The organism is Streptomyces sp. NPDC002889, assembly GCF_042888425.1.
Lineage (GTDB): Bacteria > Actinomycetota > Actinomycetes > Streptomycetales > Streptomycetaceae > Streptomyces.
Genome location: NZ_JBIAPT010000007.1, coordinates 128,468 through 186,138, shown reverse-complemented (window position 1 = coordinate 186,138; position 57,671 = coordinate 128,468). Strand labels below are relative to the sequence as shown.

The following is a 57,671-nucleotide window of genomic DNA, read 5'->3' as shown; positions in this document are numbered from 1 at the left end:
GCCGAGTGTCTAACTGCGTGACAACCGCGGCGTACGTTCCCGAACAACGGCGGACATCTGCGTCCTGTCCACCCAGGTCAACGACGCACTAGCCACTATCCAGTCTGCTGCCCGAGTTGCTTCGGGACGAAGGGGTCCGTGCCCCATCCGTGCCCGATCGAGTGGGGAACCACGGCGAACCTCGGCGACGAGCGGACACCGCGCAGCACAACGGCCCCTGACCGAGTTACCTGGTCAGGGGCCGTTCATCTGCGGTGGGTGTGGGATTTGAACCCACGGTGACATTGCTGCCACGACGGTTTTCAAGATCGTCAAATGAGATTCCACTGGCGTCTCGTCCTACGCAGCTTTGTTTAGCCGAGCTTCCTTGAGTGGCCCGCTGCTCGCCTTGCAATTTAGCGGGTCTCCGCAACAGACGTTCCCAACCGTTGCTCGATTACGTCGGTCACATGATCCCCATACCTGCGCAGCAACGGTACAAAAATCTCCAAGTCTCTCATGTTGTGAAAAGAATACAGCATCACTGCTTCCACGCCGGAAGCCACTTCACCGTCAAGCCGATCAAGCCATCCCGGGCGCTCTCCAGGTTCGCGCAATGTGGGGCGATTACGTATCTTCTGACTCACATGGAAAAGGTTGCGCCAGAAAGATTTCTCAAATTCCAAAAAAATTGTACGCACTTGCTCGCCCTCGAATTGGCGAATGCGGGACTCGTCAGATTCGCCTATTTCCCTCACACTGACCAAGATGTCATCTCTATCGACGACTACATCACCAGGAAAATCTTCAAGCACCCTCAAGTATTCTGTATATGCCCCGCTGGTACGGACACCCGTGAGTTCTGTGAAGCGATCTAGATAAAACTCTGCCACAACGTCGGCATCAAAGGGGTACTCGTCCCTATAGGCCAGCCATATATAGTCATCGAAGTCCAGGATTGTCTGATATATGGCGAGCAGCCGCCCCACCACGTTGGACTTTATCGTGCGCTTGATTTGCTCTTGTTCACCGGCTAGGCGATTCGATTCCTGAGATAGCTTGCTGCTGATTCGAATGGCTTTAGCACTATAAACGGCTCCAATGATGGCCACTACGGTACTCGCAAAAGAGACTCCCAAGCTCACAACTTCCATGTTTGCTTCCCCTCTTCTGGAGCGACCGGCGCTCGATTGTTACCCGGGAAGCCGAGTTTCAGTCGCCCCCTGAGCGCCATCCGTGGATGTATGGCCTGCTCGGACGGTGAGCTGCCGAAGACTCTGGGCGTGCACAGTCGTGCCACATCGGACGGTCAGTCACGGTCAACCGCAGTTCGGGCGGGGCGATTCTCCATCGGCCAACCCGCCCTCCATGCACCCGGTGACCTGCACGTGGTGACATCCATGGCTGACATCAACGTAGGGGAACACCAGCGGTCCAGGGCGGTCAGACAGGACCATGCTCTTCTGGCGTGAAGTGCCTCCAGGCGACCCGCGCTCGAACTCCTAAAGCGGGTGTCGCAGGTTCGAATCCTGCCGGGGGCACACTGTCTGACCAGCGCGTTCGTCCTTCCGGGACGGGCGCGCTGTTCGTCGTAGCCATGGCATTAACCATGAATAGAGTCATGGCGAACACGACATCCAGACGACGTCAGCGCGGCAGTATCCGCCCCAATGGGGCCGGCTTCCAGGTCCGCGTCTACGCGGGACGTGACCCGCTCACGAAGAAGGACATCTACCTCCACGACCAGGCCGAGACGATGGCCGAAGCCGAGAAGATCCGCACCAGGCTTCTCCACCAGGTCGACGAGAAGCGGCACCCCAAGACGCAGGTGACGATGTCGTTCCTGTTCGACCGCTGGCTCGGGGTGGCCGAGCTGGAGGAGACCTCGCGGGAGCGGGCCGAGGGCATCGTCACTAACTACCTCAGGCCGACCTTCGGCGACCTGAAGGCCGGCAAGCTGACCGCGGAGATGCTGGAGCTCTTCTATGCCAGCCTTCGACAGTGCCGCGAGCAGTGCGACGGCAGGCGCAACGGGAAGACCGACCCCACGACGAAGAAGAAACACGTCTGCAGGGACCTCAAGCCGAACTCCATCCGCAAGATTCACTTCATCCTGCGGCCCGCACTCGACCGCGGCCTGCGATGGGGCTACGTGACGACGAACGTCGCCGCCCTCGCCGAACCCCCGTCTCAGCCGAGGCCGAACCCGGACCCGACCACTCCGGAGGAAGCAGCCCTTGTCCTCAACACGTCCTGGCAACGGGACCTGGACTGGGGGACGTTCCTGTTCATGACGATGGTGACCGGCTCACGCCGCGGGGAAATGTGCGCACTTCGCAGGTCGGACATCAACCTCGACCGCCTCGAACTCTCGTGAAGCACTCCCACAACGGCCGTCGTATCAAGGACACCAAGACGCACCAGCGCCGAAAGCAGGCCATCGACGTAATCACACGCGCCGTCCTGGTCGCCCACCGGACCCGCGCCGAGGAACGCTGCAAGTCACTCGGCGGCGAACTCGCACGTGACGCCTTCGTCTTCTCCGGCGAGCGTACCGGCCCTGCTCGTCGCCGGAGACGAGGCGCCCCTAGTCTCGACCCTGATCGTTTTCCTCGGGTTGCAACAGGCTGTAAGGAAGGTCCTTGCGACTGCCAGCAGTTCGGCCTCCGCTGCATCGCCGGGAACCCGTGCGAGCTCATCCGCAACGAAATCCTCTACGACGTAGAAGAGTTCGTTCACGACGGCGAAGTCTGCATCGGAGATGTCCCGCAGGCCGGGGAACTTCTCACTGAGCCTCGACTCAAAGGACAGCGCATCGATCCGCCCGGCGACGAAGATCTCGGCCAGGGCCGCACAGGGCGCGTGTGCTGCCGACGCTCCGCAGCCGATGAGCAGCCGCCTACCCCGACCCAGGCCACCTCGCCTCCGCCGCCGGCCTCGTGCCCGTCCCCAGGGACTCCGGACGACGCACTGGCAACCTCCACCGCCCCAAGCGCTACAGCCGACGCCTGCGCCGGGTCTTCTACCTGTCCGCCCAGACCAGCATCATCCGCGAAGGCCCCAACCGTGACTACTACTTGAAGAAGCGAGCCGAGGGCTGCAAACACGTCCAAGCCGTCATCGCCCTCGCCCGCCGACGCATCAACGTCCTCTGGGCCCTACTCCGAGACAGTCGCCGCTTCACCACAGCCCCACCGACGGCTCCCGCGGCAGCTTGACCGGGTCATTGAGTAATCCGATCTCCTGACGGCGACCCCCCAAAGGGGAGAAAATTGGCGGTGGTCGTCCGGCTGACGTCGCGGAGTCTTGGCGCCACCGGAGCCCGACATTGAGTAGGACGCTGAGGACCCCTCGTCAGGCACCCGGAAGTGTTGCTTCGAGCATGTGAATCAGATTCTTTTGCCTGCTCGGTCCCCGCCGGACGGCTGCTGCACAACAGCACACCGCATGAGCGCGAGGGGAGGACCGGGGCATGGACGTGGTCCACGAACGATGCGCCGGAATCGACATCGGCAAGGCGGACGTGAAGGTCTGCGTCCGCGTCCCGGGACCGGGCAAACGCCGCCGCAAGGAGATCCGTACGTTCTCCACCATGACCCGGGACCTGCTGGGGATGCGGGACTGGCTGCTCGCTGAACAGGTCACCGTGGTCGGCATGGAAGCGACCGGCTCGTACTGGAAGCCGGTGTTCTATCTGCTGGAGAACGACATCGAGTGCTGGCTTCTGAACGCCCGGCACATGAAGAACGTGCCTGGCCGCAAGACCGATGTCGCGGACTCCGAGTGGATCTGCAGGATGGTTGAACACGGCCTGGTGCGGCCCTCGTTCGTGCCGCCGCCGGCTATCCGGCAGCTGCGGGACCTGACCCGCTACCGCACCGAGGTCATCCGTGAACGCACCCGTGAGGCCCAGAGGCTGGAGAAGCTCCTGGAGGACTCGGGGATCAAGCTGTCCGCGGTCGTCTCGGACCTGCTGGGCAAGTCCGCCCGCGCGATGCTGGAGGCCCTGATCGCAGGAGAGCGCGACCCGCAGGTCCTCGCAGAGATGGCCCTCGCCAGCATGCGCGCCAAACGCCAGATTCTCACCCAGGCGCTGACCGGCCAGTTCACCGACCACCACGCCTTCCTCGCACGCACCATGCTCGCCCGGATCGATGCGATCAGGGCGACCGAAGCCCGGCTGAGCGAGGAGATTGTCCGCCAACTCGCGCCGTTTCGGCGCCAGATCGAGCTGCTGACCACCATTCCCGGCGTCAGCACCCGCTCGGCGGAGATGATCCTGGCCGAGATCGGCGCGGACATGGCCCGCTTCCCCTCGGCCGCGCACCTGGCCTCGTGGGCCGGGATGTGTCCGGGAAACTACGAGTCCGCCGGCAAGCACACCTCCGGCAAGTCCCGGCCCGGCGATCCGTGGCTGAAGAACGCGCTCGGACTCGCCGCCACCGCGGCCGCCCGCAGCAAGAACACCTACCTCGCGTCCCGCTACAAACGCATCGCGATCCGCCGCGGTAAGAAGCGCGCCCTGGTCGCTGTCGGCCACACGATCCTGACCTCGATCTGGCACATGCTCACCAACGACGCCGAGTACACCGACCTCGGAGCGGACTACTTCCTCCAGCGAACCGGCCGGACGCGACAGACACGGCGCCTGGTCAGCCAACTCAACATGCTCGGCTATCAAGTGTCCCTCCAATCAGCGGAACCGGCCTGAACTGCGGTGTCGGGGGATTTTCGAATCAGACTCCGCCGACCGCGCGAGCACATGCCAGGGAGTAGAAAGGGCCTTTACTGTCTTACCGGTCAATAACAGCCGTTGTGAAGGGTGTCGGACCCGCCGGCAGGTACTCCATTGGAGTCGCCACCGCGACAGCAGCACGAGCTCCGCGGCCGGAGTGGTCGCACTCACGCGGCACCGGGGCATCCGGGCCCACGGGTGGCCACATTGCCGCTGCGTGCACGCCGCCGTTGCGCCGATGGGTTGACGCTCTCGGGCATGTCCTCAAGCCGTTGCCACCGCAAACCGAGAATGCCGGAAGGACCGCACTGATTTACGGTGCCTCACTCGAATCGGTTTGCAAGGAGCACCCATGAGTCCTGAGCACAGAACGAAGTCGGCTCTCGGCCCTCTCCCGCGAAAGAGAGCTTGGTGCGTCGGCGGCACCACGGCATTGCTGACTCTCGTGCTGGTGGGGATGGCAGGTCCCGTAGGGGCAGCGGCCCAGGGCTTCGAACCGTCGCCTCGTCACGGCGCGGCAGCCCTGCCGGCTGGAGAAGAATGCGCGGCCAGGCCCGACAAGCCGCACGAGTGGCTGGAGAACATCACCCGCGGCGACAAGTGCCGCAAGGGAGCCACGGGTCCCACCGGTCCCGCCGGGCCGACGGGCGCAACGGGCGCAACGGGCTCGACCGGTCCCGCAGGGCCGACGGGCGCAACGGGTCCGACAGGGCCCGCGGGCGCCACCGGTGCTCCTGGTCTCACAGGGCTTGAGATTGTTTCTGTGCCCTTCTCGTGCGAACCGCAGCAGCTCTGTGGGGCGCAGGCAGTCTGTCCCCCAGGGAAGATTCTCACCGGCGGCGGTCTCTTCACTGAGCAGTGGAGCGGCGCTGCCCCCTACGTCGTGTCAAACGGGCCGGTGACAAGCACCCAATGGTTCGCGCAGGTCCAAAACCAATCTCCGCCGGAGTCGTTCGCGTCCGACCATTTCGTCCGGGCGATCTGCGCGGACGTGGACGGCTGAGGCGAGGGCCCCGGCACCAACCGGGACGGCGGACAGCCTCGCGCTGCGTGTCCCTCACCTCTGCTGCGTGCCCGATCAGTCGGGGGCGAGAGGGGAACCATGGGGAACCGGGTCCTACATCCCCTCCCGCGCAGGACAAGCCTGCCGGTTCAGCGGGCAGCAGGCGGTGTCCGTGGCGGCGTGGACGTTGACCGCGACCTGGCAGTTCGCCCGTTTGCCCACCGCCCCGCAGTACTGACGGGCCGCCCCCGGGCCGGGTGCCGCACTTGGGGAACGACACGTCGTCGATCACCCACACGTGCGGGTTGATCGCCGCGGTCACGCGTTCGGCGATCCGCCGCCGCACCGGCAGCGGATCCCACGGCGACTGGCTCACGAACCGCTGCAGGGCCTGCATGTTCCCGTCCGGGAGCCGCTCGGCCATCGGCTGGATCGACTTGCGCCGGCCATCGAGCATCAGGCCCCGCAGAAAACACCCGCCCCACCGGCGCTGATCCCGCGGAAGCGAGGCGAACACATCAGCAACGAACTCCGACAACTCACCCCGGAGCCGTCCACCTCCCCAAGCCTCACTCCTCCACCATGCCCCCGACCAGCCAAGATCGGCAGACCTCACGAAGCACTACTAGACGCGGTCCTGGAAGACGCAGCTCCACACGTGCGTGCCCGCGACGCTGCCGTCGACGCGCACCGCCTCCAGCGTGTAGAAGTGCGTGGTCCCCCGCGTGGCCGTGGTGTCCGTGTAGGCACGGGTGTCCGCCGGCAGCAGTCCGGCGTGCAGCGGCTCGTACGCCTTCGTGGCCGCGTTCCACCGGCTGACCCGGTAGCCCGCGACGGTGTCGCACTCAGCCGCCTTGTCGCAACGCCAGTTGATGGACGGCCCGTCCTCGTCGGGTCCGCCGATCACGGTGCCGTAGCCCATGCTGCCGAGGTCCCAGTCCCGGGTGACCGTCACGGACGGCCGGACGTCCAGCTCGGTGGCCTCGACGACCGTGACCTTCGGGTCGCTCGGGGGCAGCGCGTTGCCCCAGCGGTCCTTGGCGACGACCGCGTACACGTACGTCTCGCCGTCCGGCAGGTCGCCGCAGAGGGCCGCGAGCGGGTCGCTCGTGCCCTCCCGGCAGGAGGTGGAGCTGAGCCACTTGACCGTGCCGTCGGCCTGCCGGACGCCGGTCCAGGCCGCGTAGCGCTCGACGTCGTCCTCGGTCGAGGCCGCCCAGCTCACCAGCACGCCGTCGGCGCGCGGTGTGGCCTTCACTCCGGTGACCGGGCCGGGCGCGACGCGGTCGCCGGTGCGGACGACGAGCGGGGCGGACAGCGCCGACTCGTTGCCGGCCGGGTCCACCGCCGCGACCGCGTACGTCACGTACGTGCCCGCGGGCATGTCCAGGTCGTGGCAGATGCCGCCGGTGCTGGTCTCGTCGCTCTCCTCGGCGCAGGTCACGCGGGTGATCGCGGCCGGGTCGAGGGCCTTGCCGGGCGAGCGGTAGACGCGGTAGGTCCCGCCGTTGTCGAAGTCCTCGTAGAAGCCGTCGGGCTGCTTCCAGTACACGTCGGTGTAGCCGACGCGGACGACGGAGCCGAGGGAGGTCGGGGACTTCGGCGGCGTCCGGTCGACGCCGTCGCCGGTGACTGCGGCGTACGCGGACGGGTTGCCGAGCGCGTCGAGGGCGCGGACCCGGTAGTACCGGGCGGTGTTCACGGGTGCGTCGGTGCGGTACGACGTGGCGGTCGTCGTGCCCAGCAGCTCGAACGGGCCGGTGGCCGCGGAGGCGGCGTACACCTCGTACTTCGCGGCGTCGGCAACCCCCTGCCAGGCCAGGGTGGCCCACCACGCGTCGCCGGCGACCGTGAGACCAGTCGGCGCCGCCGGGCCCGTGCGGTCCACGGTCGCAGCGGTGGCGTCGAGGCTGCCGGCGGACTCACGGCCCGCCTTGTCGACGGCGCGGACCTCGTACAGGAAGGTCTGGCCCGTGGCGGGCGTCGCGTCCACGAAGGACGGGGAGGTGAGCAGCGACGAGCCGCCGACCTTCGCCCACTGGGTGGTGCTCAGCCGGCGGTACACGCGGTAACCGGCCAGGTCCATCTCCTTGTTCGCGGCCCAGCGCAGGGTGGTCTTCGTGGTGTCCCGGTTGTACGCGGCAGTGAGGCCGGTCGGGGCGAGCGGCTTGACCGTGTCGACGGCGGCCTCGGTGCGCGGGGCGTACGTGAACCCGGCGTGGGCGAAGCCGGTCCAGGCAACGTGGTCCACGCGGATCGTGTGCTTGCCGGCCGGGATGGTCAGGTCGACGGTCTTGCGAGCGGTGGTGGAGACGTTCTTCCACAGGTCGATCTTCCGCACGCCGTCGACGTAGACGCGCATGCCGTCCTGCGTGGCCGCGGAGAGCCGGAACGGGCCGCCGGAGCCGAAGTCCCGGGTGAGGGACCAGCGGACGGAGAAGTTGTCCTTGGGCAGCGTGACGCCGGCCGGGTCGCCGTACCCGTAGTTCTCGCCGATGGCGGAGTCGCAGGCGGTCAGCTTCGGCGTGCCGCTGAAGGTGGAGTTGCCGAAGTACTGCGCCTTCCAGACGGGAGAGGTGCAGGTGACGGCCGCGGAGGCCGGGGCGGCGGTGATCAGGCCGCCGGTGGCGGCGAGGGCGGCCGTCACGGCCAGCGCGGTCAGCCGGGTACGAGTCATCACAGAGAGTGGGGCCCCTTCCGGACCAATGGGAAACAGGTGAAACAGGTGACGCCTGTGTGACCCATGAGGCGATGGCAGGGTTGCCCCGCCCTCTCACCTTTTTCACGGACGTTCGCCACGCGTCGGCCGTACCGGTGGACGTCAGCCGTAGCGGCGCGGCGTCCAGGTGATAGTCCGGCCGCCGCCCCGCTCGACGGCCCGCGTCTGCGAGGAGCCGATCAGCAGCAGGGTGCGCATGTTCCCGTCCGGCGACGTTCTCTCGGTGGCCTCCTCGTGGTGCTGGCCGCGCCCACGCCCGCACCTGCGGCCAGAGCGGTGCGCACCACCTCGATCCGCTGCTGCGAGCGTTCGCTGCCTGGTTGTGTACCGGCGGTTTGGCGCAGCAACAGGGCAGCGGTCGCCCACACCGCGGCCAGTACAGCCGCGGATGCGAGCACTACCCACCACCAGCGGATACCGCCAAGACCGGGAAGTGAGGGCTGTTCGGGGTTGGTTCGTTGGCTTGACGTGGGACCGGAGCCCGGCGCGAACCGTGAGTGTCGAGGCCACGGTTCGAGGGCCCGTTGTCTGTTCAGTGTGCCACCGCCGACGTGGTTGGGGACCGGTCTCGGGTGTGTGGATGCCCGGTCATTTAGGGGTGTTGACGCACTGCGGCTCAGACGTCGGGCTTGAGCCCGGTCAGCCTGAGGTCAGGGCCGCAGGCCGCGGGCACCGCGGAGGGTGCCAATGCCGGTGGGCCGTCGTAGCCGGGGACGGCGGTGCAGAGGTAGGTGCCGCCGCAGGAGCCGTTGGAGCCTTCGGTGATGTCCCAGAACTTCCGTGGGTTCGCGTAGGGGTAGGAGTTGGGGCGGTCGTTCGGGCCCGGGTCACCTGCGAGGGCGTAGATGCCCGCGATCAGCGGCGAGGACACGCTGGTGCCGCCGACCACCAGCCATCCGGTCTGGCCGCTTGAAGTGGGGGCGTGGTGTAGATGGCCAGGCCGGTTGCCGGGTCGCTAGAGCGTGGAGACGTCGGCGAGGGTGCGCCTGGGCCAGAGGGGGTCGGTTTGGAACGGCGGTTTGGGCTGGAATGGGGCGCAGCCGGATCCGCCCTGGGCCCACGCGGTCTCGTACCAGCGATAACGCTTCCTCTGGGGCCCGGGATTGGTCTGTGCACCCGGTCGAGTCGAGTGCCCCCGGCGGCGGTGACGTACTGGGAGGCGGCGGGCCAAAGGGTTTGCAACCAATGTCGCCGGAACCTGCGACGAACGCGATGCCAGGGAAGTTGAAGAAGGTCTGGTCGAGGATCGGCTGAACGGGGTTCTCGCTGTCACCCCAGCTCATGCTGATGAACTTCGCGCCCTGGATGCGGATCACGGCGCCGAGCTGCGGTGTGTGATGATGCACGGATCATGACCGGCCCTGGGGAGGGACCGGGTGCGTGAGAAGGGACGGGAGCCCATCGTGGGCAAGGGCGGGGTGTCCATACCGGACGAGGAGTGGGAGCGCTTCCTGCGGGAGGCCGAGGCCGGGACACAGGGTGCGCCCGAGGAGCCGTCGGCGCGGGCCCGGATGGTGGCGCGGAGGCTGCGGGAGGAGACCGGCCGGCCAGAGGGGTGGCGGGCGCACCAGCCGGCCCGGCGACGGCGGGGTAAGGGCTGGTACGCGGTCGGTCTGCTTGTTGCGGTCGGCTTGCTGGTCGTGGCACTGGATCCGGGGCGGGTGGCTGGATGGTTCGGAGGCGGAGGCGGTGAGAGTGCACCGCTCGCCTCGGAGTCGGAACGTCCGGATCAGCCGCCGGCGACCGAGTCGGCAGACCAACTGCCCACAGTGAAGCAGCCGTTCAAGGGGTCGCCCGCGGCGCGGTGGGGCGACGGGACGGCAGGGATCGGTATGCCTGCGGCACGGGCGACCGGCTGGATGAGCAAGGAGCAGGTCGGGCAGGCACTCGATCGGACCCGGGACTTCCTTGCCGCGTCCAGTCTGGATCCTGGTGTGCTGCGCGGGGAGCGGCCGAGAAAGGCGATCGCGTTGATCAATCCGCATCAGCAGGATGTCCAGGACTACCTGGCGACCGCGTTCCGCGCTCCCAGTCGGGAGAACGATCCTCTGCTGCTGTTCAGCCGGTTCGCGAAAACGAAGGTGCGACCTCTCGGGAACGTGGTCAAGACACGAGGACGGATCACGTACCGGGAAGGTGAGCGCGGTGCGGTCGAGGTGACCACCGACGTCACGTACGTCTATCCGGTCGTACGCGCTGCAGCGGGAGGCGACGAAGTCGCGCGCACCATCGTGCGCCGTGAGGTCGTGATGAGCTGGGACAACCCGGCGAAGGTGGTCGTCAGGCCGGGGATGTTCTCCCTCGTCTCCTACAAGGTGGACACCACCAACGGCGGCTGCGACACCTTCACCGGCTACCTCACCCCCGAGTTCGGCTCGGAGCGCGCTGCCAGGGGCCCGGGAGACGGCCCCGAGGTCGACCCGTACGACCGGAGCACGTCGATGGACGCGCGCATGAGGGAGGCCGGCGATGCAGGGTGCGGGACCGCCACACGGTCGTGAGCGGCAGTGGCTCGGACGATCGGCGAACTGATCCTCCGGGCTCGGTTCACGTCCTTTGAGCATCCCGACGCGAGAACCGGCTCTCCTACGGCGTCAACCTGTCATATGGCACCGCGTGGGCCTTCGGGGGAGAATGTGGACTCCGGGGCTGTTGCAACGACATCGCCGGGGCTGCAGCTCTGTACGACGGACTGGCCCACAGTCCGGGACGGCTGTCACGACTGGGCGGCACAGGGCTCTCGGACGAATGTGGCGCGCCCATCGGGCGGCGCCCGTCCGCGCCGCGTGCATCCGGCGCCCCATGGGTGCATACCTGACCCCATGGGGTGGAGGCCGCCGAGACGAACGGGGCGTGCTGTGGTGCGAGGAGAGAATCCAGGGTCCTTTCGGCGTCGCATTGTCGCCGGATGCTGCGTCCTGCTGCTCGGAGCCCTGGCTTCGAGCACGGCAGCCCGGGCGACGTCGCCGCCCGACGACGGCGGTTCCGACCGGCTGGACCCGCGGATTACGGAGATCATGCGGAAGCCGGACTACTCCAACGCCCAGTGGGGCCTGCTCCAGCGCGACCCGGACAGCGGGCGCGTGGTCCACAGCCGGTTCGCCGAGCAGTTCTTCATACCCGGGTCGACGGCCAAGCTGTTCAGCGTGTCCGGGACGTGGAAGGCCCTCGGCGGAGACCACCGCTTCAGGACGCCGGTCTACGCGGTCGGCGAGCGGCGCGGGAGCACCCTGGAGGGCAATCTCGACCTGGTCGCCCAGGGCGACCTCACCATGGGCGGCAGAACCCGCCCCGACGGCACGGTCGCCTACACCGACCTCGACCACACGTACGCCAACAGCTTCCCCGGCGCCACGCTCACCCCGGAGAACCCACTCGCCGGGATCGACCTGATCGCGCAACAGGTACGGCGCTCCGGCATCACCCAGGTCGACGGGAATGTGATCGTCGACGACCGGCTCTTCCTGCCCGAGCCCGTCTTCGACCCCACCCCGACCCCGCTGATCATCAACGACAATCTCATCGACCTGCTCACCACACCCGGCGACCGCCCCGGCGCGCCCGCGCAGCTGGACTGGCGGCCGAAAGTCGCCCCGTACCGCGTCACGTCGACAGTTAAGACCGTCGCAGCGGGGGAGCCGACCGACATCGGGGTGACAACCTCCGACAACGGCACCCGGATCCAACTGTCCGGCACCATCGCAGCCGACGCCGACCCGGCGCTGAAGGTGTCCGACATCGCCGACCCGGCGGCCTTCGGACGCACCGCGCTGATCGAGGCGCTCGAACGAGCCGGGGTGGAGGTCACCGCCAACCCGACGGGACCCAACCCGGCCGACCGGCTCCCCAGCTCATACGAGGGCCGGCCGCGCGTGGCCACGTACACATCCCCGCCCTACGCCCAGTACGCCAAGCTCATCTTCAAGGTCAGCCACAACCTCGGCGCCAACCTCGGCATGTGCCTGATGGCCGTCACGACAGGCAGCAAGGACTGCATGAACGGCTTCCCGGTCCTGGCCGACTTCCTGGACCGCGCGGGCGTCGACCGCAAGCAGGTGCAGCTCGCGGACGGCCGGGGCGGCAATCCCGTCGACCGGGCCACGCCGAAAGCCCTGGTGCAGATGCTGACGTACTGGCTGCGCACCCCCGAGGCGGAGCGTTTCCGGAATTCGCTTCCCATACTCGGCGTCGACGGCCTGCTGGCCAACAACTGCCGCGACTGCCCCGCGCGAGGAAAGGTGTTCGCCAAGACCGGCGCCGCCGTCGGGCTGGACGCGCTCAACAACCGCCTGGGCGTCGGCGCCATCACCCTCGCCGGCTACCTGGACAAGGGCAACGGCCGCTTCGACGTCTTCTACGCCGGCGTCAACGGCGCCTCCACCCCGACGACCGACGTCAACGGCGTACTGGGCATTGCCAACGACCTCGCCGTGATCTCCGCGTATCTGCAGGAGTCGGCGGCGCGGCGGGAAGACTGAAGAGGACTGAAACGCGGCCGATCGAGGGCATCTGCACGCCGTGCGGTTGTCGGGGATACAGCCAACGGCCTCTCGCCCTCGCACCGTTACGGTAGTTCCTGGAGATCGGGCCGAGCTGGGGCGTCGTGAGCTACGACTACAGAACGTCGACGAAGTCGCCCGTGGCCTTGCAGGCCCTGTTGAAGTGTGGGCGCCGGCGTAACGAGCGACGGACTCCCGGGCCGTTTCTACGGCTGCGTGTCGTACCCCGCGCTCTTCCCGGCATCGGCGCCGACACCAACAGCAGCACACACCGGCGACATCCCCTGGCACGGGGAACAGAGGCATACCACCTGGACGGGTGACCACCGCGTCCCCTGACCGCGGATGGGCATTGACCGCCGCGGCGGGGGCGGACGGGAAGAGGAGGGGCCCCGTCTCGCATCCCCGTCACGGCAGGACCGCTCCACTTTCCATCCGCCTGTCCGACGCTGCGTCGCGTGTGCGAAGAAACGTGCAGAAGGGTCGTTACAAGATCCTGTCCGCCGTCCGGATGATGTGGCGGGTGGTGCACCCGGGTGGTGCGCCGGTCCCCGCAAGGGCTTGCTGTTGATCGTTGAACGGATCGATGTAGCGGTCAGTGAATGTCAGGGCCACGCTCGCCGCATATGCGTGTCCGATACAGGCGCCTGTTACGGAAATGTCAGCAAACGGTAACCCCCACCGATTGTCCTGCCGCCGGCCTCGGCGACGCCCCAGAGTTTGGGTCCTCGGCCCAGCACGGGCCGGGATCCCGCACCGCTCCACCAGCCCTCATCGGCATGTGGAGCACCGTTCTTGAGGAGATGTCACCCATGTCTGCTTCTCGCACCGCCCGCCGGATCGCCGCGACCGCCCTCGCGGCCGGCGCCGTCCTCTCCGCCGTCGCCCTGCCGGCCTCGGCCCACGACAACGACCGCAACCGCGACCGGCCCCGCGAGCACTCCCGGGTCGAGATCAGCGACGTGCAGGCCAACAGCCCCGGACACGACAACGGCACCAACCGGTCCCTGAACGCCGAGTGGGTCGAGATCACCAACAACAGCCGCCGCAGCGTGGACCTCGACGGCTGGACCCTGCGCAACTCGGACGGCAATCGTTACCGCTTCGACGACGTCCGCCTCCCCGGCCGCGCCACCATCCGCATCCACACCGGCCACGGCCGCGACACCCGGACCGACCTCTTCCAGGACCGCCACACCTACGTGTGGGACAACCGTTCCGACACCGCGACCCTGCGCAATGCCCACGGTCGCACCATCGACACCGAGTCCTGGGGACGCCGGCACGGTCACCACTGACCCAGCCGGTGAGGGCCGTCTGCCCGTCGACACCAGACGGCCCGACCATCCATGAACCGTGTGCCCCGGGCAGCGTGACCTGCCCGGGGCACATCGACGTCCAGCGGCCGCACCACACGCCGGAAGCGGTGAGGGGACGGGTTCCCTGGTGAGCGAAGGCGCCGCTCCCCTTCACGCATAATCGAGTGAAGAGGGCCCGTTCGGCGGACCTGATTTCACCTCATCGGCTGCCGGAGACAGACCTGCCGAAATCTATCGGCTTACCCGACAGGCCAGGCCCATACCCAGCTTGTAATGTCACCACGGGTGCCGAGCTGCACCGAATTGCCAAACCGCTACTTGCCAAACCTTGCTGCGGATCACACCGGACCGGGCCTACTGGCGCGTACACCCAGGTGGGCCGAAAACACAGAAAGGGAAAGAAGTTGGCGCTCAGCAAGATAGCTTCAAAGGTGGCTTTAGGAGCAGCTGTCCTTGCGGTCACTTCGGCCGTCGCTCCTGCCTCCACGGCAACCGTCTCGCATGAGACATGGAACATAAAATTCGCATCCCAACGACTCAAGGGCGAGCCGGTTGAATGCACGTCCGAAAGCCGCGGACTGGCACATGCACTCACTCGAGACATAGCAAGGTCGCTGGAGAATCGCGCCAGTCACGCCTCGGTGGTGCTGTACGACCGAACCACCCATACGTCCTGCACATACGGCGCGGACAAGCACTACGACTCGGCGAGCACGGTCAAGCCGATAATATTGGGGGCCCTGCTCCTGGACAGAGGCGTGCATCACCTGTCCGAGGATGAGCAGGACCTGGCCAGGCAGATGATCGTGAGCTCGGACAACGACGCGACGTACACCCTGTGGGACAGCCTGGGCCTCAAGAACATCCAGAGTTTCCTGGACAAGGCCGGGATGAAGAACACCATCCTCGACGAAGCAGGCTTCATGGGCCTGACTCAGGTCACCGCAGGGGACCAGGCCAAACTGCTCGAGCTGCTCACCGCTGAGGACGACTCGGTCCTGAACGCCGAAGAGCGCGCCTACATCCTGGGCCTCATGCGTGACGTGCAGGACGACCAGCGGTGGGGAACGCCTGCCGGAGCTCCCCCGGACTCAGCCGTACAGGTCAAGAACGGGTGGCTTCAGCGTTCCCGGACCGGGCTCAAGGACCCCTGGGACCAAGGGGATTGGAAGGTCAACAGCATGGGCGCGTTCACCGGCCGTGCCTACGACTACGGCCTCGTGGTCCTCACCGAGAACAACAGGGTCCCCGAAGGCGAGTCGCCGGGGGTGGGGTGGGACTACGGCATGGATACGGTGGAGGGCGTGGCAAAGGCCATTCACCATGACCTGTACCCGGACCGGACTCCCCCGGCCGCCGGCCATCCCGGCCGCCTGTGAAGGTGGCGCAGCAGGTGGTTCCAGCCGGGGGCCACGAAGTCCGGCCGCACGTGTCCGTGCCGGACGAGACGGGGAACAGCGTTGGATGACGGGTGCGACGGCAGGTCGACCGATCTGCCGTTGGCGGCACCTGACCCGCCTCGCATCCGACCGGATGGAGGGGCCGCGGACGTGCTCGGCAGACCGGGACGGGCCGCGTTCATCAGCAGTTGTGGTCGCCGGCTCCACCCCAGCCGCCACCGTAGCCGCCGCCCCAGCCGCCACCACGGCCTCCACCACCGCCACCGTCATGGCAGTCGTCGCCCGGCAACGGGCCGCCCGGTACGAGGGTTCCGGTCGGCGGGAGCGAGAGGGACGGGGCCGGGAGCTTGCCGACGGTCGGTGACGGGCTGGCGGTCGGCGTCAGGCTCGGCTTCACCCGCGGCGCGGGGGGTGCGGGCTTCCGGGTGCGTTCCGGCTCGGGGGTGCTCGACGCGGTGCCGGAGGACGAGGCGTCACTCGGGGGCACCGTCGGGACGATCAGGTTGGGCCGGCCGCCGAGTTCCGCGTCGGCCGTCGGCGCCGCGGGCTTGCCCGCGGCGCTGCCGCTGCCGCTCGTCAGCATGACCCCACCGGTCACCAGTGCGCTGAGAACGAGAACAACTCCCGTGCCCAATACAGGCTTTCCCATCCCCTGCGGCAGGGCGATCCGCCCCGCGACCGTCCAGCCCCGGTCTTTCGAGCGATGCCTGCCTTGCTCCCGCACCGCATCCACGGCACACCTCTTCGAAGTCGTCCCCGCGGGCGCACCCTGATGTACGCGACCGCGTCCCTCCGGGGCCATTGGCCCCATGGGCGGACACTATGCAGGAACGCCGTACCGACTGGCAGACATCACGCACAACCATTCAGGAACCATGAAAAGTTACCCACGGTTCGGCGCCTGAGGTACCGAACTGAACCGTCAGATACGGCAGTCCGCACGCATCTGGGCCGCCGCATGATGGGCTCCTTCGCGGTCGTTGCCCACGTCCTGGCCACGGTCGACCAACTGGACGGCGAGCTGCTGGTCCCGTACCGGAATCTTCTCCACGATCAGACCGCTGCCGCGCAGCTGCGTCTGGTCGATCTCGAAGGACTTGACGGCGCTTCCCAGGTCATCCGGATCGGCCAGCACGTTGTACGTCGTGGGTTCGCCCGCGGCGTCCTCGGGGCGGGGTGACTTCGGGATCACCACGGAGACCGAGCACGTCTCGTAGCCGCTGCCCACGTACCAGGACCAGACGGCGCTGCCGTTGTCGTCCTTGGTACGGCTGCCCGACATCGGGACCGCCGTGAAGCTTCCGTCGCAGCCGTCGCCGAGGTGGCCTCCCACCTTCACGGTGTACCAGCCGGCGAAGCCGTCACGGAAGCGGCCGCGCTCGGTGTAGCGGCCGCCGCCGGTACAGCCGGGCCCCGCCCAGGCCGAGTACGAAGCCTTTCCGGAGCGCTGCGGCGGCTTCTTGGGGCGCTTCGGCGAGGACGGCGACACGGACGGCGAAGTGGAGTCGGAAGGGTCGGCCGCGGGAGGCCCTGTGGGCTGGATACGCTGCGGCGCTCCTCCCAGATCGCCGAGGTCGCCCACGCCACCCACTGCCCCCGGATCGTCGTCGCGGGGGCCGTTGGACGCGTCGGCAGAGGCCTCCGCGTCACCCCCGTACAGACCCACGCCGGTGGCCGCGAGCGTCAGCAGTGTCAGCGCGACTCCGGCGGCCAGCAGGACCTTTCCCGTTCTGGACAGCAGCGAGAATCGTCCCAGCAGGGTCTGCCGTGCGACCGGGCCCTGCCCCGAACGCGCACGGTCCGTGGCAGCGGCCGTCTCCGCGCACCGGCAGGTCATCCCCGGCAGCATCTCCGCACCGCCACCGCCGCATCGTTCGCACGTCATGTCGCACCTGCACCAGTAGACCAACTGCCCGGTATGCCAAGCGCGTCCACTATGCACCAGGGCCAAGGGTAAAAATAAGTGTTAACGCGGGTAATGAGCAGGGAGGTTGCTGCGCAGGGCGCTACCGGAGTTCATCCGGACACGGTGTGCCGCGCGGAAACTGGTACGGAGCCGCCAGACGGTACACACCGGGCCGGGGCGCGAGCAGCTCGGTCCACTCGTCACCCTCCGCGTCCTCCTCCGCCTTCAGCAGACAGCCGTGCAGATTGACGAAGTCCTTGGGCCCGTCCTCGCGCTGCTGCGACGCCATCGTCTCCTGCGGGCCCGCCACACCCTTGCCGTCCTCGTCGACGAGGCTCAGCCACGGGGAGTACGGCACGCGGATCAGCACCCGGCCCGCGGACTTCACCCGGATCGTCATCCCGTCCGCGTCCGCGCGGTCCACGGTCGCCGGCGGGTCGGCCAGCGGCACCGGGTCCTCGACCGCGAACAGCTGCCAGTCGGCGTCACCCCAGATTCGCTTCAGATACGGCTGTCCCGCGTTGATCAGCTCCGCCTCCCGCACCGCTCCACTCGAGTCGGGCGCGCCCTCGGGCAGCACCACATAGTGCACGGCCCACCGGTCCAGCCAGGCGCGGTAGCTGTCGGCGGTGAGGACGTTCTCCTCGTCATAGAAGAGCGGGTTGCGCTTGAGGTCCGCCTGCCGGTTCCAGCCGCGGGCCAGGTTGAAGTACGGAGCGAGCGCGGACGCCTCGCGGTGGCTGGAGGCCGGGACCACCTCGACCCGGCCGCGCTCGGCGTGCACCTGCTGGAGCCGGTCGACCAGCGACGCGGGCTCACGGTTCCAGGAGGCCGCCGGGGCGGTGCGCACGATGTCGTCCACGCCCTTGAAGCCGATCCAGGCGTTCAGCCCCAGGACGGCGAGGACGACCGCGTACCACCTGCGTGAGCGCGGCGCGGTGTACGGCAGGGCGGCCAGCAGCACCACCCCCGCGAAGAGCATCGGAAGGCGCGAGACGTTCGACCCGACCTGGGAGTCGAACACCCAGGTGAGCAGGGTGCCGACGGCGTACACGGCGGCCCCCGTGCGCACGGTGCGCCATGGCTTCGGTACGAGGACAAGGACGAGGACGGCGTAGAGGAAGGGCAGCGACGCCGTCGCGATGGACATCGGCTGCGTACCGGAGAAGGGAAAGAGCCAGGACGACAGCGCCACCACCAGGACGGGGGCAAGACCGACGGCGTACGCTCCCGGGCGGCGGCCGTTCAGGAACAGCGCGGCGGCGACGACTCCGAGGAACAGGCCCGCGACGGGGCTCGCCGCGGTGGCGAGGCCGGCGAGCGGGGCGGCGACCGCGGCCTTTGCCCAGCGCCTGGTGCGCCAACGGTGCGGCCAGCAGAAGACGGCCGCGACCGAGCCGAGCGCGAACATCATGCCGAGACCGAACGTTGCCCGGCCGGACAGCGCATTGCACAGGAACGCGAACACACCGGCGAGCGAGCAGGCCACGGGATTGCGGACGGCCCGCACCCGCACCAGGACCAGCGCGGTCAGGGCCGCGGAGACGGTACCCGCGACGATCATCGTCGTCCGCACACCGAGCACCGACATCACATACGGGGAGACCACGCTGTACGAGACCGGGTGCATCCCGCCGTACCAGGCGAGGTTGTACGCCGAGTCGGGATGGCGGCCGGCGAACTCGGCCCAGGCGTCCTGGGCCGCGAGGTCGCCTCCGCTGTTCGCGAAGAGGAAGAACCAGAGCAGATGCGCGAACGCGGCGACGGCCGTCGTGAGGGCGACAGGGTGGCGGGTGAGCCGGTCACGGAGGTCGGCCGCGACGGCGCGGTCACCGGGGTGCGCCGACGGGAGGACCCGTATTCGCGGCCCCGTGCCGGTCCTGCTGCCGTCCGTCCGTGTCGGCTCAGCGGTGGTCACCTGCGGCTCTCCCCGTCTTCCCCGTTGTGCCGTCGTCCCCCGAACTCCTGCCCTGTGTTCAGGACGTGTTTCATCGCTGTGAAGTTGCCTCGAGATGCCCGGGGACGCTAGCACGCCGGCGTCCCGGCTTCCCGGGACGCCCGCGGTGGCTGCTAGCCGAGTCGGGACAGCTTGCTGCCGACACCGGGCTCCGCCAGGTCCCGCTGCAGCTCGACCGGCGCGGAGACCCTGCCGGGGCCCGAGCCGACGAACACGTCGCCGACGACCGTGCCCGCCTTCGCGGAGTGCGGGACCGGGCTGTCGCCGCTCTCGATGTCGATCTCCACCTTCAGACCGGCCCAGCCGACGGCCTTGAGGTCCTTGGTGGCGACGACCGGGGTGCGGCCGCCGAGACGGTCGTCGACATATCCGACGACGTCGCCCTTCTTGACGACGGTGGCGGAGGTGACGCCCTCCTGGGCGGCCTGGATGACCTCGATGCTGTAGTCGATCGCCAACTCCAGCTTCTGCCAGAGCAGGTCGGCGTTCTGCGCACCCATCACCACACCGACGATGCGGCGGGGCTTGCCGTCGACGAGGGCGTTGGCCGTCCAGAGCAGATTGCCGCCGGCCGGGGTGGACGAACCGGTCTTGATGCCGCCCACGCCGTCCAGCAGCAGGGCGCGGTCGTTGTTGTTGCGGATGTCCTTGGCGATACCGGGGATCCTGGTCTTGGTCGTGTTGACGATCTCCCGGAACACGTCGTACTCCATGACCGCCTTGGCCAGCTTGAGCTGGTCCTGCGGGGTGGACACCGTGGTGGACTTCAGACCGCTCGGGTCGGTGTATGTGCTGCCGGTCATGCCGAGGTCCTTGGCGGCGTCGTTCATCTTCTCGACGAACGCGGCCTCGGACTTGGCGTCCCAGCGGGCCAGCAGACGGGCCGCGTTGTTCCCGGACGGGATCATCAGCAGCTGGAGCATCTGCCTCTCGGTGAACTGCTGGCCCTTGGAAATGGCCGCCGTGGACTCGTCCTCGATCTTCGACTCGTCCTCGGCCTGCTGGTCGACGGTGATCTTCGGGCCGACCTGCTTGCCCTTGATCGGGTGGTCGCGGAGGATCACGTACGCCGTCATCGTCTTGGCGACGCTGGCGATGGGGGCGGGCTTCTGCGCCCCGTACGTCCCGAGGCTGCCGACGCCCACGACCTCTGCAGCGCCCTGGCCCTCGTCGGGCCAGGGGAGGCCGAGCTGTCCGCCCTCGAAGGTGAACGTCTTCTCGGCGGAGAGTGCCAACTGAGGGTCGGGAAGCGGACGCACAAGCTGTACGACCGCAAAGACGATCAGTAGCAGTACGACCAGCGGCGTCCAGATCTTGACGCGCCGCACAACGGTGCGGACAGGAGTCTCGGGCGGCGGCGGGGTGTTCGTCAGCTCGGCGAGCAGATCGAGCGGAGGCAGCGGGGGCAGCGGCTGCTGCTTGGTCCGCTCTGCCCCGGAGAGCGAGGCGGGCTCGGCGGCTGCGGGCTCGGCTGCCGGCTTGGGGGCCGCGGGGGCGGCCGTCTGCGCATCGTCGGTCCGCAGCGGCACGAACGTACTGCTGCGGCGGGCCTCCGGGGCGGGGTCGGGCGCCCCGTCGGACGTGGACTCCGGGGGCGCCGGGGGCTTCGCGGGCATCTTGAGCGCGGTCGTGGGCTGGTCGACGACCGGCTTCCGCGGCGTCTTGAAGATCGCGGTCGGCTGATCGACGGGGCGGCTTTCAGGCTTTGCACCCGCAGATTTCTGGCCACTGTGGGCCTCGCCCGCAGAAGCCTTCTGCTGCGCCCAGGAGGGACGGGGGCGCGCGTCCGCGGCGCCGTCGGCATCGTCCACACCATCGGCATCGTCGGACGTGGTCGCCGACGGCCCCTCGCCGTCCGGGACGCGCCCGGCGCCCGCGTCGTCGTCCGAGGCCGCCCGAGGGGCCTGTGAGGCCTCCTGGGACCCGGCCTCGTCGGCGTCGCCGGACTCGGCCTCGCGCAGGGTCGTTGCCGCGCCCTTCACGCCCGGAGCGGCCGGGTCGTCCGCGGACGCCGCCACGGGCTTCGCGTCGCCGGACGCCTGCGCATGGCGCTGATCCGGCGCCTCGGGCGCGTCCGAGGCGCCGGGCCCCGCCTCGTCGGCGGAACCGGACGCGGGCGACGCACTGTCGGGCGTGGTGGTCGCCGAGGTCTCCTCGGCAGCCGGGCCTTCAGTGGGCTGCGTACCGGAGGCATCGGCGGCGGTGTCGAGCTCGTCCCCGGCGGACACCGACGCGGCCGGGTCCTTCGCTTCCGCAGCGGTCGGCTCCGTCGCGGAAGCCGCCTTGCCGGCGGGCGCCGGCGCCTGCGGCGCGTCCGGAGTCTCTTGCGCGGACCGGGCGGCAGCCGGCCTGTCGGCGGACGCCTCGTCGGCCTCCGTGTCGGCCTCCTCATCGGCCTGCGCGTCGGACGTGGCCGAGGTGCTCACGGCATCCTCGTCATCCTCGTCGGTGGCCGGCGACTCCACGGTCGCCGCGTCCGCGGCGGACGACTGCGCGTCGGACGGCTCCTCCGCGGGAGTCGGCTCATCGGCCGTCGCCACCCACGCCGCAACCGCCGCCCGCAGTCTTGCGTCATTCCCCGACGGGGCCGGTTCCTCGGGTGAGGGATCCGGCTCCGCGTCGCGCGGGCGTGTCGTGAAGACCGCCGTCGGCTGGTCCACCGGTTCAGCTTTCGGGGGCGCCTGGCGGAACACGGCGAGTCGCGGGTCGCGTTCGCCCTGAGTCGTCTCCCCCGACGACTTCCCCTGCTCCGACCTGTCGGGGGACTCGCCCGCCACCGTGCCTCCTCCGTGTCGTCACGAGCGCCGTCAACCGGCAACCCGCGGTGTCCGAACCATCTACCAGTGTCCTGTGTGAGCGCATGGCTCCCGTGCTAGACGAGAACGACATAGCTACCGGTTCCCTAACAAAGCACCCTGGTGCTCTCGACAAGCCAATGTGAGAGGGGTCACCCTGTCATTCATCCACGCGGGGAGGCATGGATGGGCAGGAGCCGCAGAACAATTCCGGAAGAGCTTCTGCTGCTCGCTCTGGACCCGGCCACGGGTACCACAGCGCAGCCGCAGTCGCTCGACCTCGGCCTGGCCGGTGCACAGCTAGTGGAGCTGGCTCTGGCAGGACGGATAGCCCCGGACGGGGATCGTATCGCCGTGGTGATGCCACGGCCGACAGGAGATCCGACACTGGACTCCGCACTGGAACTGCTGCGCCGACGTGGCAGTCCGGTTCGGGCGGTCCATTGGATCGGCGGGCCCCGGCTGGGGCTGCGTCAGATCTACCTTTCGCATCTGGAGCGGTGCGGCATGGTGCATGCCGTGGCGGGCCAGATGTGCGGGGTGCTGCCGACGACTCGCTACCAGGCGACGGACACGGCAATCAGCAGGGACATCAGGGCCCGGCTGGACAGTGCGATCCGCACCGGCGTACCGCCGGACCCGCGGACCGCGGCGCTCGCTGCGCTGGCCCACGCGGTCGGTCTCGGCAAGCACCTGTACCCCGGGAACGAAGGGCGTTCCTCGAGGTCCCGCCTGCGGGATCTCATCCGGCACGACCCGATGGGCGGCCTCGTGGCGCACGCCGTGATGGACGTCCAGAACGGTGCGGTCGCGCAGCCGCGCCGTAGCCCGGCCCCCGGCGGTGGACGCCAGCCGGGGCCTGTGCCGATGCAACCGCGTCGCGGGAGCATGGCCCGCGTCGCCGCGCACTGAGCAGGGCACCGGGCAGGCACCGAACACCGCACCGCACGACAGGAGCAACAGCAGGAACAACACCAGCACCAACCGCAGGAACGCCAGTACCGCCGCACCGACGTCCCCAAGGCCCGGTTCGGGAGCCGCACTGGACGCGCGGGGCAGCCTCACCGCTGCCCCGCGCGTTCGCATGTGTGGCCATCGTGTTCGCGTGTGTAGCCATTTGGCAGCGCGGCAACGACCATTGGTGGCAATCTGCTGAACGGTAGATACGCACAGCTACGCAGTAGGAGGTGCAGTTTCCGTGGCGTCCAACGTCAACCCCACCGTCAGGAGACGCCGATTGGGCCAGGAGCTGCGCCGGCTCCGGGAACTCAAGGGCATGACGGCCGAGGAGGTGGCGGAGCGCCTGCTCGTCTCCCAGTCGAAGATCAGCCGCCTCGAGAACGGCCGCCGCTCCATCAGCCAGCGCGACGTCCGTGATCTGTGCGGCGTCTACGAGGTCGAGGACCACCGGATCGTCGACTCGCTGATGCAGATGGCCAAGGACTCCCGCCAGCAGGGCTGGTGGCACGCCTTCGGCGACATCCCGTACAGCGTGTACATCGGGCTGGAGACCGATGCGGCCAGTCTGCGCGTGTACGAGCCCCAGGTCGTGCCCGGCCTGTTGCAGACGCGGCAGTACGCCGAGGCACTGATCGCCGGCGCCCTGCCGGAGAGCGCGATCCCCGACATCGAGAAGCGGGTCGGCGTCCGGCTGCGCCGCCAGGAGCGGATCAGGGACGACGAGCATCCGCTGCGGCTGTGGGTGGTGATCGACGAGTCCGCGCTGCGCCGCGTGGTCGGCGACCGGCATCTGATGCGCGAGCAGCTGGAGCATCTGGTGGAGCTGTCGCAGCAGCCCCATGTCACCGTGCAGGTACTGCCCTTCGACATGGGTGCGCATCCGGGCATCAACGGCCAGTACGCGATCCTCGAGTTCCCCGATGCCTCGGACTCCAGCGTCGTCTATATCGAGGGCGTGACGAGCGACCTGTATCTGGAGAAGGCGAACGACGTGCAGAAGTACAGTGTGATGTACGAGCATCTGCGCGCCCAGGCGCTGAACGTGGACCAGACCCGGCAGTTCATCGCGAAGATCGCCAAGGAGTACGCCGACGCCCCCCGTTGACCGGCCCGGCCGCTCCCGCCCGTCTCTGGGCGAGCGGGCCCGGGACGCCTCCGGGGAGGCTGCCGGAGCAGCCGCCCGAGGGCTCTTCGGAGGGCGGCTTCCGCGAGGGGGCCGCACGGTACACCACGGCCACCGTGCGGCGGAAGACCGGTATGGAATATGCCATCCGGTCGAGTGAACGCCTCCCTCACGCAACCGACGTGGCGAGTAGCGTCGATCACGCCAGCAAGAACGTTGGCGCACATCACACCACTTGCCGAAGCGGAGCGAACATGGCAATCCTTCAGGGCGCCACGGAAACCTGGACGAAGTCCTCGTACTCCACGGGAAACGGCGCTTGCGTAGAGGTCAAATCCCCTGTTGTGCAGGCGATTTCGGTTCGGGACTCCAAAGTCCCCGCCGGTCCGACGATCACCTTCGTACCCGCGTCGTGGACCGCGTTCGTGAACGAAATGGGGCAGAGCGCGTCCGGCCTCCACTGAGTCACAGCGACCCGACCGAAAGAATCCGGACAGGAAGCACCCGGAGAAGCAGCACAGCGCAGTATCGACGTGAGCCCTCTCGACTGGTCCGCCGTCCTGGCCGAGGGGGCTCGGCCATGCCCGGGCTGCCGACATCGAAGACCCCACCCCGCTTCCGGATCAGCGCAGTTGGTCGACATAGCGGTCGGTACCCGGGATCGTCGGGACGAAGGGTGCGACCAGCTCGACCCGCCCGAGCCCCGAAGCGCCGACCGCGGCGTCGAGACCGGCGAACGCAGGCTCCCAGCACCGCCTCGGATCCTCCTCGAGGAACCACAGCAGCGTCAGGCGCGTGTCCACGCCCTCCACCTGCTTCACATAGGTCATCCGGTCGCCGGGCAGCGGCGTCGGCCGGAACACGGTCACCATCGCGGCCGCTCGGCCCGGACCCGCGAGGCGCTGCGGCAGATGCTTCGCCCGCAGCCACTCCAGCAGTTCCGCCCGCTGCCCCGGCCCGTCCGCGTCGATGACCTGGACCACCAGGCCGGCGTACGGATGGTCCAGCGCATGGTAGTCGCGCGGGCCGGCGGCGCCGTCCCGGTACACGGTCGCCTCGTGGTCCTGGAAGGCGGTGAAGACGTGCGTACGCTGCTGATGGACCCGACCGTCCCGGTTGAGCCGCTTGTTGATGCCCACGGTCCATTTCATGTGGTCGGCGTATCGGCCCTCGGTGATCCAGTACGTCGAGATGTAGCAGCCGGCGGTGACCGGCTGGGCGATCGCCGACTTCTCCGGGTACCGCAGCAGTTGGAGTTCCCTGGTGGCCACCCAGCGCCGCCCGGCGTAGATCCAGGGCATCGCCATCGCGCCCGCGTAGTAGTGGTCGTCCTCGTACCAGCGGTTGTACGCGTACTCCTGGCCCGGATGCGGCTCGACCATGGTGATCAGGGCGTGGCCGGGGCGCACACCGTACGGTCCGACGCCCGCCAGCTCCGCGTACACCTCGCTGCGCATGTCCTCGTCGTGCTCGCTCACAGCGCTCCCCTTCCGCCCCTCTTCCTTCCTCTGCCGGACGCCCCTACTCTGACGCGCCGTCAGATGTATGACCAGAGGCGGGAGACGCCGGGATGCTGCTTCAGGGAATGACCGTCATCGTGTCCGGGGTGGGCGCCGGGCTGGGACACCGGATCGCGGAGACCGTCGTGCGCGACGGGGGCAACGCTGTCCTCGGCGCGCGCACGGAGGCGAATCTGGCGAAGTCGGCCGGCGAGATCGACCCGGACGGCGGGCACACCGCGTACCGCGCCACGGACATCACGGACGAGGCGCAGTGCGACGCACTCGCGGCGCTGGCACTGGAGCGGTTCGGGCGGATCGACGCGGTCGCCCATGTCGCCGCATGGGACAGCTGCTTCGGTGGCCTCGAGGACGCGGACTTCGCGACCTGGCAGGGGGTCGTGGACGTGAATCTGCTGGGCACACTGCGGATGACCCGGGCCTGCCTGCCGGCGCTGAAGGAGCGGGGTGGCTCGGTGGTGTTCATCGGTACGCAGTCGGCCGTCGCCGCACCCTCGCAGGTGCGGCAGGCGGCGTACGCGGCGTCCAAGGGCGCGCTGACCTCGGCGATGTACTCGCTGGCGCGGGAGCTGGGCCCGCACCGGATCCGGGTGAACACGGTACTGCCGGGCTGGATGTGGGGACCGCCGGTCCAGGCGTACGTGCAGTTCACCGCGCACACCGAGGGGATGCCGGAGAGTGAGGTGCTCGGACGGCTCACCGACCGGATGGCACTTCCCGAACTGGCCACGGACGCGGACGTCTCACAGGCGGTGGCCTTCCTCGCGTCCGCGAGGGCGCGGGCGATCACGGGCCAGTCGCTGCTCGTCAACGCGGGGGAAGTGATGCGATAGATGCGCGACCGGGTGCGAGCGGGTTCCGCCTGCCGGCCACACGCCCGCGCGGACCGCTCAGGTCAGTTCCACCGCGCCCCGCGGATAGCGCTGCAGCCAGCCCGGGGCGGTCGCCGTCGGGCTGTGCAGCGCCGGGCCCTGCGTCATCTCCATGGCGAAGTCGTCGGCGATCTCCAGCAGCGTGGAGCGCCCCTCCACCTCGCACAGCCAGGCGGGCGGCAGCGCGGTCTCCCCGTGCAGTGCACCCAGCAGCGCCCCGGTCAGCGCCCCTGTGGTCTGCGAGGGTCCGTCGTGGTTGACGGCGAGGCGGAGCCCGTGGCGGATGTCCTCGCCGACGAGCGTGCAGTAGACGGCGATCGCCAGCGCGTCCTCGGCGTGGTGGCCCTCACCGAGGGTGGCGATCCTCGCCGGGCCCGGAATGCCCTGCCGTACGGCTCCGAGGGCGTGCTTGAGGCCGTCCGTGACGGGCTGGTGCCCGGGTCGGGCCGCGAGCAGCGCCAGCGCCCGCTGCACCGAGCCGTCGACGCTCTCGCCCCGGGCGAGCCCGTGGACGATGACGGCGAACGCACCGGCGGACAAGTACGCCGTGGGGTGGCCGTGCGTCTGCGCGGCGCACTCGACGGCGAGCTGGCACACCAGTTGCGGCTCCCAGCCGACGAGCAGCCCGAACGGCGCGGAGCGCACCGCCGCACCGGCGTCGCGCGCGGTGGGGTTCTTGGGCACCGCGAGGGTGCCCAGGTTTTCGTCGGCAAGACCGGTGAGACAGGCCGGGGCGGGGTCACGTCGGCTGTAGAGCCATTCCTCGCGGGCGAGCCAGCCGTTGTCCTTGCGGCGCTCGTCGGGTCCCCAGTAGCTCTGGGTGGCCGCCCATCTCAGATACGCCCGGTGCAGATCGGTGGGCGGGTGCCAGGCGCCGGTGTCACGGCGCACCTGGGCGCGTATCAGCCCGTCGACCGTGAACAGAGTCAGCTGGGTGGCGGAGGTGACGGCACCGCGGCGCCCGTGGGCGGCCACGAAGTCGCCGATCCCGTCCGGCCCGTGGGCGGCCCGGATCTCCTCGATGGTGAGCGCGCCGACCCCGGCGCCGAGCGCATCGCCGATGGCGCCGCCGAGCAGTGCCCCGCGCACGCGGGCCCGGAAGTCCTGCTGCTCGGCACGGCCCCACACGGCTGTGGTCGCTGCGCTCACCGTGCCCCCTTCCCCGACGTCGACCGAACACTGCCCGGCGCAGCACTGTAATCGAACGGGAACGACCGGTTCAGTGGCCGCAGGGGGATCGCGCGGGTATGTGGACCAACGCCCCTGAGGTCGGATTTGACCGACCGGTGAGGTTCCCGGCGGCCGGTCCCGGGAGGCGGCCCGGTACACGCCCGGTGGTGCGCCCCCGGGGTGCCGTGGGGACAGCCGCCCTCAGGGACCCGCCGAGTCGCCCCTCATGCCCCCGCCCCAGCGCGACAGATCCACGCTCCGGTACGCCCCGCCGGTGCCGCCCGACCCCGACCGCGAGAGCCGCGCCAGCTCCGCCAGGTCCGCGAGCCCCTGCTCGGTCCGCCCCAGCGCCAGGTTCGTACCGGCCCGTGCCCACAGGGCAGGCCGGTGGCCCGGCGCGAGCCGCAGCGCACGGTCCAGATCGGCGAGCGCCTCCTCGTGCCGCCCCGCCAGTGCGTGCGCCGCGCCGCTCGCCGCGAGCTCCCACGCCTCGCGGCCGTTCGCGGTCGCGGCCGCCCGGTCCAGATCGGCACGCGCGCCCGCCCGGTCGCCGAGCCGCTCGCAGACCTCGGCCCGCCGCAGCCGCGCCCACACGTAGTCCGGCTCCAGTTCCAGCGCCCGGTCCAGGTCCCGGAGCGCCTCGGCGGGCCTGCCCGACGCCTCCAGCGCCATGGCCCGGCTGCCCAGCGCCCAGGCGTACGCCGGGTCCAGCTCCAGCGCCCTCGTGTACTCGGCGACGGCTTCCTCGAAGCGCCCGGCGAAACGGTAGGCATCGCCGCGCTCGCCGGCGATCCACGGGTTGTCCGGGGCCAGGCCCCCGGCGCGGCTCAGGTCGGCCAGGGCACCGGCGAAGTCGCCGCGCCTGGTACGGGCCCTGGCCCTGCGCAACAGCGCCCACACATAGGCCGGCCTGAGCTCCAGCGCCCGGTCCAGGTCGCGCAGCGCCTCGTCGGTGCGCCCCAGCAGCAGCAGCGCGTGCCCGCGGCTCGCCAGCGGCCAGTGGTGGTCGAGGCCGCCGCCGACCGCGCCGTCCAGGTCCGCGACGGCCTCCTCGTACCGGCCCGCGAGCCGGTGCACCTCGCCCCGTTCGGCGAGTGTCCACGCGAACCCCGGGTCCAGCTCCAGCGCCCGGTCCAGATCGCACAGGGCCGCGTCCAGATCGCCGAGCCTGCGGTGGGTGCGTCCGCGTCCGTGCAGGGCGGCCGCGCTGGCCGGGTCCAGTTCCAGCGCCCGCAGCGAGTCGGCGAGCGCCGCCTCGTACTCACCGGCGTTGTGCAGATCCCGGGCCCGGACCACCAGCGCCTCGACCCGGCCCGCCGTGTCCAGGTCCGCCCGGGCGAGCAGCAGGCCCAGCAGGTCCACGCCCAGGCGGCGTTCGTCGGCGAGCGCGGCGAGAGCGTCCCGGCCCCACATGCGCAGCGGTTCACTGTCGGTGTCCTCGCCGGCCTGGGCCAGCGCCCGTGCCCAGGCGCGCGCGGCCGCGGTGCCCTCGCGGCAGGCGCCGATGCCGTCGCGCAGCGCCCCGGGCAGCGCGATGCGGGGCTGCGCGCACAGCCGGTGGTACGTCTCCTCCAGACGCAGCTCCCGCCAGGCCTCCGCCGCCCACAGCCGCTGCGGGTCGACGCCCGCGGCTGCCGTGGCACACCACCGGGCGAACGCCGTGGCGAGCCGCTCGTGGCCCGCGATCCAGCGCTGCGGGGAGCCGGCCCGCCGCAGCCGCAGCATGGGGGCGCGTACGACGTCGTGGTAGACGACCCGGCCCGCGCGTTCGTCCACGAACGGCATGGACCGCAGCCAGGCGAACAGCTCCGCGGCGCCGTCCGGAACACCGTCCGGAACGCTCGCGGCGAAGACGTCCTCGTTCAGGCGGCGCGGCAGGGCGCCGTCGAGGGCGGCGGCCCGGCGTACCGGGTCCTGCTCGCCCTGGAGGAAGCGTTCGACGGCGGTGGCGCTCGGGTCGTCGACGGCTCCCGCCGCGGTGCCCGGGTTCTCGGCGAGGGTGGAGACGAGGACAGGCAGCCGCCCTGACAGCCGCAGCACCTCCCGTACGACGGGCTCGTCCACCACTCCCTTGGCCGACAGCAGCTCGCGTGCCTCCGCCTCGGTGAACGGTTCCAGCGACATTTCGGCGACGAGGTCGAGGCTGTCCGCCCAGCGCACCCGGTCCAAGGGGCGCCGGCCCGCGGTGGTGACGATCAGGCCCGCCGGCAGCTCGCCGTACCGCTCGGTGCCGAACAGGGCGCACAGCCACGGGTCGAGAAAGGCGCCGGTGCGTTCGTACGTGTCGAAGAACAGCGTGATCCAGGGAGCTCCGTCAGCTGCCGCCCGCTCCAGTTCGGCGAACAGAAGCGGGGTCAGCACCGGCAGCGGGTCCATGACCAGCTGGACGTCGTCCTGGCGGAAGCGTGCGCTGAGCGCGGCCCGTACCCGTTCGGTGCCCTCGGCGAGCCGGGCCGGGTCGACCGCGCCGGCGAGCGCCCCGACCCCGGGAATCAGCGACAGGCCGACCAGCCCGGCTCGCGCGGCGATCGCATGGGAGAGCGACGGGCCGCCCGCGGTGAGCGCCTGTTCCGGGTCGTCCACCACCGACGCGGCCTCGTGCCGGCGCTGACGGTACGTCGACATCATCCGGTCGAAGGCCTTCAACGGACGCCCGTCGCGCCCGGCTTGGGCGCTGATCGCCGCCATCGCGTCCGGCACGCTGTTCACCGAGTCGTCGACGTGGGCGGTCAGCGCGCCGCGCCCGCGGGCCGTGTCCTGCAGTTCGCGTACGAGGGAGGTCTTGCCCACCCCGGCGGTGCCGCGGACATGGAAGACGAACCGGTGACGGTCGTCCTCCGGCGGGAAGTCGAAGTTGCTGTCGAACAGGGCCAGTTCGGCCCTGCGGCCGACGAACCGGGCGCGTCTGCGCCCCCGGATCACCTGCTGTAACGACGGTCTCGCCCGATCCCCCGTGACACCACCAGTCATGCGATCAGTCTGGCAGCAGCGGCAACAGCTCGGGCAGATGTCCGTCGGACGCCATGGCGGCCTGCTGCCGCTCGTCCGGAACCTCCCCGTACAAGGTGGTACGGGGCTTGGCCGGCCGTCCGGCCGCCTCCGCGATGGCGGTCAGATCACGGATGGAGCGGTAGGACCCGTAACTGGAGCCGGCCATCCGGGAGATGGTCTCCTCCATCAGCGTGCCGCCCAGGTCGTTCGCCCCCGAGCGCAGCATCTCGGCCGCGCCCTCCGCGCCCAGCTTCACCCAGCTGGTCTGGATGTTGGTGATGTACGGGTGCAGCAGGAGGCGGGCCATGGCGGTGACGGCCCGGTTGTCACGGGTCGTCGGCCCCGGCCGGGCGATCCCCGCCAGGTACACGGGCGCGTTGGTGTGGATGAAGGGAAGCGTCACGAACTCCGTGAAGCCACCGGTCTCCTGCTGAATACGGGCGAGCGTACGGAAGTGGCCGAGCCAGTGGCGCGGCTGGTCCACATGCCCGTACATCATGGTCGACGAGGACCGGATACCCAGCTGGTGCGCGGCTGTGACGACCTCGATCCAGGTGGCGGCCGGGAGCTTGCCCTTGGTGAGGACCCAGCGGACCTCGTCGTCCAGGATCTCCGCGGCCGTTCCCGGGATCGAGTCGAGCCCGGCCTCCTTGGCCGCTGTCAGCCATTCCCGGATGCTCATCCCGGTCCTGGTCGCGCCGTTGACGACCTCCATCGGCGAGAAGGCGTGCACATGCATGCCGGGGACGCGTTCCTTGACGGCGCGCGCGATGTCGAAGTACGCGGTCCCCGGCAGGTCGGGGTGGATACCGCCCTGCATGCACACCTCCACCGCGCCGACCTCCCACGCCTGCTGGGCGCGGTCGGCGACCTGGTCGAGGGACAGGGTGTACGCGTCGGCGTCGGTACGGCGCTGGGCGAAGGCGCAGAAGCGGCAGCCGGTGTAGCAGACGTTGGTGAAGTTGATGTTGCGCGTGACGATGTAGGTGACGTCGTCGCCGACGACCGACTTCCTCAGGTCGTCGGCGATCCGGGTGAGGGCATCGAGCGCCGGACCGTCGGCGTGCAGCAGCGCGAGGGCCTCGTCGTCGGTGAGCTTCGTCGGATCGTCCGCGGCCGTGCGCAGGGCCGCCCTGACGTCCGTGTCGATGCGCTGCGGCACCATGCCGGGCGCGGCGGCCTCGCGCAGCGCCTCCCAGTTGCCGTACACCTCGTCGAAGTCGTCACGCCGGTCGTGCGTACGGCCCTCGGTGTCGATGGTGCGGTGCAGATCGGTACGGCCGGTGGCGGTGAAGCCCTCGTCGGGCTCCTGCCAGGGCAGTCCGGCGGGCAACGCGCCAGGGCGCGCGAGCCCGGTCCCGGGGTCGGCCAGGGCCCGTACGTGCGGCAGCAGCCGGGGGTCGAGCCAGGGCTCACCGCGCCGCACGAACTCCGGGTACACGCAGAGCCGCTCCTCCAGCCGGAAACCTGCCGCTTCCGACCGCGCCGAGAGCTCGTCGATCTGCGGCCATGGCCGCTCCGGATTGACGTGGTCGGGGGTGAGCGGCGAGACGCCGCCCCAGTCGTCGATCCCGGCGCCGATGAGGCGCGCGTACTCGTCGTCCACGAGGTTGGGCGGGGCCTGGAGGCAGGCCGAGGGTCCCATGATGTGCCGCGCGACGGCGACGGTCGCGACGAGCTCGTCCAGCTCGGCGTCCGGCATTCCGCGCATGGCCGTGTCCGGCTTGGCGCGGAAGTTCTGCATGATCAGTTCCTGGATACCGTGGTAGGCGCGGGAGATGCGGCGCAGCGCGAACAGCGACTCGGCGCGCTCCTCGTACGTCTCACCGATCCCGATGAGCAGCCCGCTGGTGAACGGGACCGAGCTGCGGCCCGCGTCCTCCAGCACGCGCAGCCGTACGGCCGGCTCCTTGTCCGGCGACCCGTGGTGCGGCCCGCCGGGCTCGCTCCACAGCCGGGTCGCCGTGGTCTCCAGCATCATCCCCATCGACGGCGCGACGGGCTTGAGCCGCTGGAAGTCGGTCCATGACATGACGCCGGGGTTGAGGTGGGGCAGCAGCCCGGTCTCCTCCAGGATGCGGATCGCCATGGCCCGTACATAAGCGATGGTGTCGTCGTAGCCGTGCGCGTCGAGCCACTCACGGGCCTCGGGCCAGCGGTCCTCGGGCTTGTCGCCGAGAGTGATGAGCGCTTCCTTGCAGCCCATTTCGGCGCCGCGCCGGGCGATGTCGAGTACCTCGTCCGGCGACATGTACATCCCGTGTCCGTCGCGGCGCAGCTTGCCGGGCACGGTGGCGAACGTGCAGTAGTGGCACTTGTCGCGGCACAGCCGGGTGAGCGGGATGAAGACGCTCTTGGAGTACGTGATCACGCCCCGCCGCCCGGCCGCTTCGAGCCCGGCGTCCCGCACGCGCGCGGCGGACGCGGCAAGGTCCTCGAGGTCGCTGCCGCGCGCCTGCAGCAGCACGGCGGCCTCGGCGGCGTCGAGGGCGACACCGTCCCTGGCGCGCTTGAGGGCGCGGCGCATGGCGTTTTCGGTGGGTCGTCCGGCCTGGTCTGCGGCCTGGTGATCCGTCATGCAGCGAGCATACGAGCGCCCGATGGCGGCATGTTCCCCGGCCAGGACGCATGCCCTGAAATGGGCTGAGTACTTCCCAGGGCCCGGCCTCCTCACGTTCGTGTACACGGATTCCGGTCTCACCGGAATCCGTGTACACGACTCCCCCTTCTGCTTCAGCCCCGGCGAGGAATGGGTCGTGTGCGGCGGGGCGCTGGAGCTGCAAAGGCCGGCATCCAGCTGCTTCGTGTACGCGGGTGTCATCCCTGCGGACCAGACGGCCTCCCTCGCCCGCGTGTCCTGGTGGCGGCGCACCGGCCGGGGCGGCAGGGTCGGGGGCGTGAAGACGCCACGCCTGGTCGCTGTAGTCGCTCTCGCCGTCGCCGGGGTTCCAAGTGTCGCGCTCCTGGTCGCCGATGCCGTCGGGCCTTCCGGGGCGACACCCGTGCAGGCCCCCGGCGCGCCCCTGCCCGCCAGGGTTCCGGCGGGAGAGGCGTCGCCTCAGGCGTTGCCGCCGCCGGCCTGAGGGTTCACAGGTACTGGGCGTAGTCGTCGAGGACGCGCAGCACCTCCAGCTCGTCCCCCGGGGGGAGTTGGAGCACCACCTCCTCCACACCCAGTTCCGCGCAGCGGGCAAGCTTGCCCGGCGAGGGCAGGACCGCGTACGGGACCACCTGAAGTGTCCTGGGGTCGCGGCCCGCCGACTCCCAGACCTCCCTCAGGGCCGGGACCGACTCCATCAGACCGCGGCCGCCGATCGGCAGCCAGCCGTCCGCGTACTCCGCGATGTGGGCGAACAGCTTCGGGCCCGCCGCGCCGCCGACCAGGGTGCGGGGGGCGCCCCCGGCCGGCTTCGGGAAGGCGAAGGAGGCGCGGACGGAGCCGTACTCGCCCTTGTACGCGACCGGCTCGGGCGACCACAGCGCACGCATCAGGCGCATCCGGTCCAGCACCAGATCCCGCCGCGTCGGCCACTCCACCCCATGGTCCACCGCCTCCTCCACGTTCCAGCCGAAGCCGACGCCCAGCGTGAAGCGGCCGCCCGACACGTGGTCCAGGGTCGCGATCCGCTTGGCCAGGTCGATCGGGTCGTGCTGGGCGACCAGGGCGATACCCGTCCCCAGCAGGAGGTGGTCGGTCACCGCGGCCGCCTGGGCGAGGGCGGTGAACGGGTCCAGGGTGCGGCCGTACTCGGGCGGCAGCTCGCCGCCCGCCGGGTAGGCGGTCGCCCGTTCCACGGGGATGTGCGTGTGTTCGGGCAGATAGAGCCCGGCGAAGCCTCGTTGTTCCAGCTCGCGGGCCAGCCGTACGGGGGTGATCGTCTCGTCGGTGAGGAAGATCGTGGTCGCGATCCGCATGGGGGCTCTCCTCCGTCGTGCGTCACATGGGGGCGGGATCACGGTATGCCGGATATCGTCCGGCGTCGTCAGTCATGACCGCGTCATCCACCAAACCCCTTCCCTTGCCCGTGAGTTCACGGCTCAATACCAGGGTTCGAGTGCATCACTGAAGTCACTGAAGTCCTTCCTTGAAGTCCTTGCAGTCTCTCGACACCCTGGAGAGCCGACGGCATGTGCAACGACGACGAACACGCAGCACGCTCGATCGGACGACGCGGACTCTTCGTGACGGGAGCCGCCGCAGCGCTTACGTTGGGCAGTGTGAGCTTCGCGAGTGCGGCCCCACGTAGCAGCGACGAGCAGACCGAGGTCGTACGCGGCACCCTGCCGCCCGGCGCCCCCGACTTCGTCTATCTGCCCGTCGAAGTACCGCGCGGAGTACGCGAGATCCACGTCTCGTACACGTACGAGCGGCCGGTCATGCCACCCGGCACGGTCGGCAACGCCCTCGACATCGGCATCTTCGACGAGCGCGGCACCGAGCTCGGCGGGGCCGGGTTCCGCGGATGGTCGGGCGGGGCACGCACCGAGTTCTTCATCCGGGCGGACGACGCGACCCCCGGGTACATCCCCGGGCCCGTCCGCGCCGGCACCTGGAACATCGCCCTCGGGCCGTACACGGTCGCGCCCCAGGGACTCGCGTACGAGATCACCGTCACGCTGCGGTACGGCGCGGCGGAAAAGACGCCCAGAGCGGTCTACCCGCCGGAGCGGGCCAAAGGGCGCGGACGTGCCTGGTACCGCGGGGACTGCCATATCCACTCCTGGCACTCGGACGGCAGACGCACCCCTGCCGAGATCGCCGCGCTCGCCCGCGCCGCCGGGCTCGACTTCATCAACTCCTCCGAGCACAACACCCACTCCGCGCACGCCCACTGGGCCGACCAGGCGGGTGACGACCTGCTGATCCTGCTCGGCGAGGAGGTCACCACCCGCAACGGGCACGTGGTCGCGCTCGGCACGGACCCGGGGACGTTCGTCGACTGGCGATACCGCGCCCGCGACAACCGCTTCGGGCACTGCGTCCGCGAGATCCGCCGGGCCGGCGGGCTCGTCGTGCCCGCGCATCCGCACGCGACCTGCATCGGCTGCAACTGGAAGTTCGGCTTCGGCGAGGCGGACGCGGTGGAGGTCTGGAACGGGGCGTACACCCCCGACGACGAGGTGTCGCTCGCCCACTGGGACAGCACCCTCGTCGCCGCTGCCCGCTCCGGGCGGCGCTGGATCCCGGCCATGGGCAGCAGCGATGCGCACCGCCACCCCGACCCGATCGGGACACCGCAGACGGTCGTCCTCGCCGACGCTCTGTCCCGGGAGGCGATCCTCGACGCCATCCGCGCCGGTCGCAGTTACGTCGCCGAGTCCAGGGCGGTGTCCGTCTCCCTGTCGGCGACGGGCGCGCGCGGGCAGCACGCCGGCATCGGCGAACGGCTGCGCGTGGACGCCGGTGACCTGGTGACGGTACGGCTGGACGTCGCGGGCACCCCCGACTGCACGGCCCGGATCGTCACCGACCAGGGCGTGCTGCACACCGCCACGATCCCGGCGTCGGGAACGGGCACGGTGGAGTGGCGCACGACGGCGCAGTACGCCTCGTACGTACGCGCCGAGGTGCGCCACGCGCCCGTGGTGCCGGTCCTGCCGGGCCCGCCGGCCGCCTTCACCAACCCGATCTTCCTGGGAAAGTGAAGACTTCGGCCGCGTACTCTCGAAGGAGATCCGCGGAAGGAAAGTGACCATGGGCAGCTCCGCCGACGGGCCGCGGTCCGTCGACCGCGCGTTGGAGATCCTCGACGCCGTCGCCGACGCGCCCGCGCCCCTCGGGGCGAAGGCGCTCGCGCGGCGGCTGGGGTGTTCGCTGTCGACCGTGTACCACCTCCTGGCTCCGCTCACCGCCCGTGGGCACCTCATCAGGACCGCCGACGGGTACGCGCCGGGTCCTCGGGTGGCCGCGCTGCACCAGTCGTTCCGGCGGCATCTCGGGCTGGGGCCGCAGATCGCCGAGCTGCTGCCCCGACTGCGGCGGGCCACCGGCGCGGAGGCGTACTTCACGGCCTACCGGGACGGCCGGATCACCGTGATCGACAGCACCGCCCCGGCGACCGACCTCGCCCACCCCTTCGTACCCGGGCCCGAGACGCGGGCCCACGCCACCGCGCACGGCAAGGCGCTGCTCGCCGCGCTGCCCAGGGCGGTGCGGCGGCGCTACCTCGCCGAGTACGGGATGGCCCGGCTGACCGACCGTACGATCACCAGCGCCGAGCGCCTGGAGGCGGAACTGGCCCAAGTCCGGGGGCAGGGCTTCGCGGTGTCCGTCGGCGAGGCCGACCCGGCGTACACCTGCCTTGCGACGACTCTGCCGCACCAGGGTCCTGAGGGTGCCGTGCATGCGCTGTCGGTGTCGTTGCCGACCGCCGACTTCCGGCGGCGGCACGGCGAGGTCCGCGCGGCGGTCGTGAGGGTCGCGGCAGCGCTGCCGCTGTGAAGGGTCCGGTTTCCGGCGGGGTCGGAAAACGGGGTGTCCCAGGTGGCCCCGAGCCCCGGACCGCGTAAGGCTGGAACCATGATCTTCATCGCCGTCAGGTTCCCCGTCCGGCCCGAGTACAGCGATCGCTGGCTCGGCCTCGTCGACGACTTCACCCGGGCCACCCGCGCCGAGCCGGGCAATCTCTTCTTCGACTGGTCACGCAGCGTCGAGGACCCCCACCGGTTCGTGCTGCTCGAGGCCTTCGCCGACGCGGAGGCGGGCGCGGCGCATGTGGCGTCCGACCACTTCAAGGCGGGCATGGAGGCCATGTCCGTCGCCGTCGCGTCCACGCCGGAGATCATCAACGTCGAGGTTCCGGGCCAGGGCTGGAGCGCCATGGGCGAGCTGAAGCCGGCGGGCGACCGGTAGGCCACTCGGCAACCCGGTGCACGGTGCCGGTCACCGGGGCGCAAGCTCTGCCGGTACGCCTGCCAGGTGAACTGGACCTCTCGTTGTAGCTGTTCACGACCGTGCCGGTGCCGGAGCCCTTCCCCCAGGACCCGGTCACGCATCCTTGTACGGCTTCCCGTGCGGGGACCACGGCGTCCACGGCAGTGCCTCGCGCCAGCCCCCGCGGTCGTGTGCCCAGTCGCTGATCACCCTGGCCACGGGCTGGGGGCCGATCACATCGCCCTGACTGGGCACATGCGCCTGGAAATGCCGATCCGCGCTGCCTTCGCGGTACTCCACCTGGTAGCTGAGGTCGCCGTTGAGATGGACCTGCATGTAGTGCTCGTCGACGGGCTCCCGGTCCAGCCGTTCGACGATCACGAAGGGCCAACTGAGGTTCATGTCGGCAAGCAGGTCGTGCACGGCTTCGTCGGACGGATCGTCGATCGACCGTCCGCCGGCCTCGCTCGCCCGGATCAACGGCTTCGGCTTCTGCCCCGACTTCGGCTCCGGCTTCGTCATGAGGGCGACTGTACGGGGCCGGTGCGACAACGCCCGGTGCAGCGATTGTCCACCACTACGCACCGGTTGAACCGCATCGAGCGACCGCCGCTCGTGTCTACGGCGATATCGGGCAACGCGCCGATCGCCACCCGTACGCGACCGGGTAAGAGCGCGCAGACGCGTGGGGCGTCACGGCTTGCGCAGGGCGCCGAGGTAGACCCCGAGCAGAATCAGCGGAGTCCCCAGCAACAGGCCCCCCGTCAGCGGTTCGTCGTCGAGCCGGGCCGAGAGCAGGATCGTGATCACGGGGATGACGACGAAGACGTACGCTGCCCGTGACGGGCCCCAGTTCTTGATCACGAGGAGATAGAGCACGAAGGTCGCCACGGAACCCGCCAGGACGAGGTAGGCCAGTGCCCACCAGGTCGCGGTGCCCTCCGGGAGGACCCGGTCGTCGCCCGCGGCTGCCGATCCCGCGAACAGCAGGACCGCCGCGCCCGTCATGCCCACCGCGTTCATGGTCACCGGATGGACCTTGGGCAGCCGGTGGACCAGCACCGCGGCCTCGGCGAAGGAGAACACGGCGCCGAGCATGGCGAGGAACGACAGCACCGGGACCGAACCCTGCAACGGTGCCCGGGACACCACCGCGACGCCGGCCACCGCGAGTACGGTGCCGACGGCCGCGAGCGGCCGGAATCTCTCCTGGCGTTGGGCCACCGACAGCAGCAGCGCCACGAGCGGCACCAGGGAGAGGATCGTCTGGCCCAGTCCCGCGTGGATACGGACCAGTGCGTAGTAGGCGAGGGCGAAGGTGACGCCGAAGTTGAGCACGCCGAAGAGCAGTGCACCGGCGAGCGCCCGGCCGCGCGGCCACTTCAGCCGCATCGCCGCCATGACGACGAGCAGGACCACGGCCGCGGCCCCGAAACGCAAGGCCGCACCCCACAACGGGTCGAGCTCACGGTTGCTGAACCGGACGCCGACCGCGTTCCCGCTGCCGAGGAGACAGGCCGCGGTGAACGTGGCCAGGGCCATCCGGCTGCCCGAGCGTCGCATCCCTGCACGGTAGGGCGGGTGCAGCATCGCCGGGAGCCGACACTCCAGGCCCTCCCGGCGCGGCGATACCCGTGTCGGCAGTTGGTCCTCCCGGCGCCGGCCCGGCGGCCGTCGGTGACGACCGCCGGGCCGGGACGCGGCAGGGAGCGTTCGGGTCAGTCCGCGATCACCAGCGACGGGGTGCCCTTCGTCAGCACCTCGCCACGGAAGAACGCGGGGCTGCGGCGCTGCATGATCAGCATGATGACGCCGCCGAGGAGCAGCAGTCCGACTCCGATCACGAAGACCGAGCCGACCCCCAGGACCGCGGAGCCGGAGCCGTAGGCCGGGTCCCACATGTCGTAGAGCGTCTTGCCGAAGACCGCCGACAGCAGGAGACCGCCGAGGACCGGGAGGAGGCCCTTGAAGGCGAAGTCGCGGACCGAGCGGAAGAGCTCGCCCCGGAAGTACCAGGCGCAGGCGAACGCGGTCAGCGCGTAGTAGAAGCAGATCATGAGGCCGAGCGCGTAGATGGTGTCGACCAGGACGTGCTCACTGACCAGGGTCATGACCGTGTAGAACGCGCCGGTGGCGATACCGGCGACGACCGTGGCGCGGCCGGGGACCTTGAAGCGGGGGCTGACCTTCGCGAAGGACGCGGGCAGGGCCTCGTACGTGGACATCGCGAGCACCGTGCGGGCGACCGGGATGAACGTCGTCTGGAGGCTGGCCGCGGCCGATGCGAGAACGGCGACGAAGAGCGCGATGCCGAGGACAGGACCCATCACCGGCCCCGCCAGGGCGGCGAAGACGTTGTCGGAGGTGTCCGGGTTGGCCAGGCCGAGGCCCTTGTCGCCCGAGCCCACGGCCATCTGCGCGGCGATGCCGGTGGCGAGGTACGAGCCGACCAGGACGACCATGGCGACGAGCGCGGCGCGGCCGGGGGTCCTGGCGGAGCCCGTGGTCTCCTCGTTCGTGGACAGACAGGCGTCCCAGCCCCAGTACATGAAGATCGACAGGGAGAGGCCGGCGGTGAAGGCCGCGAAGGACTGGACCGCGAAGGGGTTCATCCAGGACCAGGAGAAGCCGATCCCGGTCTCGAAGGCTCCGCTGCCCGCCTTCTGAAGGGCCATCACGACGAACACGGCCAGGACGACGAGCTGGAGGCCGACGAGGGCGTACTGCACACGCTTCGTGGCGGTCATACCGCGGTAGCTGATGGCGGTGGCGACGGCGATCAGTACGAGGCAGGTGAGGATGTGGACGGCCTTGTTGCCGTCCAGGGCGGCGACCGAATCGCTGCCGGTCAGCTCGCCCGCCAGCAGCCAGAAGTAGGAGGTCGCGACGCCCGCGAGGTTGGAGATCACGATGATCGTCGCGATCACCAGGCCCCAGCCGCACATCCAGCCCACGCGCGGCCCGAAGGCCTTCACCGTCCAGGTGAAGGACGTGCCGGAGTCCGGCATCACCTTGTTGAGCTCTCGGTAGGCGAAGGCGACGAGGAGCATCGGCAGGAAGCCGGCCAGGAAGACGGCGGGCATCTGCAGCCCGACCTCGCCGGCCGTGGAGCCGAGGGTGGAGGTCAGGCAGTACACGGGGGCGACCGTCGAGATTCCGATGACGGCACTGCCCATGAGGCCGACGGAATTCTTTTCGAGGCCCTTGGAGCGGACGCCCCCTTCAGGGCGTCCCCGTACCGTGTCTCCGACCTGGGGTCGCGTCTCCAGCTGAGTCATGAAGAGGACGTTAAGTGCTGCGATTCCCGCATCCGAGCGAGTGAAGTCCGACTATCGAACCTTGGATACTGGCCATAAAGCGCCGGAATGTACTGTCATTCAAAAGATCAACCAGCGATTGACCAAGATATCAAAAGGCATCACCCCAAGGGTTCCGGATTGCGAAAACCGCAGCAGTGTCCGTTTTGCCCTCTTTCGAAATTTTCCGGTGACGTTCCTGTCTCAGCCACCGGGCCAGACGATCGCCTGCAGTTCGCTGTACGCGTGCAGGGCGTACGAGCCGACATCGCGGCCCACTCCGCTCTTCTTGAACCCCCCGAACGGCGCCTCCATGTTCCGGCCGATCGTGTTCACCCCGACCCCGCCGGCCCGCAGCCGCCGCGCCACCCGGAAGGCCCGCGCCGCGTCCCCCGACCAGACGTAGTCGATCAGCCCGTAGTCGCTGTCATTGGCGAGCGCGATGCCCTCCTCCTCGTCGTCGAAGGGGACCACGACCACGACCGGGCCGAAGATCTCCTCCCGTACGACACGCATTTCGTTGGTGCAGTCCGCGAAAAGCGTCGGAGCGACATAGAAGCCGCGCGCGAAATCGGGGCGCTCGCCACCCACGACCAGCCGCGCGCCCTCCTTCTTGCCCAGTTCGACGTACGACTCGATCCGGTCGCGGTGCACCGCGGAGATCACCGGCCCGACCACCGTGCCCCGCGCCATCGGGTCTCCGACCTTCATGAAGGCCAGGTAGCCCGTGAGCTTCTCGATCAGGCTGTCGTACACCGCCCGCTGGGCCAGCACGCGCGTCGGCGCCGTGCAGATCTGGCCGCTGTAGAAGGCGAAGGTCGTGCCGATGCCCATGACCGCGGAGTCGAGGTCGGCATCGTCGAAGACGACCGCGGCACCCTTGCCGCCCAGCTCCATCAGCTGCCGCTTCATCGCCCGCCCGCACACCTCGCCGATGCACTGGCCCACGGCCGTCGAGCCGGTGAAGCTGACCATGTCGACGTCGGGCGAGTCGACGGCCGCCTCGCCGACCTCCGTACGGGATCCGGAGACGACGTTCACGACACCGGGCGGCGCTCCCGCCTCTTCCAGGGCCTGAGCCATCCGGTAGACCGACAGCGGGTCCTGCGGGGCGGGCTTCACGACGACCGTGTTGCCCATGGCGAGCGCGGGTGCGACCTTGCCGGCCGGGTTCGCCCACGGGTTGTTGTACGAGGTGATGCAGGTGACCACGCCGACCGGGCGGCGGGCGGCCAGCGCGCCGAAGATCCCGGCCCTGCCCATCGGGCCCGCCTCGTTGATCTGCGGGGGCAGGCCCCGTTCAACGGGCTCCAGCGCGCCCTTCGCGTACCGCCGGAAGCGGGAGACCCCCACGGCGACCTGCATTCCACGGGCGGTGCCGGTCGTCGCCCCTGTCTCGGCGCGGGCGAGGTCCGCGTACGCCTCGAACTCGCGCCGGATCACATCCGCGGCCCGGTCCAGGACCGCCGCGCGCTCCTCGGGGGCCGTACGGGACCAGGGCTCGAAGGCGTCGCGGGCAGCGGCCGCTGCCTCGTACACCTGGTCGCGGCTCGCCTCCGGGGCCAGGCCGACGGGCTCCTCGGTCGCCGGGTCGATCACCTCGTAGTGGCCGCGGTCCGGCTCGGTCCACTCCCCTCCTATGTACAGCCGCTGCGCCTTGCTCACCTCGTGCTCACCGTCCTGGTGTCGCGGCCCGAGCGCAGCACCCGGCCCGGGATCGCCCCCGTGACCTCGTCGTCGCGGATGGTCTCGACGCCGTTGACGCGTACGGACACGATGCCGACCGCCCGCGAGTCCAGACGCGGGCTTTCCCCCGGCAGGTCGTGGACGAGGGTCGCCGGGCCGGCGTCGATCCGCTCGGGGTCGAAGAGGACCAGGTCCGCGTGGTGGCCCTCGACGATCCGGCCGCGTTCACGCAGACCGAAGAGCTGCGCAGGGTCGTCGGTGAGCATCTTCACCGCCTCCTCCAGCGAGGCCAGCCTGCGTCCGCGCAGACAGTCACCGAGGAAGCGGGTGGTGTACGGCGCTCCGCACATCCGGTCCAGATGCGCGCCCGCGTCCGAGCCGCCGAGCATGACGTCCTCGTGCTGCCAGGTCTCGGCGCGCAGGGCCCAGGACGCCGGATCGTTGTCGGCGGGCATGGGCCACAGGACCGTACGCAGGTCGTCATCGGCGCAGATCTCGACGAGGCAGTGGAAGGGGTCCTGGCCGCGTTCGGCGGCGATGTCGCGGACGACCCGGCCGGTGAGGCCCTGGTTCGCGTCGCAGTAGGTGTCGCCGATGACGTACCGCTCGAAGTTCGCGAGGCGGCGGAAGACGCCGGCCTCCTTGGAGGCGGCGCGGCGCAGCATTTCGGCGCGGACGGCAGGGTCCCGGAGTTTCCCGATCCGCTCGGGGACGGACAGGGCGAGGATCTCGCCCCAGCCGGGGATCAGGTTGAGCGCGCAGAAGGTGCCGAGCGACATGTTCATGGGGGTGAGGATCGGCATGGTCAGGGCGACGATCCGGCCGCCGGCCTTGCGGGCCCGTTCGGAGGGGACGAGCTGGCGCGGGACGCGTTCGGGTACGGCGGCGTCGATGGTGAGGACGTTCCAGTTGAGCGGGCGGCCTGCGGCGGCGCTCATCTCGACGAAGAGGTCGATCTCGTCGTCCGAGAACTGGTCGAGGCAGCCCCCCACGATCGCTTCGAGCTGAGTGCCCTCGTGCTCGGCGACGGCACGCGAGAGGGCGAGCAGTTCGGCGGGGTCGGCATGACGGGAGGCGACGGGTTTGCCGTCGCCGTCGGAGTGTGTGGAGGACCGAGTGGTCGACAGACCCCAGGCGCCGGCGTCCATGGCGTCGTGGAAGAGACCGAGCATCTCGTCGAGCTGCTCGGGGGTGGGCCGGCCGCCGACCGCGTCCGGACCCATGACATGGCGGCGCAGGGCGCAATGGCCCACCATGAAGCCCGCGTTGACAGCGATCCGGCCTTCGAGGGCGTCCAGGTACTCGCCGAAGGTGTGCCAGTTCCAGGGCGCGCCCTCCTCCAGGGCGACCAGGGACATGCCCTCGACCTTGGACATCATGCGGCGCGTGTAGTCGGCGTCCTCGGGGCGGTCAGGGTTCAACGGGGCAAGGGTGAAACCGCAGTTGCCGCCCGCGACCGTGGTGACGCCGTGGTTCATCGAGGGCGTGGCGTACGGGTCCCAGAACAGCTGCGCGTCGTAGTGGGTGTGCGGGTCGACGAAGCCGGGGGCGAGGACGAGGCCGGTCGCGTCCTCGCTGGTACGGGCCGCTTCGGTGACGGTGCCGGGCGCGGCGACGACGGCGATGCGACCCTCGCGTATGCCGATGTCGGCGGCGCGCGCGAGGGCGCCGGTGCCGTCGACGACGGTTGCGTTTCGGATGAGGTGGTCGAGCATGGGACGTCCCTCTCTCTGCGGAGACTGCGCGGGGCGTGGCCCGGTCGGGGGGGTGACTCAGCCGTGGGGCGTGGCCCGGTCGGGGGCGTCGCGGCCGGCCGCGGCCGCGTAGCCCTCCGGCCGGGCCGGGGCGGGTGGCGGTCCGGGAAGGCGCCACCCGCGTTCTGTGGGGCGGGGGTTGTTCCCCTGCCCGCCCTCCCCTACGGCCGGGCGGCCGTGGGAGGTGCCCCCGTCCCGAACTGGGGCTCCGCCCCAGCCCCCGTGCCTCATCCCCAGACTTCGTCCGGGGGGACACTCCCCCCTACGCCCTACGCCCTACGGGCGTGGGAGGTACCCCCAGCTCAGGCCGTACGGGGTCTGGGGCTTGCGCCCAGCTCGGGAAGCGCGCCGCGCGCCCCGTTACGCGCCCGCGGCCTCGCGGAAGCGGGTTGTCCGGTGCACCGGGTCCGTGTCGATCTGAGGGATCACGTGCTCGCCGATCAGCTTGATCGTCGTCATCGTGTCCTCGTACGAGATCCCGATCGGCAGCCCGAACGACAGCTGGTCCGCGCCCGCCTGTTCCCAGCGCTTGCACTGCTGGAGCACCTCGGCCGGGTCGCCGCAGATCATCAGTTCCTCGGCGATGAGCAGTTCGATGATCTCGGCGGTGTACTCGGGCAGCAGTTCCGGCCACTCGGGAATGCCGTCGGGGCGCGGGAAGGTGTCGTGGTAGCGGAAGAGCAGCGACTGCAGGTAGTTGAGGCCGCCGCCGACCGCAATCTCGACCGCCTTGTCGTGGGTCTCGGCGCATATGGCCGTGGACGTCACCATCACGTTGTCGTTGACGTACGCGCCGATCGCCCTGGCCTCCTTGACGGCCGTCTTGTACGACTCGACGACCCACTCCATGTCGGAGACCTTCTGCACGCTGAAGCCGAGGACGCCGAGGCCCTTCCTGCCCGCCATGGCGTACGAGGAGGGGGAGCCGGCGGCGTACCACATGGCCGGGTGGGCCTTGCCGTACGGCTTGGGCAGGATCTTGCGCGGCGGCAGGGACCAGTGCTTGCCCTGGAAGCCGGGGTACTCCTCCTGGAGCCACATCCTGGGGAACTCGGCGATGGTCTCTTCCCAGATCTCCTTGGTGTGGTTCATGTCGGTGATGCCCGGCAGGAACCCGAGGATCTCGTGGGAGCCGGCACCGCGGCCCGAGCCGAACTCGAAGCGGCCCTCGGAGAGATGGTCGAGCATGGCGACCTTCTCGGCGACCTTCACCGGGTGGTTGACCGGGGCGAGCGGGTTGAAGATGCCCGAGCCGAGATGGATACGGTCCGTCGCATGCGCGAGGTAGCCGAGGTAGACATCGCTGGCCGACAGGTGGGAGTACTCCTCCAGGAAATGGTGCTCGGAGGCCCAGGCGTACTTGAACCCGGACTTGTCCGCCTGGATGACGTACTCGGTCTCCTCCATCAGCGCCTTGTGCTCGGCGAGGGGGTCGGTCTCGGCGCGCTTGCCGACATACCCCTGTACAAAGAGCCCGAATTCCAAGGGGGTTCACCGTCCTACTGTTTCTGACGACACGTCAGATCTGGATGGGATCGACTGTTCCACCGCATGTCCGCATCGTCAATACCTGACGGTGCGTCAGAGAATGCTGACGCCGGCCAGCCAGCCGCCGTCGATGACGAACGGCTGGCCCGTGATGTACGAGGACTCCTCGCCGGTCAGGAAGAGCGCCAGCCTCGCCACCTCCTCGGGCCGCCCGACCCGGCCCAGCGGCACCAGCGTCCGGTAGAGATCGTCCAGCGCCCCCGGATCAGCGCCGTCCGGATTGCTCATCGCGGTGTCCACGGCGCCCGGGCACACGGCGTTGACCCGGATCCCCTTCGGGGCAAGCTCCAGGGCTGCGACCCGGGTGAGGCCGACGATGGCGTGCTTGGTGGCCGCGTACGCGCCGACGAAGGTCATCCCGGTGAGACCGGCGTACGAGGCGGTGTTCACTATCGTGCCTCCGCCGGCCGCCTCGATCTCGGGGGCGACGGTCTTGATGCCCAGGAACACGCCGACCTGGTTGACCTGGACGATCTGCTGGAACTCCTCGAGCGGGGTGCTCACCAGCTCGTTGAAGCGCAGGATGCCCGCGTTGTTGACCAGGCCGTCGATGCGGCCGAAGGCGTCCGTGGCCGCGGCGACGGCGGCGGCCCACTCGGCCTCCTGGCTCACATCGAGGTGGACGTAGCGCGCCACGTCCTCCCCCAGTTCCTTCGCCAGGGCCCCACCCTCGTCGTCCAGGACATCGGCGATGACCACGTTCGCGCCCTGTGCGGCGAAGAGCCGGGCCTCCTGCTCGCCCTGGCCTCGGGCCGCGCCCGTGATGAGGACGACCCGCCCGTCCAGCTTGCCCATGCCCGTACTCCTAAGCGTCGAGGTGAGGTACGACATCGGCGGCGAACGCCGCCATCTGGTCGGTGAGTTCGCTGCGGCTCCGGCTGCGGAACCGCACCTGGATCTGGTCCACGCCCATCGCGCCGTAGGCCCGCAGGGAATCGGCGAGGGCATCGGGCTTGCCGGTCAGGGTGCGTCTGCCCACGTCCCAGGCGGCGTCGCCGACGTACAGCGGTTCGGTGATCGCGCCGATCCCGATGGGGGCGGAGATCCCCGCGTCCTGCCTCTTCTGCCTCACCTTGGCTATCTGCGCGGCCAGCTTGTCGCGCGGGTCGCCCTGCGGGAGCCAGCCGTCGCCCTTGAGCGCGGCGCGCCGCAGGGCGGCGGGGGACGATCCGCCGATCCAGACGGGTACGCGGGGCTGGGCGGGGCGGGGCCGCTGGCCGAGGTCGCCGAAGGCGAACCGTTCCCCTTCGAAGGACGGAAACTCCTCCGGACCGAGGGCGGCCCTGAGCGCGTCGATGCTCTCGTCGAGTACAAGCCCGCGCCGCTCGAAGTCCGCGCCGAGCACCTCGAACTCCTCGCGCACATGCCCGGCGCCGACCCCGAGGATCAGCCGGCCGCGGGAGAGGTGGTCGAGGGTCGCGTACTGCTTGGCGGTGAGAAGCGGGTGGCGCAGCCCTATGACGGCGACATGACTGAGGAGCCGTACGCGCTCGGTCGCCGCGGCGAGGAAGGAGAGGGTGGCCACCGGGTCGTACCAGACGGTGGACATGGCGGCGGCGAGGCGGCGCGGGATCGCGACATGGTCGCAGACCGCGATGTAGGCGAAGCCGGTCCGGTCGGCGGTCCGGGCGACCTCGAGAAGATCACCCGGCCCGGCGGCGGCCTCCCAGGATTCGGCGTAGATGGTGCTCTGCGACTGGACGGGGAGCTGCATCCCGTACGCCACCATGACCCATCCCCTCTATCTGACGATCCGTCACATTCGACGGACCACCATGGTCTTGGCTGACGGTCCACCAGACAAGGGGTGTGCGACCCAGGGTTCGCCGGCCCTGTCCGGAGTGACGCCCGCCGCCGCGGACGAGGACGAGAGCACGTGGCCGGAGAAGGCGTCACGGTCGCGGCGTACGCCTTCTCGCGGCAGTCAGCCGAGCAGCGCGTAGACCGTGGAGGCGCGGGCGGCGGGTTCGGGCGCGCCCTCGGCCGTCATTGTGATGTCCGCGAACGCCATGCGCTTGCCCAGCTTGGTGATGCGGGCGTCGACCAGGACGTCCGCACCGACGACCGCGCGCTGGAAGGTTGTCGACATCTGGACCGTGGTCATCGGCACGAAGCCGCCGCGGGCGCACGAGACCGCGATCACGGTCGCGGTGTCGGCGGCGGCCATCAGCGCCTGCCCGGAGAGCGCGCCACCCTCGCGGGCGAGCCGGTCGGTCCATGGCAGCCTCAGCACGGCGTGCAGGTCGCCCGCCTCCTCGACGGAGAGGCCGAGTTCGAGCACCCAGGGCGCGAAGTTGTCGGCAAGGATCTTGTCCGCTTCAGCGGTGGTCAGCGTCATGCCCCAATGCTCCCGCGCCGACCCGCACCCGGGTAGCGGGCACGCCTCGATGCGCGTTTCCCCCAGGGGTGGCCGGTTGGGGGGTGCGGTGGGGGCTGGTCTCGGCCTGAGCCGGGACCAAGGGCGCGACGCGGGGCCACCCCGGGGATGAGCCGGGACCGGAGGGCGCGACGCGGGTGAGCCGGCAGCAGCCAGACCCGAAAGCGCGACGCGGGGCCGCCCGGCGGCAGCCAGGCCCGAGGGTGTGGCGTGGGGCCGGTCTCGGGTTTGGCCGGGTTGGTGGGTGTGGTGTGGGGCCGGTCTCGGGTTTGGCCGGGTTGGTGGGTGTGGTGTGGGGCCGGTCTCGGGTTTGGCCGGGTTGGTGGGTGTGATGTGGGGCCGCCCTCCTGGTCTTGATGGTGGCGGCTTCGGGTCGGGCGTCAAGGGCGCTCGGTCGTTCCGCCCTCGCGTCGCCGTTGGCGATTTCGCTGCGCTTCACCCTTGACCCCCGCCCCTCCACCGCCAAGAAATGCACTTGGGAGGGCGGCCGGGGGGAAGGGGGCCGCTGGAGGTGGGCTGGGGCCGTTCGCCGTGCGCGGTCCGCGGGCCGGTGGGTGGGTGGGTGCGCGGCAGTTGAATGGGGCGGTGACGGGCGAGCTCAGCGACCGCAGGCATGTTCCGGGCTGGGGTTCAGGACCGCTGGTCACTGTGCGGTGGGTGGTGCACGGGGGTTGAGTGGGGTGGCCCGGGCCGGCTCGGTGGGTGGCGCTGGTCTGTAAGTTGGGGTTCAGGCCCGCTGGTCACTGTTCGGTGGTGGGGGAAGTGGGTGCGTGGGAGCGTCGCCCGGCAATCCCGTGGGGCAAAAGGGGCATAGCGACCCCCCCCTGAGTTCTTGTACGCGGATTCCGGTCTCACCGGAATCCGCGTACACGACCTGATCCATACACGGGACATTGAGGGAGATATCGGGCATTGGGTGCGCTCCCGGGAGTGCCCGCGCCCCTACCATCCGCAGCCGCCCACCGCCTCGGCCCGCGCTGGCCCTCTCCTCACCCCGGACGGTGACCAGCGGGGCCTGAACCCCGGCTCCCCGACGGCCGACAGCCGCTGAGCTGACGCGCCACCGCCCCATTCAACTGCCGCGCAACCCACCCACCGGCCCGCGGACCGCGCACGGCGAGCGGCCCCAGCCCTCTCCTCACCCCGCACAGTGATCAGCGGTCCTGAACCCAGCCCGGAACATGCCTGCGGTCGCTGAGCTCGCCCGTCACCGCCCCATTCAACTGCCGCGCACCCACCCACGGCCCGCAGCCGCCCGAAACGAACGGCACCGGACGGACCCCCTGCGCCGCACCTTTCCCCCGGCCGCCCTCCCAAGAGCATTTCCCGGCGGTGGAGGGGCGGGGGTCAAGGGTGAAGCGAAGCGAAATCGCCAACGGCGACGCGAGGGAGGAACGACCGAGCGCCCTTGACGCCCGACCCGAAGCCGCCACCATCAAGACCAGGAGGGCGGCCCCACACCACACCCACCAACCCGGCCAACCCCGAGACCGGCCCCACGCCACACCCACCAACCCGGCCAAACCCGAGACCGGCCCCACACCACACCCCCGGACCCGGCCAACCCCCAGACCGGCCCACACCACACCCCCGGACCCGGCCAAACCCGAGACCGGCCCCGGACCGGCCCACAACCACACCCCCCGGACCCGGACCCCGGACCCATCGGCCCCCCGCTCCACGCGCCCCACCCCGGCCACCCCGGGACTGTCCTGCCCGCACGTGAAGCATCAGTGCCACCCGTTCGGATGCGTGTCGGTTGCCCCTCGCGGGTGAGGCCGGTGGTATGGCGGTGGGCCTGCCGTCGGTCGGTGCCTGTTCCGAGTCACCTTCCGCAGGAAAGGTCTGCCGATGCCCGGAGTCACCGCGAGCGCGATAGGCCATGGTGCCGTGTGTGCCGCGGCGGCCCTGCTGCTCTCCTCCGCCGTCGTGACCGGTTCCGGCGCGGCTGAGCCGTCCCGCGGAGGAGCGCCCGTGGGCGGCGAGGAGACGGTGCTGCAATGGAAGCCCTGTGAAGGTGAGGCGCAGCAGGGCTTTGAGTGCGCGGTGGCGAATGTGCCGCTGGATTACGCCCGCCCCCGGTGGCGCACCATCGAACTGGCGGTGATCAGGCACAGGGCGACGGCTCCCGGTCGGCGGGCCGGATCGTTGTTCTTCAACCCCGGCGGGCCCGGTGGCCCGGGGACGGCAGGACTGCCTCAGCTGTACGAGAAGTTTCCCGAGCGGCTGCGCGAGCGGTTCGACATCGTCAGCTGGGACCCGCGTGGCATCGGACAGAGCACCGCGGTGCGGTGTTTCGCCACCGCGGAGGAGGCCGGAAATTGGATTTCGCGCGTTCCTCCGTTTCCCGTCGGTGAGGCGGAGCGCAGATCCCACATCACGGCGTATGCCGATCTCGCTCGACGCTGTGAGCAGCGCGACCCGGACTTGCTGCGCCATGTCTCCACCGCCGACACCGCCCGTGACCTCGACCGGTTGCGCCAGGCAGTGGGTGAACAGCAGCTCAGCTACTGGGGAATCTCGTACGGCACCTTCCTCGGGGCGACCTACGCGAACATGTTCCCGTCCCGCGTCGGCCACCTGCTGTTGGACGGGAACGTCGATCCGCAAGCCTGGGTGAACGGCGGTTCGAGGAACGAGCCGGAGCTGAGCACCTTCCTGCGCCTGGAGTCGGATCTGGGCTCGGCCGGCACGCTTGGACAGTTCCTCGAACTGTGCGGTCGTGCCCCTGCCGGCCGTTGTGCCTTCTCCGCAGGAAACCCGGCGGCGACCCGGGCCAAGTTCACCGAGCTGTTGCGGCGCCTCGCCGAACGGCCTGTGGGGGCGTGGACCTACACGAGAACCGTCAGCGAAGTCCGGGGCGGGCTCTACACGGTCCACCCGGGCTGGACCAGCACAGCGGAGGCACTGCAGACGCTGTGGCAGGGCCGCGCGCCCGAGGAACCCTCGCCGCCTCCCGGCCCCCCGGCATATCCCGGCTTCGAACAGCTCCTCGGTGTGCTGTGCCCGGAGAGCCCCAACCCGCGCTCCGCCGAACGGTACGTCGCACTGGACCGGTTGAGCACCGAGCGAGCGGGAGACCTCGGGCACTGGTGGGTCTGGGCCGCCGAGCCGTGTACGGCCTGGCCGGCGACAGCCGCGGCGCGCTACGCCGGCCCCTGGGACCGGCCCACCGCGCACCCCGTTCTCGTGGTCAATCCGACCTACGACCCTGCCACCCCTTACCAGGGAGGCAAGGCCATGGCCCAGGAGCTCGCCGACGCCCGCCTGCTCACCCTCGACGGGTACGGTCACACCGCACTGGACAACCCGAGCAGCTGCGTCGACCGCCATGCGGTCCGCTACTTCCTCAGCGGTGCCCTCCCCCCTGTCGGCGCCACGTGCGAACAGGACACCCAGCCCTTCACCACGCCGGCACCGGCACCGGCACCGGCCATGCGCAACGACGGCGGACGTCACGCCCCCGGGCCGGGCCAGAGGCCGTCGTGCGTCAGGCCCAGCAGCTCGATCGCGTTCCCGCGCACGATGCGGTCCACCACGTCCGGGTCCAGGTGGCCCATCTGGGTCTCGCCGACCTCCTTGGACTTGGGCCAGGTCGAGTCCGAGTGCGGGTAGTCCGTCTCGTACAGCACGTTCCCGGTACCGATCGCGTCCAGGTTCCTCAGGCCGAAGGCGTCGTCGAAGAAACAGCCGTAGACGTGTTCCGCGAACAGTTCGGACGGCGGGCGGGTCACCTTGTCCGCGACGCCGCCCCAGGCGCGGTTCTCCTCCCAGACCACGTCCGCGCGTTCCAGGATGTACGGGATCCAGCCGATCTGACCCTCCGCGTACATGATCTTCAGGCCGGGGAAGCGTTCGAACTTGCCGCTCATCAGCCAGTCGACCATCGAGAAGCAGCAGTTGGCGAAGGTGATCGTGGAACCGACCGCGGGCGGGGCGTCCGCCGAGGTGGACGGCATCCTCGATGAGGACCCGATGTGCATCGCGACGACCGTGCCGGTCTCGTCGCAGGCCCGCAGAAAGGGGTCCCAGGCGTCCGTGTGGACGGAGGGGAGCCCGAGGTGCGGGGGTATCTCGGAGAAGGCGACCGCCCGCACGCCCCGGGCCGCGTTGCGGCGGACCTCCGCGGCCGCCAGTTCCGCGTCCCACAGCGGGATGAGGGTCAGCGGGATGAGCCGGCCCCGCGCTTCGAGGCCGCACCACTCCTCCACCATCCAGTCGTTGTACGCGCGCACGCAGAGCAGTCCGAGCTCGCGGTCCGAGGCCTCGGTGAAGGTCTGGCCGCAAAAGCGCGGGAACGTCGGGAAGCACAGCGCGGACTGGACGTGGTTGACGTCCATGTCGGCGAGCCGGTCCGGCACGCAGTACGAGCCCGGCCGCATCTGCTCGTAGGTGATGATCTCGAGCCTGATCTCGTCGCGGTCGTAGCCGACGGCTGTGTCGAGACGGGTGAGCGGCCGGTGCAGGTCCTCGTACACCCACCAGTCGCCCACCGGTCCGTCGTCGCCCCGCTCGCCCATCACGGGGGCGAACTTCCCGCCCATGAAGGTCATCTTCTTCAGCGGCGCCCGGACGATGCGCGGGCCGATGTCGTGGTACTTCGACGGGAGCCGGTCCCGCCAGACGTTGGGGGGCTCCACCGTGTGGTCGTCCACCGAGATGATCTTGGGGAAGGTCTCCATGGATTCACGGTAGCGCTGATCTGACGATGCGTCAGCTACGCCGACGGCGCCCGGTCGGGGGGACCCGGCGTGAACGCCGCCTATACACCCTGCATATAGTGCGCGACGCGCACGGACCGACCAGCGGCACGACGCCGCATCCCGTGCTCCGGCACGCCATCACAGAGGGGGAAGCACGCCATGCCCAACAGGACCCACCGTCCCAGAGCCAGGATGGCCACCGCCCTCGGCGCGCTCTCCCTCGCGCTCGTACTCGGCGGCTGCTCGATGGAGACCACCTCGCCCGCCGACGCCAGGAAGCACCCGGCTCCGGCGTCCGACGACGCACGGCCCGGCGCCGGACGGGGCGCCAAGCCGCCGCTCCCCGCCGCCGGTACCGCCGACTGCGGCAAGGACAAGTGCATCGCCCTGACCTTCGACGCGGGGCCCGGCAAGGACACCCCCCGGCTGCTGGACATCCTCAAGGAGGAGAAGGTCCCCGCGACGTTCTTCCTGCTCGGCAAGAACCACGTGCTCAAGCATCCGGACACCGTGCGCCGCATGGCGGCCGAGGGGCATGAAGTGGCCAACCACACCTGGTCGCACCGCCGCCTCGATCAGCTGAAGAAGGACGAGATACGCGAGGAGCTGTCCCTCACCCAGGACGCCATAGCGGACATCACCGGCCGGAAGCCCCGGCTGATGCGCCCGCCCCAGGGCCGTATCAACGACGACGTCACCGAGGTCAGCAAGGAGCTCGGCCTCTCTCAGGTCCTGTGGAGCGCCACCGCCAAGGACTTCTCGACCACCGACTCCGCGCTCATCAAGAAGCGGATAATCGACCAGGCCGGACGCGACGGCATCATCCTGCTGCACGACATCTACGACGGAACCGTGCCCGCCGTTCCCGGCATCATCGCCGAACTGAAGAAGCGGGGTTACACCTTCGTCACGGTCCCGCAGCTCCTGCAGCCGGGCGCCCCGGAGCCGGGAACCGTCTATCGTCCCTGATCAGACTGGGCACGGCCGGCTGTGGGACGGTGCGAGGAGGAAGTGCACCGCTGCTGACGGGGCGGCCCCTCACAGGGCAGACTGTCGAGGGCGATTTCCGGCAGTACGGGGCAGGGAGCAGCAATGGACCGTGACAGCGGGCCTCGCGTACCGAAGCAGCGGACTCCGATCCAGAGCGACGTCGTCGACCTGCGCTTCAGCGTGCTCGGGCCGGTACGGGCCTGGCGCGACGGGGAGTTGCTGCCCTCCGGTTCGCCCCAACAGCGCGCACTTCTGGCCGCGTTGCTGCTGCGCGACGGACGCACCGCCACCTCCGGTGAGCTGATCGACGCGATCTGGGGCGACGAGCCGCCCTCGCAGGCGCTCGCCGCCGTCCGTACGTACGCCTCCCGGCTGCGCAAGGCACTCGCCGCGGACGTCCTGGTCAGCGAGTCCGGCGGCTACGCACTGCGGGTGCGCAGCGATGCGCTCGACCTGGCGGTGGCTCAGGAGCTCACCGCGGAGGCGGACAAGGCACGGGCCGCCGGGGACCGCGGCCAGGCCCGCAGTCTGATCAACAAGGCCCTGGGCCTGTGGGACGGCGAGGCGCTGGCCAATGTGCCGGGCCCGTACGCCGAGACCCAGCGCGCCCGCCTCGACGAGTGGCGGCTGCAGCTGGTGGAGACCCGGCTCGACCTCGACCTGGAGGTCGGCTGCCACGCGGAGGCGGTCTCGGAGCTGACCGCGCTCACCGCCGCGCACCCGCTGCGGGAGCGGCTGCGTGAACTGCTGATGCTCGCGCTGTACCGCAGCGGACGACAGGCCGAGGCACTGGCCGTGTACGCCGACACCCGGCGGCTGCTCGCCGAGGAACTGGGCGTGGACCCGCGGCCGGAACTCGCCCGTCTGCAACAGCGGATCCTGCAGGCCGATGCGGAACTGGCGCGCCCGAGCGAGGAACAGCCCCCTACGCCGTCGGTCACCCGGCCCGCGCAACTTCCGGCCACCGTCCCGGACTTCACCGGACGCTCCTCCTTCGTGCGTGAGCTGGGCGACCAACTCGCCACCGCCGACGGCTCGGTGATGGCGGTCTCGGCACTCGCCGGTATCGGCGGCGTCGGCAAGACGACCCTCGCGGTCCATGTCGCCCACCAGGCGCGCCCGCACTTCCCGGACGGCCAGCTGTACGTCGACCTCCAGGGCACCGGTAACAGGGCCGCCGAACCGGAGACGGTGCTCGGCGCGTTTCTGCGGGCGCTCGGCACGGCCGACTCCGCGATCCCGGACACACTGGACGAGCGGGCCGCGCTGTACCGCTCGACACTGGACGGCCGACGCGTGCTCGTCCTGCTCGACAATGCGCGCGACGCCGCCCAGCTCCGCCCCCTCCTGCCCGGCACGGCGGGTTGCGCCGCGCTGATCACCAGCCGTGTGCGGATGGTGGACCTGGCCGGGGCGCAACTGGTGGACCTCGATGTGATGTCGCCGGAGGAGGCGCTCCAGCTGTTCACCCGGATCGTGGGCACGGAGCGGGTCACCGCGGAGCGGGAGGCGGCACTGGACGTGGTCGCGGCGTGCGGGTTCCTGCCGCTGGCGATCCGTATCGCAGCCTCGCGGCTGGCCGCACGGCGCACATGGACGGTGTCGGTGCTCGCCGCGAAGCTCGCCGACGAGCGGCGTCGGCTGGACGAACTCCAGGCGGGCGACCTGGCGGTGAAGGCCACGTTCGAACTCGGCTACGGCCAGCTCGAACCGGGCCAGGCCCGCGCCTTCCGCCTGCTGGGCCTGGCGGACGGCCCGGACATCTCGCTGGCCGCGGCGGCGGCGGTCCTGGACCTTCCCCTCCACGAGACGGAGGACCTGCTGGAGGCGCTGGTCGACACCTCCCTGCTGGAGTCGGCGGCACCGGGGCGGTACCGGTACCACGATCTGGTGCGGCTCTACGCGCGTGCCTGCGCGGAGAGGGACGAACAGCCGCCGACTGGGGTCCCCCGTGCCGAAGGCCAGGGGAGGGAGGCGGCGCTGTCGCGGCTGCTGGACTTCTATCTGGCCACGGCGGCGCGGGTGTTCGCGATCGAGCGGCCGGGTGACCGGCTGGTGGACCACCTGGAGCCGACGGGGGACGCGGGGCTGACGTTCACGGACCGGCAGGATGCCCAGGACTGGCTCTACGCGGAGGCGAACTGCCTTCTGGCCTGCGCCAGGCAGGCGTCCACCGGGGCGCAGCTGCGGCGCGCCGTGGACCTGCTGTGGGCGGCACAAAATCTCGCCGAGTCCGGTGCCAACTCGAAGGTGTACGAATCGGTGGCCTTCGGCGCGCTCGAAGCGGCCCGCGCCGCAGGCGACCCCCGGACCGAGGGGCGTGCGCGCACGTCCGTGACCAACGTCCATCTGGTGGCCGGCCGTTACGCGCAGGCCGACGAGGAGGCCGCCCAGGCAGCCCTGCTCGCCATGTCCGCGAACGACCCCGCGCCCGTCTACTGGTCCGACAACGACCGCGGCATCATCGCCTTCAACCAAGGGCGCAGCCCGGAGGCCGAAGAGCACCTGCGCCGGGCGATGGAGAGGTCGCGGGCCGACGGCAACCTGCCCGGCGAAGCCACTGCCCTGTGCAATCTGTCGCGTATCCATGTCGTCATGGGCCGCCCCGAAGAGGGCATTGCGCTCGCCCAGGAAGGCGTCGCCATCTACGACCGGATAGGACACACCCTTCGGCTGGCCAACGCCCGCTTCGCACTGGGTATCGCGCTGACCGCGGCCGGGCGGCACGCGGAGGCTCTGGAGCAACTCCTGGAGGCTCTGGACAGGTTCGAGGCGAACCGGCAGCGGCTGTGGGAAGGCACCACCCATTTCCGTATCGCCCAGGCCCATCTCTCGGCCCGCCGACCCGCCCAGGCGGCGCAGCATGCCGAACAGGCGCTCGCGATCGGATGCATCGGCGGCGACCGCACCCGGGGCAATGTGCTGATCACCTTGGGCAAGGCGTTGGACGGTCTCGGCCAGGTCGACCGGGCGCGTGCCTGCTGGCGCGAGGCGCTCTCGTTGCACGAGCAGTCGGGTGGCGCGGAGGCCGAAGAGGTCAGGGCGCTGCTCTCCACGCCGCTCAGCACCGCCTGAGGCTTCCGGCCAGGGCGTTCATCGAATGTTTATGCTCGTCCGACATGCTCTGAGCATTCGATCCGCCGCGTCGGGGGGCAAGCGGATCGCAACTGGCCTTCTGTCCGGCGACCCTCGGGGGAGTCTCCGGGCGGAAGGCCACCTTCAGTAATGTCGGGCAATCACATGGGGGACAGAACCATGAGCAGCGCCGAGAAGAACGACGAGCAGATCACCACGATGGGTGACCACCACTCTCCGGTTCCGCCGGCCGACGGCGGTCTCACCACGATGGGTGACCACCACTCGCCCGCTCCGCCCAAGGACGGCACCGTCACCACCCTCGGTGACCACCACTCTCCGGTTCCGCCGGCCGACGGCGGTCTCACCACGATGGGTGACCACCACTCGCCCGCTCCGCCCAAGGACGGCACCGTCACC

Annotated in this window: 40 protein-coding genes, 1 tRNA gene and 3 pseudogenes; 20 read left to right on the top strand and 24 right to left on the bottom strand. The window is 70.1% G+C overall.

The window, feature by feature from the left end:
- Positions 1-395 precede the first annotated feature (395 nt).
- The gene (locus ACFYWI_RS12810) at positions 396-1,133 is read right to left on the bottom strand and encodes a hypothetical protein (RefSeq protein ID WP_389229705.1); all 738 of its coding nucleotides are present in this window, start codon (positions 1,131-1,133) and stop codon (positions 396-398) included.
- Between the two features lie 321 nt (positions 1,134-1,454).
- Between ACFYWI_RS12810 and ACFYWI_RS12805 the strand changes: the two genes are divergently transcribed.
- Both ACFYWI_RS12805 and ACFYWI_RS12800 read left to right on the top strand, forming a co-directional pair.
- Positions 1,455-1,520: transfer RNA gene (locus tag ACFYWI_RS12805), tRNA-Ser, on the top strand.
- Between the two features lie 80 nt (positions 1,521-1,600).
- Positions 1,601-2,356 carry a hypothetical protein gene (locus ACFYWI_RS12800; RefSeq protein ID WP_389229702.1) on the top strand — a complete coding sequence of 252 codons (756 nt, stop codon included), beginning with the start codon at positions 1,601-1,603 and terminating at the stop codon, positions 2,354-2,356.
- Positions 2,357-2,481: 125 nt separating this feature from the next.
- Here the strand turns inward: ACFYWI_RS12800 and ACFYWI_RS12795 are convergent, their stop codons facing one another.
- The gene (locus ACFYWI_RS12795) at positions 2,482-2,718 is read right to left on the bottom strand and encodes a hypothetical protein (RefSeq protein WP_389229698.1); all 237 of its coding nucleotides are present in this window, start codon (positions 2,716-2,718) and stop codon (positions 2,482-2,484) included.
- Positions 2,719-2,873: 155 nt separating this feature from the next.
- Between ACFYWI_RS12795 and ACFYWI_RS12790 the strand changes: the two are divergent.
- Together ACFYWI_RS12790 and ACFYWI_RS12785 are read left to right on the top strand one after the other, a co-directional pair.
- Positions 2,874-3,197 (top strand): annotated as a pseudogene (locus ACFYWI_RS12790) (transposase); the annotation flags it as partial.
- A 254-nt stretch (positions 3,198-3,451) separates the two neighbouring features.
- Positions 3,452-4,690: an IS110 family transposase gene (locus tag ACFYWI_RS12785; protein ID WP_389229695.1), complete on the top strand. Its 1,239-nt coding sequence runs from the start codon at positions 3,452-3,454 to the stop codon at positions 4,688-4,690.
- 1,177 nt (positions 4,691-5,867) lie between these two features.
- Here the strand turns inward: ACFYWI_RS12785 and ACFYWI_RS12780 are convergent.
- The 3 genes and pseudogenes from ACFYWI_RS12780 to ACFYWI_RS12770 all read right to left on the bottom strand — a co-directional run.
- Positions 5,868-6,255 (bottom strand): annotated as a pseudogene (locus ACFYWI_RS12780) (transposase); the annotation flags it as partial.
- 87 nt (positions 6,256-6,342) lie between these two features.
- A complete protein-coding gene (locus ACFYWI_RS12775) occupies positions 6,343-8,394 on the bottom strand; it encodes a PA14 domain-containing protein (RefSeq protein ID WP_389229691.1) in 2,052 nt (683 codons plus the stop codon).
- A 658-nt stretch (positions 8,395-9,052) separates the two neighbouring features.
- Complete coding sequence (locus ACFYWI_RS12770) at positions 9,053-9,325, bottom strand: hypothetical protein (RefSeq protein ID WP_389229688.1); 273 nt, start codon at positions 9,323-9,325, stop codon at positions 9,053-9,055.
- A gap of 514 nt (positions 9,326-9,839) precedes the next feature.
- On the opposite strand from ACFYWI_RS12770, the gene ACFYWI_RS12765 reads away from it, so the two are divergent.
- The 4 genes from ACFYWI_RS12765 to ACFYWI_RS12750 all read left to right on the top strand — a co-directional run bounded on the left by ACFYWI_RS12765 (position 9,840) and on the right by ACFYWI_RS12750 (position 15,633).
- Positions 9,840-10,937, top strand: a complete 1,098-nt coding sequence (locus tag ACFYWI_RS12765; protein WP_389230075.1) for a hypothetical protein — start codon at positions 9,840-9,842, stop codon at positions 10,935-10,937.
- Between the two features lie 321 nt (positions 10,938-11,258).
- Positions 11,259-12,914 (top strand): D-alanyl-D-alanine carboxypeptidase/D-alanyl-D-alanine-endopeptidase, encoded by a 1,656-nt coding sequence (gene dacB / locus ACFYWI_RS12760; RefSeq protein WP_389229685.1) that lies wholly within the window; start codon positions 11,259-11,261, stop codon positions 12,912-12,914.
- 833 nt (positions 12,915-13,747) lie between these two features.
- The gene (locus ACFYWI_RS12755) at positions 13,748-14,233 is read left to right on the top strand and encodes a lamin tail domain-containing protein (RefSeq protein WP_389229682.1); all 486 of its coding nucleotides are present in this window, start codon (positions 13,748-13,750) and stop codon (positions 14,231-14,233) included.
- A 665-nt stretch (positions 14,234-14,898) separates the two neighbouring features.
- The gene (locus ACFYWI_RS12750) at positions 14,899-15,633 is read left to right on the top strand and encodes a serine hydrolase (protein ID WP_389229678.1); all 735 of its coding nucleotides are present in this window, start codon (positions 14,899-14,901) and stop codon (positions 15,631-15,633) included.
- A gap of 202 nt (positions 15,634-15,835) precedes the next feature.
- Here the strand turns inward: ACFYWI_RS12750 and ACFYWI_RS12745 are convergent, their stop codons facing one another.
- The 4 genes from ACFYWI_RS12745 to ACFYWI_RS12730 all read right to left on the bottom strand — a co-directional run bounded on the left by ACFYWI_RS12745 (position 15,836) and on the right by ACFYWI_RS12730 (position 22,294).
- A complete protein-coding gene (locus tag ACFYWI_RS12745; RefSeq protein WP_389229675.1) occupies positions 15,836-16,303 on the bottom strand; it encodes a hypothetical protein in 468 nt (155 codons plus the stop codon).
- Positions 16,304-16,576: 273 nt separating this feature from the next.
- Complete coding sequence (locus ACFYWI_RS12740) at positions 16,577-17,539, bottom strand: adhesin (protein WP_389229672.1); 963 nt, start codon at positions 17,537-17,539, stop codon at positions 16,577-16,579.
- Between the two features lie 121 nt (positions 17,540-17,660).
- Positions 17,661-19,421 carry an MFS transporter gene (locus ACFYWI_RS12735; protein WP_389230072.1) on the bottom strand — a complete coding sequence of 587 codons (1,761 nt, stop codon included), beginning with the start codon at positions 19,419-19,421 and terminating at the stop codon, positions 17,661-17,663.
- 209 nt (positions 19,422-19,630) lie between these two features.
- A complete protein-coding gene (locus ACFYWI_RS12730; RefSeq protein ID WP_389229669.1) occupies positions 19,631-22,294 on the bottom strand; it encodes a serine hydrolase in 2,664 nt (887 codons plus the stop codon).
- Between the two features lie 204 nt (positions 22,295-22,498).
- Here ACFYWI_RS12730 and ACFYWI_RS12725 point away from each other — a divergent pair, with 204 nt between their 5' ends.
- The 3 genes from ACFYWI_RS12725 to ACFYWI_RS12715 all read left to right on the top strand — a co-directional run bounded on the left by ACFYWI_RS12725 (position 22,499) and on the right by ACFYWI_RS12715 (position 24,859).
- On the top strand, positions 22,499-23,224 hold the full coding sequence (locus ACFYWI_RS12725) for a GPP34 family phosphoprotein (protein ID WP_389229666.1): 726 nt from the start codon (positions 22,499-22,501) through the stop codon (positions 23,222-23,224).
- 286 nt (positions 23,225-23,510) lie between these two features.
- Positions 23,511-24,377, top strand: a complete 867-nt coding sequence (locus ACFYWI_RS12720; protein WP_389229663.1) for a helix-turn-helix domain-containing protein — start codon at positions 23,511-23,513, stop codon at positions 24,375-24,377.
- A 272-nt stretch (positions 24,378-24,649) separates the two neighbouring features.
- The gene (locus tag ACFYWI_RS12715) at positions 24,650-24,859 is read left to right on the top strand and encodes a DUF397 domain-containing protein (RefSeq protein WP_389229660.1); all 210 of its coding nucleotides are present in this window, start codon (positions 24,650-24,652) and stop codon (positions 24,857-24,859) included.
- A gap of 159 nt (positions 24,860-25,018) precedes the next feature.
- On the opposite strand, the gene ACFYWI_RS12710 is transcribed toward ACFYWI_RS12715, so the two are convergent.
- Positions 25,019-25,852: a hypothetical protein gene (locus ACFYWI_RS12710; protein WP_389230069.1), complete on the bottom strand. Its 834-nt coding sequence runs from the start codon at positions 25,850-25,852 to the stop codon at positions 25,019-25,021.
- 113 nt (positions 25,853-25,965) lie between these two features.
- On the opposite strand from ACFYWI_RS12710, the gene ACFYWI_RS12705 reads away from it, so the two are divergent.
- Positions 25,966-26,748: an SDR family oxidoreductase gene (locus ACFYWI_RS12705; protein WP_389229657.1), complete on the top strand. Its 783-nt coding sequence runs from the start codon at positions 25,966-25,968 to the stop codon at positions 26,746-26,748.
- Positions 26,749-26,805: 57 nt separating this feature from the next.
- Here ACFYWI_RS12705 and ACFYWI_RS12700 read toward each other — a convergent pair whose 3' ends face one another.
- The 3 genes from ACFYWI_RS12700 to ACFYWI_RS12690 all read right to left on the bottom strand — a co-directional run bounded on the left by ACFYWI_RS12700 (position 26,806) and on the right by ACFYWI_RS12690 (position 33,526).
- On the bottom strand, positions 26,806-27,936 hold the full coding sequence (locus tag ACFYWI_RS12700) for an ADP-ribosylglycohydrolase family protein (RefSeq protein WP_389229654.1): 1,131 nt from the start codon (positions 27,934-27,936) through the stop codon (positions 26,806-26,808).
- Between the two features lie 222 nt (positions 27,937-28,158).
- On the bottom strand, positions 28,159-30,927 hold the full coding sequence (locus ACFYWI_RS12695) for a tetratricopeptide repeat protein (RefSeq protein WP_389229651.1): 2,769 nt from the start codon (positions 30,925-30,927) through the stop codon (positions 28,159-28,161).
- 4 nt (positions 30,928-30,931) lie between these two features.
- A complete protein-coding gene (locus ACFYWI_RS12690; protein WP_389229648.1) occupies positions 30,932-33,526 on the bottom strand; it encodes a bifunctional FO biosynthesis protein CofGH in 2,595 nt (864 codons plus the stop codon).
- A gap of 100 nt (positions 33,527-33,626) precedes the next feature.
- Here ACFYWI_RS12690 and ACFYWI_RS12685 point away from each other — a divergent pair, with 100 nt between their 5' ends.
- The gene (locus ACFYWI_RS12685) at positions 33,627-34,031 is read left to right on the top strand and encodes a hypothetical protein (protein WP_389229645.1); all 405 of its coding nucleotides are present in this window, start codon (positions 33,627-33,629) and stop codon (positions 34,029-34,031) included.
- A 4-nt stretch (positions 34,032-34,035) separates the two neighbouring features.
- Here the strand turns inward: ACFYWI_RS12685 and ACFYWI_RS12680 are convergent, their stop codons facing one another.
- Complete coding sequence (locus ACFYWI_RS12680) at positions 34,036-34,863, bottom strand: TIGR03619 family F420-dependent LLM class oxidoreductase (protein ID WP_389229642.1); 828 nt, start codon at positions 34,861-34,863, stop codon at positions 34,036-34,038.
- Positions 34,864-35,076: 213 nt separating this feature from the next.
- Between ACFYWI_RS12680 and ACFYWI_RS12675 the strand changes: the two genes are divergently transcribed.
- From ACFYWI_RS12675 to ACFYWI_RS12665, 3 genes are all read left to right on the top strand, one after another.
- Entirely contained in the window at positions 35,077-36,594 is a 1,518-nt protein-coding gene (locus ACFYWI_RS12675; RefSeq protein WP_389229639.1) for a CehA/McbA family metallohydrolase, read from the top strand.
- Between the two features lie 49 nt (positions 36,595-36,643).
- Positions 36,644-37,390, top strand: coding sequence for an IclR family transcriptional regulator (locus ACFYWI_RS12670; RefSeq protein ID WP_389229636.1), 747 nt, complete (start codon positions 36,644-36,646; stop codon positions 37,388-37,390).
- 78 nt (positions 37,391-37,468) lie between these two features.
- A complete protein-coding gene (locus tag ACFYWI_RS12665) occupies positions 37,469-37,801 on the top strand; it encodes a putative quinol monooxygenase (protein WP_389229633.1) in 333 nt (110 codons plus the stop codon).
- A gap of 135 nt (positions 37,802-37,936) precedes the next feature.
- On the opposite strand, the gene ACFYWI_RS12660 is transcribed toward ACFYWI_RS12665, so the two are convergent.
- The 9 genes from ACFYWI_RS12660 to ACFYWI_RS12620 form a co-directional block, all read right to left on the bottom strand.
- On the bottom strand, positions 37,937-38,344 hold the full coding sequence (locus ACFYWI_RS12660) for a hypothetical protein (RefSeq protein ID WP_389229629.1): 408 nt from the start codon (positions 38,342-38,344) through the stop codon (positions 37,937-37,939).
- A gap of 171 nt (positions 38,345-38,515) precedes the next feature.
- Positions 38,516-39,385: a DMT family transporter gene (locus ACFYWI_RS12655; protein ID WP_389229626.1), complete on the bottom strand. Its 870-nt coding sequence runs from the start codon at positions 39,383-39,385 to the stop codon at positions 38,516-38,518.
- Between the two features lie 155 nt (positions 39,386-39,540).
- Entirely contained in the window at positions 39,541-41,100 is a 1,560-nt protein-coding gene (locus tag ACFYWI_RS12650) for an APC family permease (protein WP_389229623.1), read from the bottom strand.
- 222 nt (positions 41,101-41,322) lie between these two features.
- Complete coding sequence (locus tag ACFYWI_RS12645; RefSeq protein WP_389229621.1) at positions 41,323-42,783, bottom strand: aldehyde dehydrogenase family protein; 1,461 nt, start codon at positions 42,781-42,783, stop codon at positions 41,323-41,325.
- Positions 42,780-44,519 (bottom strand): amidohydrolase family protein, encoded by a 1,740-nt coding sequence (locus ACFYWI_RS12640; RefSeq protein ID WP_389229618.1) that lies wholly within the window; start codon positions 44,517-44,519, stop codon positions 42,780-42,782. Before ACFYWI_RS12640 ends, ACFYWI_RS12645 begins: the two co-directional genes overlap by 4 nt.
- 399 nt (positions 44,520-44,918) lie before the next feature.
- A complete protein-coding gene (locus tag ACFYWI_RS12635; protein ID WP_389229615.1) occupies positions 44,919-46,043 on the bottom strand; it encodes an LLM class flavin-dependent oxidoreductase in 1,125 nt (374 codons plus the stop codon).
- Between the two features lie 96 nt (positions 46,044-46,139).
- Positions 46,140-46,901 (bottom strand): SDR family NAD(P)-dependent oxidoreductase, encoded by a 762-nt coding sequence (locus tag ACFYWI_RS12630; RefSeq protein WP_389229612.1) that lies wholly within the window; start codon positions 46,899-46,901, stop codon positions 46,140-46,142.
- A gap of 10 nt (positions 46,902-46,911) precedes the next feature.
- Complete coding sequence (locus tag ACFYWI_RS12625) at positions 46,912-47,835, bottom strand: LLM class F420-dependent oxidoreductase (RefSeq protein WP_389229609.1); 924 nt, start codon at positions 47,833-47,835, stop codon at positions 46,912-46,914.
- 195 nt (positions 47,836-48,030) lie between these two features.
- A complete protein-coding gene (locus tag ACFYWI_RS12620; protein WP_389229606.1) occupies positions 48,031-48,444 on the bottom strand; it encodes a PaaI family thioesterase in 414 nt (137 codons plus the stop codon).
- A gap of 1,890 nt (positions 48,445-50,334) precedes the next feature.
- Here ACFYWI_RS12620 and ACFYWI_RS12615 point away from each other — a divergent pair.
- Positions 50,335-51,855, top strand: a pseudogene (locus ACFYWI_RS12615) (alpha/beta hydrolase); the annotation flags it as partial.
- 83 nt (positions 51,856-51,938) lie between these two features.
- Here ACFYWI_RS12615 and ACFYWI_RS12610 read toward each other — a convergent pair.
- Positions 51,939-53,165 carry an amidohydrolase family protein gene (locus ACFYWI_RS12610; protein ID WP_389229603.1) on the bottom strand — a complete coding sequence of 409 codons (1,227 nt, stop codon included), beginning with the start codon at positions 53,163-53,165 and terminating at the stop codon, positions 51,939-51,941.
- A 180-nt stretch (positions 53,166-53,345) separates the two neighbouring features.
- Between ACFYWI_RS12610 and ACFYWI_RS12605 the strand changes: the two genes are divergently transcribed.
- The 3 genes from ACFYWI_RS12605 to ACFYWI_RS12595 all read left to right on the top strand — a co-directional run.
- The gene (locus tag ACFYWI_RS12605) at positions 53,346-54,155 is read left to right on the top strand and encodes a polysaccharide deacetylase family protein (protein ID WP_389229600.1); all 810 of its coding nucleotides are present in this window, start codon (positions 53,346-53,348) and stop codon (positions 54,153-54,155) included.
- Between the two features lie 123 nt (positions 54,156-54,278).
- Positions 54,279-57,251: a BTAD domain-containing putative transcriptional regulator gene (locus ACFYWI_RS12600; protein WP_389229597.1), complete on the top strand. Its 2,973-nt coding sequence runs from the start codon at positions 54,279-54,281 to the stop codon at positions 57,249-57,251.
- A gap of 180 nt (positions 57,252-57,431) precedes the next feature.
- Positions 57,432-57,671: hypothetical protein (locus tag ACFYWI_RS12595; protein ID WP_389229594.1), on the top strand; the 240-nt coding region annotated here is incomplete at its 3' end.

What these genes read in the sequence shown, in the direction of transcription:
- ACFYWI_RS12655 (WP_389229626.1), bottom strand. Translation starts at nt 39,385, where the DNA reads ATGCGACGCTCGGGCAGCCGGATGGCCCTGGCCACGTTCACCGCGGCC.
- ACFYWI_RS12670 (WP_389229636.1), top strand. Translation starts at nt 36,644, where the DNA reads ATGGGCAGCTCCGCCGACGGGCCGCGGTCCGTCGACCGCGCGTTGGAG.
- ACFYWI_RS12665 (WP_389229633.1), top strand. Translation starts at nt 37,469, where the DNA reads ATGATCTTCATCGCCGTCAGGTTCCCCGTCCGGCCCGAGTACAGCGAT.
- ACFYWI_RS12740 (WP_389229672.1), bottom strand. Translation starts at nt 17,539, where the DNA reads ATGACGTGCGAACGATGCGGCGGTGGCGGTGCGGAGATGCTGCCGGGG.
- ACFYWI_RS12800 (WP_389229702.1), top strand. Translation starts at nt 1,601, where the DNA reads ATGGCGAACACGACATCCAGACGACGTCAGCGCGGCAGTATCCGCCCC.
- ACFYWI_RS12725 (WP_389229666.1), top strand. Translation starts at nt 22,499, where the DNA reads ATGGGCAGGAGCCGCAGAACAATTCCGGAAGAGCTTCTGCTGCTCGCT.
- ACFYWI_RS12755 (WP_389229682.1), top strand. Translation starts at nt 13,748, where the DNA reads ATGTCTGCTTCTCGCACCGCCCGCCGGATCGCCGCGACCGCCCTCGCG.
- dacB (WP_389229685.1), top strand. Translation starts at nt 11,259, where the DNA reads ATGGGGTGGAGGCCGCCGAGACGAACGGGGCGTGCTGTGGTGCGAGGA.
- ACFYWI_RS12610 (WP_389229603.1), bottom strand. Translation starts at nt 53,165, where the DNA reads ATGGAGACCTTCCCCAAGATCATCTCGGTGGACGACCACACGGTGGAG.
- ACFYWI_RS12810 (WP_389229705.1), bottom strand. Translation starts at nt 1,133, where the DNA reads ATGGAAGTTGTGAGCTTGGGAGTCTCTTTTGCGAGTACCGTAGTGGCC.
- ACFYWI_RS12675 (WP_389229639.1), top strand. Translation starts at nt 35,077, where the DNA reads ATGTGCAACGACGACGAACACGCAGCACGCTCGATCGGACGACGCGGA.
- ACFYWI_RS12660 (WP_389229629.1), bottom strand. Translation starts at nt 38,344, where the DNA reads ATGACGAAGCCGGAGCCGAAGTCGGGGCAGAAGCCGAAGCCGTTGATC.
- ACFYWI_RS12600 (WP_389229597.1), top strand. Translation starts at nt 54,279, where the DNA reads ATGGACCGTGACAGCGGGCCTCGCGTACCGAAGCAGCGGACTCCGATC.
- ACFYWI_RS12775 (WP_389229691.1), bottom strand. Translation starts at nt 8,394, where the DNA reads ATGACTCGTACCCGGCTGACCGCGCTGGCCGTGACGGCCGCCCTCGCC.
- ACFYWI_RS12620 (WP_389229606.1), bottom strand. Translation starts at nt 48,444, where the DNA reads ATGACGCTGACCACCGCTGAAGCGGACAAGATCCTTGCCGACAACTTC.
- ACFYWI_RS12785 (WP_389229695.1), top strand. Translation starts at nt 3,452, where the DNA reads ATGGACGTGGTCCACGAACGATGCGCCGGAATCGACATCGGCAAGGCG.
- ACFYWI_RS12690 (WP_389229648.1), bottom strand. Translation starts at nt 33,526, where the DNA reads ATGACGGATCACCAGGCCGCAGACCAGGCCGGACGACCCACCGAAAAC.
- ACFYWI_RS12680 (WP_389229642.1), bottom strand. Translation starts at nt 34,863, where the DNA reads ATGCGGATCGCGACCACGATCTTCCTCACCGACGAGACGATCACCCCC.
- ACFYWI_RS12650 (WP_389229623.1), bottom strand. Translation starts at nt 41,100, where the DNA reads ATGACTCAGCTGGAGACGCGACCCCAGGTCGGAGACACGGTACGGGGA.
- ACFYWI_RS12695 (WP_389229651.1), bottom strand. Translation starts at nt 30,927, where the DNA reads ATGACTGGTGGTGTCACGGGGGATCGGGCGAGACCGTCGTTACAGCAG.
- ACFYWI_RS12625 (WP_389229609.1), bottom strand. Translation starts at nt 47,835, where the DNA reads ATGGTGGCGTACGGGATGCAGCTCCCCGTCCAGTCGCAGAGCACCATC.
- ACFYWI_RS12745 (WP_389229675.1), bottom strand. Translation starts at nt 16,303, where the DNA reads ATGGGAAAGCCTGTATTGGGCACGGGAGTTGTTCTCGTTCTCAGCGCA.
- ACFYWI_RS12715 (WP_389229660.1), top strand. Translation starts at nt 24,650, where the DNA reads ATGGCAATCCTTCAGGGCGCCACGGAAACCTGGACGAAGTCCTCGTAC.
- ACFYWI_RS12705 (WP_389229657.1), top strand. Translation starts at nt 25,966, where the DNA reads ATGCTGCTTCAGGGAATGACCGTCATCGTGTCCGGGGTGGGCGCCGGG.
- ACFYWI_RS12710 (WP_389230069.1), bottom strand. Translation starts at nt 25,852, where the DNA reads ATGCGCAGCGAGGTGTACGCGGAGCTGGCGGGCGTCGGACCGTACGGT.
- ACFYWI_RS12630 (WP_389229612.1), bottom strand. Translation starts at nt 46,901, where the DNA reads ATGGGCAAGCTGGACGGGCGGGTCGTCCTCATCACGGGCGCGGCCCGA.
- ACFYWI_RS12605 (WP_389229600.1), top strand. Translation starts at nt 53,346, where the DNA reads ATGCCCAACAGGACCCACCGTCCCAGAGCCAGGATGGCCACCGCCCTC.
- ACFYWI_RS12640 (WP_389229618.1), bottom strand. Translation starts at nt 44,519, where the DNA reads ATGCTCGACCACCTCATCCGAAACGCAACCGTCGTCGACGGCACCGGC.